Origin of the sequence: Lichenibacterium minor (assembly GCF_004137685.1) — a bacterium.
In the GTDB taxonomy this organism is placed as follows: domain Bacteria; phylum Pseudomonadota; class Alphaproteobacteria; order Rhizobiales; family Beijerinckiaceae; genus Lichenihabitans; species Lichenihabitans minor.
The window spans coordinates 1-56,686 of sequence record NZ_QYBB01000024.1 but is presented as its reverse complement, the minus strand read 5'-3'; the positions used below and the strand labels follow the sequence as shown (position 1 = coordinate 56,686).

The 56,686-nt window shown below is 71.1% G+C and carries 54 protein-coding genes and 2 pseudogenes (1 of these 56 cut by a window edge); 28 read left to right on the top strand and 28 right to left on the bottom strand.

Annotation, left to right across the window (positions count from 1 at the left end; genetic code table 11):
* The 15 genes from D3273_RS18485 to D3273_RS18415 form a co-directional block, all read left to right on the top strand.
* Positions 1-633: the 3' portion of an aminotransferase gene (locus D3273_RS18485; protein WP_129228375.1), read on the top strand. It extends 516 nt beyond the left edge of the window; only the last 633 of its 1,149 coding nucleotides appear in the window; its start codon lies beyond the left edge, outside the window; it ends in the stop codon at positions 631-633.
* A 141-nt stretch (positions 634-774) separates the two neighbouring features.
* Entirely contained in the window at positions 775-1,404 is a 630-nt protein-coding gene (locus D3273_RS18480) for a shikimate kinase (protein ID WP_129228374.1), read from the top strand.
* A complete protein-coding gene (gene aroB / locus D3273_RS18475) occupies positions 1,401-2,555 on the top strand; it encodes a 3-dehydroquinate synthase (protein WP_129228373.1) in 1,155 nt (384 codons plus the stop codon). Before D3273_RS18480 ends, aroB begins: the two co-directional genes overlap by 4 nt.
* Before the next feature lie 4 nt (positions 2,556-2,559).
* Positions 2,560-3,990 carry an HlyC/CorC family transporter gene (locus D3273_RS18470; RefSeq protein ID WP_129228372.1) on the top strand — a complete coding sequence of 477 codons (1,431 nt, stop codon included), beginning with the start codon at positions 2,560-2,562 and terminating at the stop codon, positions 3,988-3,990.
* Positions 3,991-4,106: 116 nt separating this feature from the next.
* Entirely contained in the window at positions 4,107-4,400 is a 294-nt protein-coding gene (locus D3273_RS18465; RefSeq protein ID WP_129228371.1) for a hypothetical protein, read from the top strand.
* A 95-nt stretch (positions 4,401-4,495) separates the two neighbouring features.
* Positions 4,496-4,708, top strand: coding sequence for a dodecin (locus D3273_RS18460; RefSeq protein WP_129228370.1), 213 nt, complete (start codon positions 4,496-4,498; stop codon positions 4,706-4,708).
* A 156-nt stretch (positions 4,709-4,864) separates the two neighbouring features.
* Positions 4,865-5,956 carry a tartrate dehydrogenase gene (locus D3273_RS18455; protein ID WP_129228369.1) on the top strand — a complete coding sequence of 364 codons (1,092 nt, stop codon included), beginning with the start codon at positions 4,865-4,867 and terminating at the stop codon, positions 5,954-5,956.
* A 127-nt stretch (positions 5,957-6,083) separates the two neighbouring features.
* Positions 6,084-6,578 carry a DoxX family membrane protein gene (locus tag D3273_RS18450; RefSeq protein WP_129228368.1) on the top strand — a complete coding sequence of 165 codons (495 nt, stop codon included), beginning with the start codon at positions 6,084-6,086 and terminating at the stop codon, positions 6,576-6,578.
* A gap of 140 nt (positions 6,579-6,718) precedes the next feature.
* Entirely contained in the window at positions 6,719-7,288 is a 570-nt protein-coding gene (locus tag D3273_RS18445; RefSeq protein ID WP_129228367.1) for a NifU family protein, read from the top strand.
* A gap of 99 nt (positions 7,289-7,387) precedes the next feature.
* A complete protein-coding gene (tsaB, locus tag D3273_RS18440) occupies positions 7,388-8,080 on the top strand; it encodes a tRNA (adenosine(37)-N6)-threonylcarbamoyltransferase complex dimerization subunit type 1 TsaB (RefSeq protein WP_129228366.1) in 693 nt (230 codons plus the stop codon).
* Between the two features lie 10 nt (positions 8,081-8,090).
* Positions 8,091-8,567 carry a GNAT family N-acetyltransferase gene (locus tag D3273_RS18435; RefSeq protein ID WP_165359561.1) on the top strand — a complete coding sequence of 159 codons (477 nt, stop codon included), beginning with the start codon at positions 8,091-8,093 and terminating at the stop codon, positions 8,565-8,567.
* 335 nt (positions 8,568-8,902) lie between these two features.
* Complete coding sequence (gene miaB / locus D3273_RS18430) at positions 8,903-10,339, top strand: tRNA (N6-isopentenyl adenosine(37)-C2)-methylthiotransferase MiaB (protein WP_129228364.1); 1,437 nt, start codon at positions 8,903-8,905, stop codon at positions 10,337-10,339.
* Positions 10,336-11,484, top strand: coding sequence for a PhoH family protein (locus D3273_RS18425; protein WP_129228363.1), 1,149 nt, complete (start codon positions 10,336-10,338; stop codon positions 11,482-11,484). Before miaB ends, D3273_RS18425 begins: the two co-directional genes overlap by 4 nt.
* Positions 11,481-11,969, top strand: a complete 489-nt coding sequence (gene ybeY, locus D3273_RS18420; protein WP_129228362.1) for an rRNA maturation RNase YbeY — start codon at positions 11,481-11,483, stop codon at positions 11,967-11,969. The genes D3273_RS18425 and ybeY overlap by 4 nt, the downstream gene beginning before the upstream one ends.
* Positions 11,966-12,967, top strand: coding sequence for a hemolysin family protein (locus tag D3273_RS18415; RefSeq protein ID WP_129228361.1), 1,002 nt, complete (start codon positions 11,966-11,968; stop codon positions 12,965-12,967). Before ybeY ends, D3273_RS18415 begins: the two co-directional genes overlap by 4 nt.
* Before the next feature lie 69 nt (positions 12,968-13,036).
* On the opposite strand, the gene D3273_RS18410 is transcribed toward D3273_RS18415, so the two are convergent.
* Positions 13,037-13,285, bottom strand: a complete 249-nt coding sequence (locus D3273_RS18410; protein WP_129228360.1) for a hypothetical protein — start codon at positions 13,283-13,285, stop codon at positions 13,037-13,039.
* 62 nt (positions 13,286-13,347) lie between these two features.
* Between D3273_RS18410 and D3273_RS28355 the strand changes: the two genes are divergently transcribed.
* Positions 13,348-13,518: a hypothetical protein gene (locus D3273_RS28355; protein ID WP_165359560.1), complete on the top strand. Its 171-nt coding sequence runs from the start codon at positions 13,348-13,350 to the stop codon at positions 13,516-13,518.
* A 27-nt stretch (positions 13,519-13,545) separates the two neighbouring features.
* Here the strand turns inward: D3273_RS28355 and D3273_RS18405 are convergent, their stop codons facing one another.
* The 3 genes from D3273_RS18405 to D3273_RS18395 all read right to left on the bottom strand — a co-directional run bounded on the left by D3273_RS18405 (position 13,546) and on the right by D3273_RS18395 (position 15,072).
* Entirely contained in the window at positions 13,546-13,797 is a 252-nt protein-coding gene (locus tag D3273_RS18405) for a hypothetical protein (RefSeq protein ID WP_129228359.1), read from the bottom strand.
* A 537-nt stretch (positions 13,798-14,334) separates the two neighbouring features.
* Positions 14,335-14,583, bottom strand: coding sequence for a hypothetical protein (locus D3273_RS18400; RefSeq protein ID WP_129228358.1), 249 nt, complete (start codon positions 14,581-14,583; stop codon positions 14,335-14,337).
* A 78-nt stretch (positions 14,584-14,661) separates the two neighbouring features.
* Positions 14,662-15,072, bottom strand: a complete 411-nt coding sequence (locus tag D3273_RS18395; RefSeq protein ID WP_129228357.1) for a response regulator — start codon at positions 15,070-15,072, stop codon at positions 14,662-14,664.
* A 203-nt stretch (positions 15,073-15,275) separates the two neighbouring features.
* Between D3273_RS18395 and D3273_RS28350 the strand changes: the two genes are divergently transcribed.
* Entirely contained in the window at positions 15,276-15,452 is a 177-nt protein-coding gene (locus tag D3273_RS28350; RefSeq protein WP_165359559.1) for a hypothetical protein, read from the top strand.
* 121 nt (positions 15,453-15,573) lie between these two features.
* Here D3273_RS28350 and D3273_RS18390 read toward each other — a convergent pair whose 3' ends face one another.
* Positions 15,574-17,196: an ABC-F family ATP-binding cassette domain-containing protein gene (locus D3273_RS18390; protein WP_129228356.1), complete on the bottom strand. Its 1,623-nt coding sequence runs from the start codon at positions 17,194-17,196 to the stop codon at positions 15,574-15,576.
* 151 nt (positions 17,197-17,347) lie between these two features.
* Between D3273_RS18390 and D3273_RS18385 the strand changes: the two genes are divergently transcribed.
* Positions 17,348-17,536 carry a hypothetical protein gene (locus D3273_RS18385; protein WP_129228355.1) on the top strand — a complete coding sequence of 63 codons (189 nt, stop codon included), beginning with the start codon at positions 17,348-17,350 and terminating at the stop codon, positions 17,534-17,536.
* A 57-nt stretch (positions 17,537-17,593) separates the two neighbouring features.
* Here D3273_RS18385 and D3273_RS18380 read toward each other — a convergent pair whose 3' ends face one another.
* Both D3273_RS18380 and D3273_RS18375 read right to left on the bottom strand, forming a co-directional pair.
* Positions 17,594-19,324 (bottom strand): class I adenylate-forming enzyme family protein, encoded by a 1,731-nt coding sequence (locus D3273_RS18380; RefSeq protein ID WP_129228354.1) that lies wholly within the window; start codon positions 19,322-19,324, stop codon positions 17,594-17,596.
* Positions 19,321-20,328, bottom strand: coding sequence for an NADPH:quinone oxidoreductase family protein (locus tag D3273_RS18375; RefSeq protein ID WP_129228353.1), 1,008 nt, complete (start codon positions 20,326-20,328; stop codon positions 19,321-19,323). Before D3273_RS18375 ends, D3273_RS18380 begins: the two co-directional genes overlap by 4 nt.
* Positions 20,329-20,550: 222 nt before the next feature.
* On the opposite strand from D3273_RS18375, the gene D3273_RS18370 reads away from it, so the two are divergent.
* Positions 20,551-21,768: an acetyl-CoA C-acyltransferase gene (locus D3273_RS18370; RefSeq protein ID WP_129228352.1), complete on the top strand. Its 1,218-nt coding sequence runs from the start codon at positions 20,551-20,553 to the stop codon at positions 21,766-21,768.
* Between the two features lie 70 nt (positions 21,769-21,838).
* Entirely contained in the window at positions 21,839-22,645 is an 807-nt protein-coding gene (gene iolB, locus D3273_RS18365) for a 5-deoxy-glucuronate isomerase (RefSeq protein WP_129228351.1), read from the top strand.
* Between the two features lie 38 nt (positions 22,646-22,683).
* On the opposite strand, the gene D3273_RS28345 is transcribed toward iolB, so the two are convergent.
* Both D3273_RS28345 and D3273_RS18355 read right to left on the bottom strand, forming a co-directional pair.
* Positions 22,684-23,172, bottom strand: coding sequence for a tellurite resistance TerB family protein (locus tag D3273_RS28345; RefSeq protein ID WP_165359558.1), 489 nt, complete (start codon positions 23,170-23,172; stop codon positions 22,684-22,686).
* Between the two features lie 536 nt (positions 23,173-23,708).
* Positions 23,709-25,667 (bottom strand): hybrid sensor histidine kinase/response regulator, encoded by a 1,959-nt coding sequence (locus tag D3273_RS18355; RefSeq protein WP_245501261.1) that lies wholly within the window; start codon positions 25,665-25,667, stop codon positions 23,709-23,711.
* A 170-nt stretch (positions 25,668-25,837) separates the two neighbouring features.
* On the opposite strand from D3273_RS18355, the gene D3273_RS18350 reads away from it, so the two are divergent.
* Entirely contained in the window at positions 25,838-26,455 is a 618-nt protein-coding gene (locus D3273_RS18350; protein ID WP_129228349.1) for a LysE family translocator, read from the top strand.
* Positions 26,456-26,596: 141 nt separating this feature from the next.
* Positions 26,597-28,006, top strand: a complete 1,410-nt coding sequence (gene lpdA, locus D3273_RS18345) for a dihydrolipoyl dehydrogenase (protein WP_129228348.1) — start codon at positions 26,597-26,599, stop codon at positions 28,004-28,006.
* A gap of 145 nt (positions 28,007-28,151) precedes the next feature.
* Here the strand turns inward: lpdA and fliQ are convergent, their stop codons facing one another.
* The 18 genes and pseudogenes from fliQ to D3273_RS18260 all read right to left on the bottom strand — a co-directional run bounded on the left by fliQ (position 28,152) and on the right by D3273_RS18260 (position 48,046).
* Positions 28,152-28,418, bottom strand: a complete 267-nt coding sequence (fliQ, locus tag D3273_RS18340; protein ID WP_129228347.1) for a flagellar biosynthesis protein FliQ — start codon at positions 28,416-28,418, stop codon at positions 28,152-28,154.
* A complete protein-coding gene (flgD, locus tag D3273_RS18335; protein WP_129228346.1) occupies positions 28,415-28,864 on the bottom strand; it encodes a flagellar hook assembly protein FlgD in 450 nt (149 codons plus the stop codon). Before flgD ends, fliQ begins: the two co-directional genes overlap by 4 nt.
* A 146-nt stretch (positions 28,865-29,010) precedes the next feature.
* Positions 29,011-29,448, bottom strand: a complete 438-nt coding sequence (gene flbT, locus D3273_RS18330; RefSeq protein ID WP_129228345.1) for a flagellar biosynthesis repressor FlbT — start codon at positions 29,446-29,448, stop codon at positions 29,011-29,013.
* A gap of 13 nt (positions 29,449-29,461) precedes the next feature.
* Positions 29,462-29,809, bottom strand: a complete 348-nt coding sequence (gene flaF / locus D3273_RS18325; protein WP_165359557.1) for a flagellar biosynthesis regulator FlaF — start codon at positions 29,807-29,809, stop codon at positions 29,462-29,464.
* A 115-nt stretch (positions 29,810-29,924) separates the two neighbouring features.
* The gene (locus D3273_RS18320; RefSeq protein ID WP_129228343.1) at positions 29,925-30,968 is read right to left on the bottom strand and encodes a flagellar hook-associated family protein; all 1,044 of its coding nucleotides are present in this window, start codon (positions 30,966-30,968) and stop codon (positions 29,925-29,927) included.
* A 13-nt stretch (positions 30,969-30,981) separates the two neighbouring features.
* Positions 30,982-32,472, bottom strand: coding sequence for a flagellar hook-associated protein FlgK (gene flgK, locus D3273_RS18315; RefSeq protein ID WP_129228342.1), 1,491 nt, complete (start codon positions 32,470-32,472; stop codon positions 30,982-30,984).
* Positions 32,473-32,509: 37 nt separating this feature from the next.
* Entirely contained in the window at positions 32,510-33,832 is a 1,323-nt protein-coding gene (locus D3273_RS18310; protein WP_129228341.1) for a flagellar hook protein FlgE, read from the bottom strand.
* Positions 33,833-34,125: 293 nt separating this feature from the next.
* Positions 34,126-34,737 (bottom strand): transglycosylase SLT domain-containing protein, encoded by a 612-nt coding sequence (locus tag D3273_RS18305; protein ID WP_129228340.1) that lies wholly within the window; start codon positions 34,735-34,737, stop codon positions 34,126-34,128.
* Positions 34,730-36,748 carry a flagellar hook-length control protein FliK gene (locus D3273_RS18300; protein ID WP_129228339.1) on the bottom strand — a complete coding sequence of 673 codons (2,019 nt, stop codon included), beginning with the start codon at positions 36,746-36,748 and terminating at the stop codon, positions 34,730-34,732. Before D3273_RS18300 ends, D3273_RS18305 begins: the two co-directional genes overlap by 8 nt.
* Complete coding sequence (locus tag D3273_RS18295; protein WP_129228338.1) at positions 36,745-38,064, bottom strand: chemotaxis protein; 1,320 nt, start codon at positions 38,062-38,064, stop codon at positions 36,745-36,747. Before D3273_RS18295 ends, D3273_RS18300 begins: the two co-directional genes overlap by 4 nt.
* Positions 38,061-39,317 carry a flagellar motor protein MotB gene (locus tag D3273_RS18290; protein WP_129228337.1) on the bottom strand — a complete coding sequence of 419 codons (1,257 nt, stop codon included), beginning with the start codon at positions 39,315-39,317 and terminating at the stop codon, positions 38,061-38,063. The genes D3273_RS18295 and D3273_RS18290 overlap by 4 nt, the downstream gene beginning before the upstream one ends.
* A complete protein-coding gene (locus D3273_RS18285) occupies positions 39,314-39,961 on the bottom strand; it encodes a hypothetical protein (protein ID WP_129228336.1) in 648 nt (215 codons plus the stop codon). The genes D3273_RS18290 and D3273_RS18285 overlap by 4 nt, the downstream gene beginning before the upstream one ends.
* Complete coding sequence (gene fliF / locus D3273_RS18280; RefSeq protein WP_129228335.1) at positions 39,961-41,670, bottom strand: flagellar basal-body MS-ring/collar protein FliF; 1,710 nt, start codon at positions 41,668-41,670, stop codon at positions 39,961-39,963. The genes D3273_RS18285 and fliF overlap by 1 nt, the downstream gene beginning before the upstream one ends.
* An 86-nt stretch (positions 41,671-41,756) precedes the next feature.
* Complete coding sequence (locus D3273_RS29680; protein ID WP_281011330.1) at positions 41,757-41,891, bottom strand: hypothetical protein; 135 nt, start codon at positions 41,889-41,891, stop codon at positions 41,757-41,759.
* A 200-nt stretch (positions 41,892-42,091) separates the two neighbouring features.
* The gene (locus tag D3273_RS18275) at positions 42,092-42,985 is read right to left on the bottom strand and encodes an FkbM family methyltransferase (protein WP_129228334.1); all 894 of its coding nucleotides are present in this window, start codon (positions 42,983-42,985) and stop codon (positions 42,092-42,094) included.
* A gap of 29 nt (positions 42,986-43,014) precedes the next feature.
* Positions 43,015-44,565, bottom strand: coding sequence for a glycosyltransferase family 9 protein (locus tag D3273_RS18270; RefSeq protein WP_129228333.1), 1,551 nt, complete (start codon positions 44,563-44,565; stop codon positions 43,015-43,017).
* Positions 44,562-47,120, bottom strand: a complete 2,559-nt coding sequence (locus D3273_RS18265; protein WP_129228332.1) for a tetratricopeptide repeat protein — start codon at positions 47,118-47,120, stop codon at positions 44,562-44,564. The genes D3273_RS18270 and D3273_RS18265 overlap by 4 nt, the downstream gene beginning before the upstream one ends.
* Before the next feature lie 160 nt (positions 47,121-47,280).
* A pseudogene (locus tag D3273_RS18260) lies at positions 47,281-48,046 on the bottom strand (flagellin N-terminal helical domain-containing protein).
* Between the two features lie 1,088 nt (positions 48,047-49,134).
* Here D3273_RS18260 and D3273_RS18255 point away from each other — a divergent pair.
* Both D3273_RS18255 and D3273_RS18250 read left to right on the top strand, forming a co-directional pair.
* Complete coding sequence (locus D3273_RS18255) at positions 49,135-50,085, top strand: hypothetical protein (RefSeq protein WP_129228331.1); 951 nt, start codon at positions 49,135-49,137, stop codon at positions 50,083-50,085.
* 138 nt (positions 50,086-50,223) lie between these two features.
* Positions 50,224-52,269 carry an O-linked N-acetylglucosamine transferase, SPINDLY family protein gene (locus tag D3273_RS18250; RefSeq protein WP_129228330.1) on the top strand — a complete coding sequence of 682 codons (2,046 nt, stop codon included), beginning with the start codon at positions 50,224-50,226 and terminating at the stop codon, positions 52,267-52,269.
* Positions 52,270-52,356: 87 nt separating this feature from the next.
* Here D3273_RS18250 and D3273_RS29275 read toward each other — a convergent pair.
* A pseudogene (locus tag D3273_RS29275) lies at positions 52,357-52,692 on the bottom strand (flagellar type III secretion system pore protein FliP); the annotation flags it as partial.
* A 374-nt stretch (positions 52,693-53,066) separates the two neighbouring features.
* On the opposite strand from D3273_RS29275, the gene D3273_RS18240 reads away from it, so the two are divergent.
* From D3273_RS18240 to D3273_RS18225, 4 genes are all read left to right on the top strand, one after another.
* The gene (locus D3273_RS18240) at positions 53,067-53,633 is read left to right on the top strand and encodes an MCP four helix bundle domain-containing protein (RefSeq protein WP_129228329.1); all 567 of its coding nucleotides are present in this window, start codon (positions 53,067-53,069) and stop codon (positions 53,631-53,633) included.
* 93 nt (positions 53,634-53,726) lie between these two features.
* On the top strand, positions 53,727-54,998 hold the full coding sequence (locus D3273_RS18235) for a methyl-accepting chemotaxis protein (RefSeq protein WP_165359565.1): 1,272 nt from the start codon (positions 53,727-53,729) through the stop codon (positions 54,996-54,998).
* A 490-nt stretch (positions 54,999-55,488) separates the two neighbouring features.
* Complete coding sequence (locus D3273_RS18230) at positions 55,489-55,785, top strand: hypothetical protein (RefSeq protein ID WP_129228327.1); 297 nt, start codon at positions 55,489-55,491, stop codon at positions 55,783-55,785.
* A 374-nt stretch (positions 55,786-56,159) separates the two neighbouring features.
* Positions 56,160-56,597, top strand: a complete 438-nt coding sequence (locus D3273_RS18225; protein WP_129228326.1) for a hypothetical protein — start codon at positions 56,160-56,162, stop codon at positions 56,595-56,597.
* The last annotated feature ends 89 nt before the right edge of the window (positions 56,598-56,686 follow it).

Here is a 56,686-nt window from a genome sequence, read left to right as displayed (position 1 = left end):
GGGCGGGCCGCGCTGGAGCGCCTGGCGCGGTTCTGCACGGCCCACGACGCCGTGGCGCTCTGCGATGAGGTGTGGGAGCACGTCACCTTCGACCGCGCCGGACACATCCCCATGATGAGCCTGCCCGGCATGCGGGAGCGGACCGTCAAGGTGGGGTCGGCGGGCAAGATCTTCGGGCTGACGGGCTGGAAGGTGGGCTTCACGGTGGCGGCGCCGGCGCTGATGCGCGTGCTGTCGAAGGCCCACCAGTTCCTGACCTTCACCACGCCCCCGAACCTGCAAAGCGCCGTCGCCTACGGCCTCGGCAAGCCGGCCGAACATTTCGACGCCATGCGGTCGGGCCTGCAGCGCTCGCGCGACCGTTTGGCGGCGGGCCTGGCCGAGCGCGGCTTCGCGGTGCTGCCGACCGCCGGCACCTACTTCCTCAACGTCGACCTCGCGCCGCTCGGCGTGACGGACGACGTGGGCTTCTGCGAGCGGCTCGTGGCGCAGGAGGGGGTCGCGGCCGTGCCGGTGTCGGCCTTCTACGCCGAGGACGCGGTGCGCAGCGTGGTGCGCTTCTGCTTCGCCAAGGCGGATGCCACGCTCGATGCCGCCCTGGAGCGGCTGGACGGGGCGGCTTCGCGCCGCTGACGTGCGGACGCCGGCCGGAAGGGGCCGGATGCCGGAAGCGCCCTGCCCCGCGCCGGCGGAAGCCCTCCGACGGCCGTTATCGGCCGGGACGGATCCCACGCGGGATTAGCAACGCCCGCGCCGCGTGCTAAGGATCGCCGCATGAGGGCGACGGCGCAGTTCGGGGACGAGGACGCGGACCACGGCAGGGGCGGACACCGCCCCGAGGCCTCGCCGCAGGCCGTCCGCTCCGCCGCCATCCTGCGCCACCTCGGCCCCCGCCCCATCGTGCTCACCGGCATGATGGGCGCCGGCAAGACCGTGATGGGCCGGCGCCTGGCCAGCCACCTCGGCCTCGACTTCGTCGACAGCGACGTCGAGATCGAGACCGCCGCCGGCATGGCCATCCCCGACATCTTCGCCCGCCACGGGGAGTCGTTCTTCCGCGACCGCGAGAACCGCGTCGTCGGCCGGCTGATCGGCGGCGGCCCGCGCGTGGTCGCCACCGGCGGGGGCGCCTTCATCCATCCCGCCACCCGCGCCGCCATCAAGTCGGGCAGCCTGTCGGTTTGGATCAAGGCCGATTTCGACGTATTGATGCGCCGCGTGCGCAAGCGGTCGAACCGGCCGCTGCTGCGCACGCCCGACCCCGAAGGGACCCTGAAGCGCCTCATGGCCGAACGCTACCCCGTCTATGCCGAGGCCGACGTCACCGTCGAGTCGCGCGATTGTTCGCACGACGTCATGGTGGACGCGCTGGCGGCCGCCATCGCGAGGCGCCTCGTACCGTGACCCTCCCCGCCCCCGAACCGACCCGCATCCCCGTCGGGCTCGGCGACCGCTCCTACGACATCCTGATCGGGCCCGGCCTCGTCGCCGGCGCCGGCGCCCGCATCGCCGCCCTCGCGCCCGGCGCCGCCTGCGCGGTCGTGACGGACCGCACGGTGGCGCGGCACCACCTGCCGGCGCTCCTCGCCTCGCTCGACGCCGCCGGCGTCCGCCACGCCGAGGTGGTGGTCGAGCCCGGCGAAGGCTCTAAAAGCTTCGCCACCTACGCGGACGTGTGCGGCGCCGTGCTCGACGGGCGGTTCGAACGCGGCGACCTCGTGGTGGCGCTCGGCGGCGGCGTCGTGGGCGACCTCGCGGGCTTCGTGGCCGCCACGCTGAAGCGCGGGCTTCGCTTCGTGCAGATCCCCACCACCCTGCTGGCCCAGGTGGATTCGTCGGTGGGCGGCAAGACGGGCATCAACGCCCCCCAGGGCAAGAACCTCGTCGGCGCCTTCCACCAGCCCGCGCTGGTGCTGGCCGACACCGGCTGCCTCGACACGCTGAGCCAGCGCGAGTTCCGCGCGGGCTACGCCGAGGTGGCGAAATACGGCCTCATCGACGACGCGCCCTTCTTCGACTGGCTCGACGAGAACCGGGACGCCGTCTTCGCCGGCGGGGCGAACGGCGCCGAAGCGCGCCGACACGCCATCGCGCTGTCCTGCCGCTCGAAGGCCGCCGTGGTGGCGCGGGACGAGCACGAGCGCGGGGACCGCGCGCTGCTGAACCTCGGCCACACCTTCGGCCACGCGCTGGAGCGCCTCACGGCCTACGACGGCGCGCGCCTCGTCCACGGCGAAGCCGTGGCGATCGGCATCGCGCTGGCGTTCCGCTTCTCGGCCGCGCAGGGGATCTGCCCCGGCGGGGACGCGGCGCGCGTCGCGTCCCATTTCCGCGCGGCGGGCCTGCCCACCCGGATCGGCGACGTGCCGGGCTGGACCGAGGGTTCCGGCCCGGGCGCCGAGGCCGTGCTCGACGCCATGATGCAGGACAAGAAGGTGACCCGCGGGCGCCTCAACCTCATCCTGGCCCGCGGCATCGGCCGGAGCTTCCTGGCGCCGGACGTGGCGGCGGCCGCGGTGAGGGACTTCCTCGACGGCGAGATGGCGAAGGGCTGAACCGATGCATGGCGCTCCGGCCGAGGTGGCCGCCCAGGGGGCGGACCTTTGGCTCGACATCGCGGTGGTGGTGATCTGCATCACGCTGTCGGCCTTCTTCGCCGCGGCCGAGACGGCGCTGACGGCGGCGTCGCGCGCCCGCATGCACGCCATCGAGAAGGGCGGCGACAAGCGCGCCGGCATCGTGACGCGCCTGCTCGAGGACCGCGAGCGCTTCATCGGCGCCATGCTGCTCGGCAACAACGTCGCCAACATCACCGCGTCCGCCCTCATCACCAGCGTGCTGCTGGCGCTGGTGGGCGAGCGCGGGGTGCTCTACGCCACCGTGCTGATGACGGTGATCATCCTGGTCTTCGCCGAAGTGCTGCCCAAGACCGTCGCGATCAATTTCCCCGACCGGGCGTCGCTGTTCCTGGCCCGCATGGTGGCCGCCATGGTGGCGGTGTTCGGCCCCGTGCTGGCGGCGGTCGAGATCCTGGTCCGGGGCATCCTGCGCGTGTTCGGGGTCGACCTCGACGAGAACCGCTCGATGCTCAGCGGCGTCGAGGAGCTGAAGAGCGCCGTCGACCTCCTCCACCAGGAAGGCGGCGTCGAGCGTTCCGACCGCGACATGGTGGGCGGCCTGCTCGACCTGCACGAGCTCGAAGTGCAGGACGTGATGGTCCACCGCACCAAGATGCAGAGCATCAACGCCGCCCTGCCCCCGGCCGAGGTGCTGCGCGAGGTGCTGGCCTCGCCCCACACCCGGCTGCCGCTGTGGCGCGGCGAGCCCGACGAGATCGTCGGCGTGCTCCACGCCAAGGAGGTCCTGCGCGCGCTGTCGGAGCACGGCGGCGACGGCTCGCGCCTCGATATCGGCGCCATCGCGTTCGAGCCCTGGTTCGTCCCCGCGACCACCAGCCTGCAGGACCAGCTCCAGGAGTTCCTCCGCCGCAAGCAGCACTTCGCGCTGGTCGTCGACGAATACGGCGAGGTCGAGGGCCTCGTCACGCTGGAAGACATCCTCGAGGAGATCGTCGGCGATATCCGCGACGAGCACGACCTCGCCGTCCAGGGACTGCGCGTGAATGCGGACGGCAGCGTCACGGTCGACGGTTCGGTGCCGATCCGCGACCTCAACCGCGTGATGAACTGGGAACTGCCCGACGAGGAGGCCAACACGATCGCGGGCCTGGTCATCCACGAGGCCCAGACCATCCCGGACGTGGGTCAGGTGTTCACGTTCCACGGCTTCCGCTTCGAGGTGCTGCGAAAGGTCCGCAACCTCCTCACCCTGATGCGCGTCGCGCCGGACGGCGGCGACGGCGGCCCACCGGCGGCCAAGCCCGCGGTGCCGCGTCCGCCCACCGCCACGCAGCGGCGGCGAACGGCGGCGGCGACGTCCGAGCGGAGCCGCGCGGTGCCCTTCCAGCCGAGGCCGAGCGCCGCGAAATAAAATGCGCCGTGCGGGAACTCTTTCGTCGTCCGACGAAGCCGATCTGCAACATAGGTAAATGCCGGCATTTTCGCGGCAGCCCAGTCTGTTCCCGTTCGCACGGACAGGGCCGCCCGATGGACCACCAGACTGAATTCCGCACCTGGAACGTGTTCCGACGCCGTCGCGACGACGGGCTGTGCTGCGCCGTATCGGCCGACGTCCCGGTGCCGCCGTTCCTGCTGTCGGGGGACTGGAACTTCGGCTTCGCCATCGCGGACGGCGACGCGCCGGTGACGGGCTTCTCGCTCGCGGCCGCCGAGGTCGGCGCGGGCTTCAACGGCTTCTACCTCTTCCTCACCTTCGCGCCGGCGGGCGAGGCGGACCGGGCCTCGCGCGGCGGATCGGCCCCGGGCGGCGAACGCCACTGATCATCGCTCGCCGCGCCGGGGAGCCGAAAGCGGGGTTCGCGCATTCTCAACCCGTGCGAGGCGCCGCGGGGGCGCCGCAGGCGACAGGAAGACAGATGTCCGAGCATACCTACCGGCTGATCGAGGTCGTGGGCTCCTCCCCGACGGGGATCGACGACGCCATCAAGGAGGCCATCGCCGACGCCTCCAAGACCATCCGCAACATCCGCTGGTTCCAGGTGGTCGAGACGCGCGGGCACGTCGAGGACGGAAAGGTCGCGCATTTCCAGGTCACGCTGAAGATCGGCTTCACGCTCGACGACCGCTGACCGCCGGGCGGTCCCGGGCGGCCGTCCGGCCCCCGCGCACCGCCGCCCGGAGCGGGACGTGGCGGACGACATCGGCCCGACGCCGTGACCTCGCGGCGCCGGCCATCCAGGGTTCGAGCGCCCCTGCGAGGGGCCCTCAAGGGGGGAGAAGCCGACATGGCGGACGCAACGTCCACGGCGACCAACCGGCGCCGCATCGCCGTGATACCCGGCGACGGCATCGGCAAGGAAACGGTGCCGGAAGGCCTGAAAGTGCTGGACGCGGTGGCGCGCCGGCACGGGCTCGGGCTGTCCTTCGACCAGTTCGACTTCTCCTCCTACGATTATTACGAGCGGCACGGCCGCATGCTGCCGGAAGACTGGCAGGCGCAGATCGGCGGCCACGACGCTATCTTCTTCGGGGCGGTCGGCCTTCCCGAGAAGATCCCCGACCACGTGTCGCTGTGGGGCTCGCTGCTGCAGTTCCGCCGCGTCTTCGACCAGTACGTCAACCTGCGCCCGGTGCGGCTGGTGCCGGGCGTGAAGGCGCCCCTCGCCGGGCGCGAGCCGGGCGACATCGATTTCTGGGTCGTGCGCGAGAACACCGAGGGCGAATATTCCTCCATCGGCGGCCGCATCTTCGAAGGCACGGACCGCGAAACGGTGATGCAGGAGACCGTGATGACGCGCCACGGCGTCGACCGCGTGCTGCGCTACGCCTTCGACCTCGCCGGCCGCCGCCCGAAGCGCCACCTCACCTCGGCCACCAAGTCGAACGGCATCTCGATCACCATGCCCTATTGGGACGAGCGGGTCGAAGCCATGGCGAAATCCTACCCGGAGGTGCGGTGGGACAAGTACCACATCGACATCCTCACGGCCCACTTCGTGCTGAACCCGGACCGGTTCGACGTCGTGGTGGCGTCCAACCTGTTCGGCGACATCCTGTCGGACCTCGGACCCGCCTGCACGGGCACGATCGGCATCGCGCCGTCGGGCAACATCAACCCCGAGGGCGATTTCCCGTCCCTGTTCGAGCCGGTCCACGGCTCGGCGCCCGACATCGCGGGCCAGGGCATCGCCAACCCGATCGGCCAGATCTGGTCGGCGGCCATGATGCTGGACCACCTCGGGGAAGCCGATGCCGCCGCCGACATCCTGCGCGCGATCGAGCGCAGCCTGTCCGATCCGCGCACCCGCACCCGCGACCTCGGAGGCTCCGCCGACACGCGCGCCTGCGGCGACGCCGTAGTGGCGGCGCTCGGCTGAACCCGCGCTCCGGGGAGGCCGGCGGACGCGCCGCCCCGGGCGACCGAACGCGGCACCGGATCCGAATCGGCGCGCGACAAGTTCCGAAGCCGCCGGGGCCCGCCCCCGCCTGCAGGAGCGTTCCCTCATGATCCGCAACCAGTTCCTCCGGACCCTGACCCGCGTCAGCATGGTCTGCCTGTTCCCGCCGAGCGCGGCCGACAAGGTCTACAACCGCAAGCAGGCCCTGCAGCAGGCCGGGTCCGGCCCCCTGCCCGACCCGGGCCTGCTGCTCGACCTCGGCATCGCCGTGGAAACCATCGCCCCGATCCTGATCGTGGCGGAAAAGCGCGACCGCGAGGCCGCGCTGGTGCTGGCGGGCTTCTGCGCCGTGACGGCGGCGCTGTACCACCAGTTCTGGACCTACGACGACCTGCTGAAGCAGGACGTGAAGAGCGAGGGCCGCGAGCACCTGTGGGAGTTCCTGAAGAACTTCGCGCTCGCCGGCGGGCTGATGACCATCACCCTGGAGCACCGCCCGCCGGCGCCGAAGCCGGTCCCGCCGGTGCTGCGCCGGCCGGCCCGCAACCCGGCCCGCGCCGCGCAGGTGCCGCCGAGGACGCGCTACACCGCCTTCCGCTGAACCACCCCTCCCGGGCCGCCGACGGGGGCGATTTCACCGTCGGCGGGTGACGCATGCCGCGTCCCCGCCCTATAAGCGGGCCGGGGGCCACCCCACATCACTCGTCTGAGGCCGGCTTTGAACCGGCCGGAGGATCATCCATGTTCATCGAGACCGAGCAGACCCCGAACCCCGCCACCCTGAAGTTCATCCCCGGCCGCCCGGTGATGACGGAAGGCACGCTGGACATCCGCGACGCCGCCGGAGCCGAGCGCTCCCCGCTCGCCCAGGCCCTGTTCTCCATCGAGGGCGTGTCGGGCGTGTTCTTCGGCGCCGACTTCGTGTCCGTCACCAAGGACGGCAGCGACTGGGCCTGGCTGAAGCCCGCCATCCTGGGCGCCATCATGGAGCACTTCACCTCCGGGGCGCCGCTGCTCGAGGCGGGCCATGCCGCGCCGGCCGCCTATGGCGCCGACGGCGACGAGTTCTTCGACGACGCCGACGTCGACACGGTCGACACCATCAAGGACCTGATCGAGACGCGCGTGCGCCCCGCCGTGGCCGGCGACGGCGGCGACATCACCTTCAAGGGCTTCAAGGACGGCATCGTCTACCTGAAGATGAAGGGCGCCTGCGCAGGCTGCCCGTCCTCGACGGCCACGCTGAAGAGCGGCATCCAGAATCTGTTGAAGCACTTCGTGCCGGAAGTTCACGCCGTCGAGCAGATCTGATACGGCGGGGGTGACGGCGGCCCTGCGTCCGCCGTCGCCCGGCCGCATCGCCGTCACATCCCGTGGCCGCCCGCGCGCCCGGCGGAAGGTGGGACGGCGGTGATCCTGGCGATCGACACGGCATTGGCGGCGACATCGGCCTGCCTGCTCGCCCCGGGCGACACGAAGCCCTTCGCCGCCGATACGCTCTTCATGGAGGCGGGCCACGCCGAAGCCCTGCTGCCGCTCGTCGACCGCGTCGTGGCGCGGTTGCCCGGCGGCTTTTCCGCCATCACCCGCGTGGCGGTGACGATCGGGCCGGGCTCCTTCACGGGGATCCGCATCGGCGTGTCGGCGGCACGCGCCTTCGGCCTCGCCTGCGGGGTGCCGGTCGTGGGCGTGTCGACCCTGGCGGCCCTGGCGGCGCCCGCCATCGCGGTGGGGGCGCGGCCCCCCATCGTGGCCGCCATCGACGCGCGTCACGGGAACGTCTTCGTGCAAAGCTTCGGCGCCCGCGGCGAAACCCTGCTGGCGCCCGCGCTGATGTCGGCCGCCGCGGCGGCGCGGGCGCTGGGCCAGGGGCCCCTGCGGCTCATCGGCTCGGGCGGGCCGGCGGTCGCCCGCGCCGCCTTCGCGCTCGGCGTAACGGCCGACACGGAAGGGTTCCACGCGCTGCCCGACATCGATTTCGTGGCCCGGCTCGGCCTGCTCGCCGACCCCGACACCGCCCTGCCGCGCCCGCTCTACCTCAAGGCGCCCGACGCCACGCCGCCGCGCCCGAGCGGGCTGCTGGCGCCCGCGTCCGCGACCTGAGGACGGCACCGTGTTCGGACGGACCCGCCCCGGCCACGCGATCGTCCTCGACGGCGACCGCGCCGAGGATTGCGCCCGGCTCCACGCGACGGGCTTCCCCCATCCCTGGGACGCGCTCGACTTCGAGCGGCTGATCGGCGCCGAAAGCTGCTTCGGCCACGCCCTGGTGGAGACGCGCGACCCACGGCGGATGCAGGGCTTCATCCTGTCGCGCCGCGCCGCCGACGAGGCCGAGGTGCTGACGATCGTGGTCGACCCGTCGAACCGGCGCCAGGGCGTCGCGGGCCGGCTGATGCGCGCCAACATGGAGGCGCTCCTGCGCCACGGCGTGAAATCCTGGTTCTTGGAGGTGGGCGACACCAACGCGGCGGCCCGCAGGCTCTACGCGGGCCTGGGCTTCACCGAGGTCGGGCGACGGCAGGGCTATTACCGCGTCGCCGGCGGCACGCCCGCCACGGCGCTGATCCTGCGGCGGACCATCGGCTAGGGTCGGCCGGCCCCTCCAGGACCGCGGATCCGATCCCGGCTGGTCTGCGTCCCGGACCTGGCACGGCCCGGTGTTCGACATCGTCGATGTTGATCGCGGCGAAGTCCGGATCGAGGTGGGAACCCGGCGCGCGCACGGGCGGACAGTGTCGCCCGAAGTCCCCATCGCGTCCGCCGGGCGATCCCCCTTTCGGAACTCCATCTCCGTGCACATCTCCGGGCCTGCGGCGCCGTGCGCGGCGAATTTCCGGCCCCCGGCCGGGATTTCGATCGTATCGGCGCCGGAAATCCCTAAGATGAGGGACGGCACGCCCGCCCCGGCGCAATCGCGAGACCATGACGGACCCGACCCTTCAGCCGCCCCGCCCCCCCGTCGACGCCCCCGCTCCCGCGGGCGAGACCCGGCCGCTGAAGCTCTTCATCAAGTCCTTCGGCTGCCAGATGAACAGCTACGACGCGTCGCGCATGGCCGACGCGCTCGCCCCCGAAGGCTACAGCGAGACGGGCACCATCGAGGAAGCCGACCTCGTGGTGCTGAACACCTGCCACATCCGCGAGCGCGCCGCCGAGAAGATCTATTCCGAGCTCGGCAAGATCCGCGAAATGAAGGAAGCTTCCGGGCACAAGGTGACCCTCGCGGTCGCGGGCTGCGTGGCCCAGGCCGAGGGCGCCGAGATCATCCGCCGCCAGCGCGCCGTCGACCTCGTGGTCGGCCCGCAAAGCTATCACCGCCTGCCCGACCTCGTGCGCCGCGCCCGCGAAACCTCCGGCGTCGTCGACACGGACTTCCCGGTCGAAAGCAAGTTCGACCACCTGGCCGCACCCTCGGCGGCGAAGACCCGCGCGCGCGGTGTGTCGGCCTTCGTCACCGTGCAGGAGGGCTGCGACAAGTTCTGCTCCTTCTGCGTCGTGCCCTACACGCGGGGCGCCGAGATGTCCCGCCCGCCCGAGGCGATCGTGGCCGAGGTGCGGGCGCTGCTCGACGCCGGCGTGCGCGAGGTGACCCTGCTCGGCCAGAACGTCAACGCCTACCACGGGGTCGACGCCGCCGACCGCGGCTGGACGCTGGCCGGGCTCGCCCGGACCCTGGCCGGCCTGCCGGGCCTCGCCCGCATCCGCTACACCACGAGCCACCCGCGCGACATGGATGCGGAGCTCGTGGCCGCCCACCGCGACCTGCCGGCGCTGATGCCTTTCCTGCACCTCCCCGTGCAGTCCGGCTCGGACCGGATCCTCCACGCCATGAACCGCCGGCACGACGCCGCCTCCTACGTGGCGCTGGTGGCCGAGATCCGCGCCGCCCGCCCCGACATCGCGCTGTCGTCGGATTTCATCGTCGGCTTCCCCGGCGAAACCGAGGCCGACTTCGCCGATACGCTGGCGCTGGTGCGCCAGGTCGGCTTCGCGTCCAGCTTCGCCTTCAAATATTCGCCCCGCCCCGGCACGCCGGGCGCCGACCTTCCGGGCCACGTCCCTGACGAGGTGATGCTGGACCGCCTGCACCGCCTCCAGGCCCTCCTCGAGGAGCAGCGGCAGGCGTTCAACCGCGCCGCCGTGGGCCGCCGCCTCGACGTGCTGATCGAGAAGCCGGGCCGCCACCCCGGGCAGCTCGGCGGGCGCTCGCCCTATCTCCAGGCCGTCCACGTCGACGGGCCGCCCGACCTCATCGGCACCGTCCAGCCGGTCGACATCCTGTCGGCCGGACCCAACTCGCTCGCCGGCCGGCTGGCCGTCGCGGTCCCCACCCCCGTCGCGGAGCGGCTGGCATCATGAAGTCGCCCGATCGCACACCCGTCCGCCGCTCCGTCCGGGACGGCGGCGTCCCCCCGCTCGACGGCGGGAACCGCTATCCGGGTCCCACCCTCGGCGCGGACGGGCTGCCGGCAGACGGGCTCGGCGGCGCCACCGAGCGCGCCGAGATCACGCTCACCTTCGGCGACAACCGCCTGATCGCCATGGTGCTGGGCCAATACGACCAGAACGTCGCCAAGCTGGAGCGCCGCCTCAACGTCGTCGCCAACGCCAACGGCAACCGCATCGTCGTGAAGGGCGCGCCGGAAGCCTGCGAGCACGCCCGCCGGGTGCTCGAAGCCCTTTACGAACGCGTCCAGCGGGGCGAAGCGATCGCGCCCGGAGACGTCGACGGCGCCATCGAGGAGGGCGCATCGCAGGCGTCGCTGTTCCCCAAGGAGGCCGTCAACGAACGCCCCGTCTTCGACGAGATCCGCACCCGCAAGCGCGGCGGCGTCAAGGCCCGCACCGTGGCGCAGGACCTGTACCTGCGGGCGCTGAAGAAATACGAGCTCGTCTTCGCCGAAGGGCCCGCCGGCACCGGCAAGACGTGGCTGGCGGTCGGCCATGCGGTGTCGCTGCTCGAGCGCGGCGTGGTCGAACGGCTGATCCTGTCGCGCCCCGCCGTCGAGGCGGGCGAACGGCTGGGCTTCCTGCCCGGCGACATGCGCGAAAAGATCGATCCCTACCTGCGCCCCATCTACGACGCCTTGAACGAGTTCATGGACGCCCGCACGGTCGAGCGCGGCATGCAGACCGGGATCATCGAGGTGGCGCCGCTCGCCTTCATGCGCGGCCGCACGCTGTCCAACGCCGTAGTGCTCCTCGACGAGGCGCAGAACACCACCTCCATGCAGATGAAGATGATGCTGACGCGCCTGGGCGAAGGCTCGCGCATGATCATCAACGGCGACCCGTCCCAGACCGACCTGCCGCCGGGTCAGAAGTCCGGCCTCGCCGAAGCGGTGAACCTGCTCGCCGGCGTCGAGGGCATCGGCCACGTCAAGTTCCGGGACGGCGACGTCGTTCGCCACGACCTCGTGCGCCGCATCGTGCAGGCCTACGACCGGGCCGCGCAGGACGCGCGGTCGGAGACCCGCGGGGAGGCCCGGGCGCCGAGCCGATGAGCCTCACGGTCGAACTCGCGGTCGAAGACCCGTCCTGGGCGGCGATACCCGACCTGCAGGCCCTGGTGGAGGGAGCCGCCGCGGCGGCGCTCGCCGAGGCCGGCGTGGCGCCCGACGAGCCGATGGAACTGTCCTGCCTGTTCTGCGGCGACGACGCCATCCGGGCGCTGAACGCGCAATGGCGCGGCAAGGACAAGCCCACCAACGTCCTGTCCTTCCCCACCGAGGGGCCCGGCGCCGAGGTGCTGCTCGGCGACATCGCGGTGGCCTGGGGCACGGTGGCGCGCGAAGCGGAGGCCGAAGGCCGGCGCGTCGAGGACCACGTCGCCCACCTCGTCATCCACGGCACGCTTCACCTCCTGGGCGAGGACCACGAGGTCGAGGCGGAGGCCGAGGCCATGGAGGCGCTGGAAACGCGCGCCATGGCGCGGCTCGGCCTGCCCGACCCCTACGCCGGCTCGGAGCCGATGAGGATCGTGCCGTGAACGACCGCGCCCGCGAGGCCGCCGCCAGGCGCGCCAAGGCTACCCCTCCCTCGGGCCAGGGGCTGTTCGACCGGGTGCGCGCCGTCTTCGGGCTCGGCGCTCCCTCGATCCGCGACGACATCGAGGACGCGCTGGAGGACACCGGATCGGAATCCGTGTTCTCCACGCAGGAGCGCGCCATGATGCGCAACGTGCTCGGCCTCCACGAACTGCGCGTCGTGGACATCATGGTGCCGCGCGCCGACGTGATCGCGGTGGGGCTGCACATGTCGCTGGGCGAGGTGCTCGACGTGTTCCGCGAAGCCGGGCATTCGCGCCTGCCGGTGCACGGCGACACGCTCGACGACCCGCGCGGCATGGTCCACATCCGCGATTTCGTCGAGATCCTGGTCGGCCACCACCCCAAGGGCGAAGCCCGGCCGTCGGCTGCCGTGACGCTGGCGACCCCGCTGGAAACCGGCGAGGTGATCCGCCCCGTGCTCTTCGTGCCGCCCTCCATGCAGGCGCTGGACCTGCTCCGGAAGATGCAGGCGTCGCGCACCCATATGGCGCTGGTCATCGACGAATACGGCGGCACCGACGGGCTCGTCACCATCGAGGACATCGTCGAGATGATCGTCGGCGACATCGAGGATGAGCACGACGAGGAGGAAGCGCCGCTCATCGAGGCGGAAGCGGGCGGCACCTACCTGGCCGACGGCCGGGCGGCGCTCGACGACGTTTCGGCGGCGGTGGGGGTCGACCTCACGGTCGGCGACGCCGAGGAGATCGACACGATCGGCGGCCTCGTCACGGCGCTGTGCGGGCACCTGCCGCTGCGCGGAGAGGTGGTGACGGGCCACGCCGACTTCGATTTCGAAGTGCTGGACGCCGATCCCCGCCGCGTGAAGCGGCTGCGCATCCGCGCCCGCGACGCCGCGCCGCCGGACGACGCCCCCGACGACACGACGTCGGCCGGAAGCGCCGAAGCTGAAGCGGCCCGCACGCAGACGGCCTGAGGGCCGGGCGAGATCGGGTCAGGCCCGCGTCGCCCGACGTCGGCGGCGTCGGGGGGTCGCCGATCGGGGTCACTGCCCCGGCTTGGTGATGCCGGGCGGCGTGGTGGCGTTCCGCAACGGGACCGTTCCGCCGTTTTTTCCGGCCGGGGTGGCCGAGCCACCGCCGGCCGGCGGAAGCGCGGCGCCGGGATCGGCCGGCGCCGACGAAGCCCCGCCCATGGGTGCGGCGGAGGGGGCCGTGGGAGGTGGCGTGGTCGACGACTGCGCTCGCGCGTCCCCCATCGCCGCCCAGGCGAGCGCCATGGACAGGAGCAGCACGCGGCTTCGCCGAGCGGCGGGCGACCTTTCAACCGTCATCGGCCTCATCGCATCGATCCTCCGTGCTGGCCTGTCCGATCGGAACCGGACGCCCCGCCCTCGAACGCCCGGCATCGACGATCGGTGCCGAAGCGTCCGGTTCCGGCCGGCCGCGGGCCAGGGCGGATCGCGATCAGGTCGAACCACCCGACCGCGCGAAGATGCTCGCCGCGACGGCGATCAAGCAGCGGTGACGCCGGCCGGGGCGAGCGGCGACGGCTCTAGTGGCCCATGCCGGCGTCGAAATCCTTCGCGCATTTGGGGCTGAGCTGGGCGTGGTGGGCCTTCATGCAGGACTTCACCTTTTCCTCGTCGGAGGTCACGTCCGAGCAGAGCTTCTGGACGTCGTCGTAGCAGTCGTGCTCGGCTTGGGCGCGGACCTTCTCCTTGTCGGTCATGGGTCCTGCGGCGAAGGCCGGCGCCGCGGCGGACAGCAGGAGGGCGGCGCAGAGGGCGGCTCGGGTCAGCATCATGGAGGCTCTCGTTCGGTGGTGGTGGGCGCGTGCGGCCGGCGGCAGACAGGCTCGGATCGGCCCACGGACGTCCGCCCTTCCCCGCGGGGAAGGCGGGCGGGACGGCGTGGGCGGACCCGCGCGATCCTGCTCGGCACCCTCCTCGCACGATTCCGGTGAGGGAGCCATGAACGGCCGCGCCGGGCCCGGTGGCGGCGGAGCGGGCGATCGCGGCGGGGCCTCGTTCACCATGCGGACGAACTGTCGCCGGGGGAGCGTCGGATTCATTCGAATCCAACCAAACCGTGGTCGAGTGTTCGGCGGTGGGGGCCCCTCCACCGGTCACGGCCCCGTCGGAGCATCCGCCAAGAGTACCGGCGGGGTCGTGGTTCGATCGCCACCGCTCCCCCGCGCTGACGGACCCTCGATGCACCGCGGCCCCGGCCGAGATCAACATCCGAGCGCCCGGCCGCGGACGATCCTGCTCCGGCGTGGCCGATGCGCCACCGTGGCGGGGCTTCGAGCCGTCGCCGAGGCTGCCGCCCGGCGCGGCCGGCTTCAGATCCCCGCGTCGAAGATGGCGCCGCAGGCGGCGCTGAGCCGAGGCCGTTTGGCCGCGAAGCAGGACGCCACCTTGGCCTCGTCCGGGATGGCGTCGGGACACAGCGCCTTGGCGTCGAGGTAACAGGCGCGCTCGGCCTGCGCCCGCGCCTGCTCCTTCGCGCTCACCATCTTGGCCGCGCACGGGAGCGAGGTCGACAGCAGCACGGCGGCGCACAGCGCCAGGGGGGCGATTCTCATGGTCATCCGGTCTCCGCCGGCCGGTTCAGTGCCGGCCCGGGGCGACCCTGCGCGCCGGAAATGAGGTGCGGATGAGCCTGCCCGTCAGCGATGCAGCGCTTCGGGCTTGCGGTTCTCCGGGATCATCTGGCGGAGGTGGCCGTGGACCGCGTCGGCGCTGAACGGCTTGCCGATGAAGCGCGCGCCGTCGGGCAGGTCGCCGTCGGCGGGCACGAGACGGCCCGAAGCGATGACGATCGAGATCGCCGGCCATTTCACCGCGACCTCGCGCGCCAGCGCGAAGCCGTCCCGCGAGCCCGGCATCTCGACGTCGGAGAACAGCAGCGCGACGTCGAGGTGATGCTGTTCCAGCACCGCTATGGCGGCGTCGCCGTCCTCCGCCTCGAGCGTGCGGAAGCCCGCCGCGGCGAGGATCTCGGCGACGTCCAGGCGCAGGATCGGGTCGTCGTCGACGACGAGGGCCGTGGGTCGTCGATCGTCGTGGACTGTGCTCATGGGGAGCGAATGCGCGCCGGTCGGGGAAGTTGCGACGGCGCGCCGGGGCGGATCCGGCCCCGCCGGGCGGCCGCGCCGCGATGCGGGCTGTTCACGGCGACGGAACTGTGGCCTTGATGGCGGCCAGCCGGGGCAGGCCAGCACGCGGGCGGCCGCCTCCGTGCCCGCGCGGCCGACGCCCGCGGCCGACGAGGACGACGGCCATGAGCCTGGGCAGCGGACCGATGTCGCCGAAGAGGTGGCGACCGTGGGAGCAATGCGGCTGGGCCATCGGCGTGGCCGCCGGCGCCATCGCGCCGCTCTGCCTGTGGGCCTTCTCCATCACCTGGCAGATCACCGCGGCGGTGTTCCCCGAGAGCCGGAAGCGGCGGGGACCCTGACGGCCGGTGCGGCCCGAACGGGGGGCGGCACGCCGGCCGTGACGACCCGGAGATCCCGCGCCGCACGGGCCGGCGGTGCGGGACCGCGCCGGCCAGCGGTCGAAGCCTCCGGCCGGCCGCCTCAGCTCCTCAGGCCCGGCGCCTCCTGGCCGGTGCGGGCCACGTATTCGGTGTAGCCGCCGCCGTAGGTGTGCACCCCGTCCGGCGTCAGTTCCAGCACGCGGTTCGACAGCGCCGCCAGGAAATGCCGGTCGTGGGACACGAACAGCATCGTGCCCTCGTATTGCGCCAGCGCGCCGATCAGCATCTCCTTCGTGCCCATGTCGAGGTGGTTGGTGGGCTCGTCGAGCACGAGGAAGTTCGGCGGGTCGTAGAGCATGCGCGCCATCACGAGCCGCGCCTTCTCGCCGCCAGACAGGACGCGGCAGCGTTTCTCGACGTCGTCGCCCGAGAAGCCGAAGCAGCCCGCGAGCGCGCGCAGCGAGCCCTGCCCGGCCTGCGGGAAGGCCCGCTCCAGCGAGCCGAACACCGTGTCCTCGCCGTCGATCAGGTCCATGGCGTGCTGGGCGAAATAGCCGAGCTTGACGCTGCCGCCGAGCTTCACCTCGCCGTCGTCGGGCTCGGTGGTGCCGGTGACGAGCTTCAGCAGCGTCGACTTGCCGGCCCCGTTGACGCCCATCACGCACCAGCGCTCGCGGCGGCTGACCGAGAAGTCGAGCCCCTCGTAGATGGTGCGGCCGCCGTAGCGCTTATCCACCCCCTTCAGCGCCACGACGTCGTCGCCCGAGCGCGGCGCCGGGGGGAAGTCGAACTGCACCGATTGGCGCCGCTTCGGCGGCTCCACGCGCTCGATCTTGTCGAGCTTCTTCACCCGGCTCTGCACCTGGGCGGCGTGGGACGCGCGCGCCTTGAAGCGCTCGATGAACTTGATCTCTTTGGCCAGCATGGCCTGCTGGCGCTCGAACTGCGCCTGCTGCTGCTTCTCGTTCAGCGCGCGCTGGCCCTCGTAGAATTCGAAGTCGCCCCCGTAGGAGGTGAGGGCGCCGCCGTCGATCTCGATCACCCGGCCGACGATGCGGTTCATGAACTCGCGGTCGTGCGAGGTCAGCATCAGGGCGCCCTCGTAGCCCTTCAGGAAGCTTTCGAGCCAGATCAGGCTTTCGAGGTCGAGGTGGTTGGAAGGCTCGTCGAGCAGCATGGCGTCGGGGCGCATCAGCAGGATGCGGGCCAGCGCCACGCGCATCTTCCAGCCGCCCGACAGCGCGCCGACGTCGCCGTCCATCATCTCGGGGGTGAAGCTCAGGCCGCCCAGCACTTCGCGGGCCTGGCCCTCCAGCGCGTAGCCGCCGAGTTCGTCGAAACGCGCCTGCACGTCGCCGTAGCGCGCCACGATCTCGTCCATCTCGTCGAGGCGGTCGGGGTCCGCCATCGCGGCTTCGAGGTCCTTCAGCTCGGCCGCGACCGCGCTCACCGGGCCCGAGCCGTCCATCACCTCGGCGACGGCGCTGCGGCCCGCCATCTCGCCGACGTCCTGGCTGAAGTAGCCGATGGTGACGCCGCGGTCCGACGAGACCGTGCCCTCGTCGGGCTGCTCCTGGCCGGTGATCAGCCGGAACAGGGTCGTCTTGCCGGCGCCGTTCGGCCCCACGAGGCCGACCTTCTCGCCGCGCTGCAGCGCGGCCGAGGCCTCGATGAAGACGATCTGGTTGCCGTTCTGCTTGCCGATCTTGTCGAGGCGGATCATGGGGTCCCGGGCCTTGAAACAGTTACCCGCCCTTAAGCCATGCGGCACCGCAACGGAAGGCGCCGCGGAACGGCCTCGCGCCGACACGTCCCCGAAACAGCTCCGTCAAAGCTTTCCCCCCGCCCATCGCTAGGACAGGCGGGCCGGGGCGGTGCCGCCCACCGCACCGGTGCCACAACCCCGCCGTCCCGCCCCCACGGGGCGGCGGGGCCGCGGCGGCGATGCCGCGTCACCTCGGGCGGAGCGGACGGAGAACGCGATGGCGGCGCTGCTGGGCCTGGGCCTCTCGATCCTCATCACGGCCGCCCTGCTGGGCTGGCTCGACGCCGCGGCGGAATGATGCGGGACCCGGCCGAAGGCTGACCGCGGCCGGAAGCCCCGCGCCGCCGACGAAACCTCACCGCGCCAGCGCCCCCTTCAGCTCGCGCCGCAGGATCTTGCCCGCCGGGTTGCGCGGCAGCATGCCGTCCCAGAACACGATCCTCACCGGCACCTTGTAGGCGGCGATGCGCTGGCCCACGAAGCGGCGCAGCTCCGCCTCGTCGGCCGCGGCGCCCTCGGCCAGGGTCACGACGGCGCCGGGCTCCTCCCCCAGCGTGGGGTGCGGCACGGCCAGCACGGCGGCGTCGATCACCGCAGGATGGGCGAAGAGCGCGTTCTCGACCTCGACGCAGTAGATGTTCTCGCCGCCGCGGATCAGCATGTCGGTGATGCGGTCGACGATGACGATGAAGCCTTCGGCGTCGATGCGGGCGAGGTCGCCGGTGCGCAGCCAGCCGTCGGCGAAGCGCTCCGCCGTCGCGGCGGGCTTGTTCCAGTAGCCGCGCACGAGGTTCGGTCCCCGCACCTGCAGCTCGCCGACGATCCCCGGCGCCAGCGCCGATCCGTCGACGTCGACCACACGCGCGTCGCAGACCGGCAGCGGCGGGCCGCAGGACTCCGGCCGGTGCTCGTAGTCCTCGCCGATGTGGTGGGTGAAGGTGGCGGAGGTTTCCGTCATGCCCCACCCGGTCGCCGGCTGGGCGGCCGGGAAGCTCGCCTTCAGCGCCCGGACGAGGTCCGCCGCCGCGGGCGCTCCGCCGTAGAAGACGCCTTCCAGCGTCGGCAGGACGCGGCCGGTCGCGGCCGCGCGCGACGCCAGCTCCCACGCGATGGAAGGCACGCCGCCGGCGCCGGTACAGCCCTCGGCCGCGATGAGGTCGAGTCCCGCATCGACGTCCCAACGGTGCATCATCACGAGCTTCTGCCCCCGCCACATCGCGGTGCCGAGCGTCGAATGGCAGCCCGTGACGTGGAACAGCGGGATCGCCAGCAGCGACGCCCGCTGCGGCGCGGACGGGTCCGGCACGGGCACGGGCTCGCCCCGGCGCAGGCAGGAGCGCGCCACCGAATAGCCGTGGGCCATCACGGTCGCCGCGGAAGCGCGATGCGTGCCGACCGCGCCCTTCGGCCGCCCCGTCGTGCCCGACGTGTAGAAGATCGTGGCGTCGTCCTCGGGGTCGATCGCCACGTCCGGCAGCGGGCGCTCGGGCAGCGACGACCAGGATGCCGTCGGGCCGACCAGGTCGGCGAGGGGCGCCACGCGCGGGTCGGCGACGGCGCCGGCCGGGCGGGTGACCAGCACGCGCCGCAGCTCCGGGAGCTCGGCGAGGTGAGGCGCCAGCCGGTCGAGGCGCTCGCCGTCGGCGACGAGCGCCACGGCGCCGGAGTCCTGCAGGGCGTAGACCAGTTCGGGCCCGGTCCACCAGGCGTTCAGCGGGGTCGCCACGGCGCCGGCCAGCAGGGCCGCGTGATAGCACACGGGCCATTCGGGCAGGTTGCGCGTGGCGATCGCGACGCGGTCGCCCTTGCGCACCCCGGCGTCGACCAGCGCGTGGGCGAGAACCAGCGCGGCGCGGGCGAAGCCGTCGAAGCTCGCGCGCTCGTCGCGGTAGACCAGGAACGGCAGGTCGCCGAAACTCCGCGCCTGCAGGAACAGGTCGCGCAGGGTCGGGGGCGCGTGGGTCCAGACCCGGGTCGGCCGGCCGCGGACCACGGCGTCGGCGACCGCGAAGGACGAGCCCGGGCGGGTCAGGGCTGCGGTGGCCTCCGCGAAGGAGACCGCTGGCCAGGCGGGCGGCACCGTCACGGCGCGTCCCCCATCGTCACCACCACCTTGCCCAGGGCCCGGCGGTCGGCCAGGCTCGCGATGGCGTCGCCGGCCCGCTCCAAGGGGTATCGCGCCGAGATGCGCGGCTTGAGCGCGCCCGCGGCGTAGAGGTCGAACAGCGCGCGCTCGTTGCGGGCGGAGCCCTCGGGGTCGCGGCGCACGAAGCCGCCCCAGAACACCCCGACGATCGCGCAGGACTTCAGCAGCGGCAGGTTCAGCGGGATCGACGGGATGCCGGCCGGGAAGCCCACCACGAGGTAGCGCCCGTCCCAGGCGACGGCGCGCAGCGCCGGCTCCGCATAGGCGCCCCCCACGGCGTCGTAGACCACGTCGGCGCCGTCGGCGCCGCAGGCGCCCTTGAACGCCGCCGCCAGCGCCTTGGCGCCGTCGCGGTCGAGCGGGCCGGCGGGGTAGACGATCCCGTCGTGGGCGCCGCAGCGCGTCGCGAAGGCGAGCTTCTCGTCGGAGGAGGCGGCCGCCACCACCCGGGCGCCCAGCGCCCGTCCGATCTCGACCGCCGCGACCCCGACGCCGCCCGCGGCGCCGAGCACCAGCAGGGTCTGCCCCGCCGCCAGGCCGCCGCGGTCGACGAGCGCGTGGTAGGAAGTGCCGTAGGTGAACAGGAAACAGGCCGCCTCGTCGAACGGCATGGCGTCGGGCATCGCCCGGCAGCCCGCCGCGGGCAGGACGATCCGTTCGGCGAGCCCGCCCCAGCCCGGCGTCCCGACGACGCGGTCCCCGACCCGCGGCTCCGTCACGCCCTCGCCCACGGCCGCCACCGTGCCGGCCACCTCGCCGCCGGGCGCGAAGGGGCGCGGGGGCCGGGCCTGGTAGCGGTCCGCGATGATGAGCGAATCGGGGAAGTTGATGCCGCAGGCCCGAACCGCCACGGCGACCTCGCCCGGGCCCGGCACGGGCTCCGGCAGATCGGTCAGCTTCAAGCTGTCCGGCCCGCCGGACGCGAAGCTCAGCATCGCCCTCATGGCGCCCTCCCAGGGCCGTCCTTGATGGACGGCCTCCGGCCCCGACGATACGGCGGGCGCCGCGAAACGCAAGGCGACCCTTCGAAAGGCGCCGTGCGGGGCCGGGGCTGACAAGGGGCGGACGGCGCGCCATGATCGTACCCGAACCACGAAGCGGGCGCGGCCCGCCGAGCGGGCACGGCCCGCCCAGCGGGCACGACCCGAACAGGGAGAGGAGCACCCATGCGCGACGCCGTCATCGTTTCGACCGCCCGCACGCCGATCGGCAAGGCTTACCGCGGCGCGTTCAACGACACGCAGGCGCAGGCGCTCGGCGCCCACGCCATCCGGGAAGCCCTGCGCCGCGCCGCGGTCTCGCCGGAAGACGCCGGCGCGCTGATCGGCGACGTGGTGATGGGTGCGGCCCTCCAGCAGGGCTCGACGGGCACCAACGTGGCGCGGCAGGCGGCGCTGGGCGCGGGGCTGCCCGCGGCCGTCGCGGGCATGAGCGTCGACCGGCAATGCGCGTCGGGGCTGATGGGCATCGCGGTGGCGGCGCGCGAAATCCTGTTCGACGGGATGGACGCCGCGGTGGGCGGCGGCCTCGAGTCGATCTCGCTGGTGCAGAACGAGCACGCCAATACGTGGCGCGCCCGGGATCCCGCGCTCGCGGCCGTCCAGCCGCACATCTACATGTCCATGCTGGAAACCGCCGAGATCGTGGCGGAGCGCTACGGGGTGTCCCGCGACGCCCAGGACGACTACGCGATGGAATCGCAGCGCCGGACCGCCGCCGCGCAGGACGCCGGGCGCTTCGACGACGAGATCGTTCCCCTGCCCTCCCGCATGGCCGTCGCCGACAAGGCGACCGGCGAGGTGAGCCACCGCGACACGACCCTGTCGCGCGACGAGGGCAACCGCCCCGCGACGAAGCGCGAGGACCTCGCCGCCCTGAAGCCGGTGTTCAAGGGCGGGCGCGTGGTGGCCGAAGGGCGGTGCGTCACGGCCGGCAACGCGTCGCAGCTCAGCGACGGCGCTTCGGCCTGTGTCCTGATGGAGGCCGGCGAGGCGGCACGGCGCGGGCTCGCCCCGCTCGGCGCCTTCCGCGGGGTGGCGGTGGCGGGCTGCGACCCGGACGAGATGGGCATCGGGCCGGTCTTCGCCATCCCCAAGCTGCTGGCCCATCACGGGCTCCGCATCGACGACATCGACCTGTGGGAGCTCAACGAGGCCTTCGCCGTTCAGGCGCTGTATTGCCGCGACCGGCTCGGCATCGACCCCGCCAAGTACAACGTCGACGGCGGGGCGATCTCGATCGGCCACCCCTACGGCATGTCGGGCGCCCGCATGGCGGGACACCTGTTGATCGAGGGGCGCCGGCGCGGCGCCCGCTACGGGGTCGTCAGCATGTGCGTCGGTGGCGGCATGGGCGCGGCGGCGCTGTTCGAGATCTATCGCTGACCGCCGGCACCGCCTCGCGAGCGCGTTTCAACCCCCATAGGCCGTCGCGGCCTCAGACCAGGACGATCGCATGCCTTCTCCCCTCCTCGTCAGGCCGTCCGCCCCCGACGCGCGCGGCCGCGTCCACAGCGTCACGCCCGAATCGGCCGGCTGGACCTACGTGGGTTTCGAGGTCCACGACCTCGCCCCGGGCGCGTCGGTCGCGCGCGACACCGGCGACCGCGAAGTGTGCATCGTGATGGTGTCCGGCCGCGCCCGCGTCACCGCCGGCGGGGCGGACTTCGGCATCATCGGCGAGCGTGCGTCCGTGTTCGACGGGCGGCCCTGGTCGGTCTACGTGCCGGCGCGGTCCCACTTCGCGGTGGAAGCCGAGGGCGCCTGCGAGGTGGCGCTGTGCTCGGCCCCGGGCACGGGAGCCAGGCCCGCGCTGCTCATCCCCCCGGCGGACGTCCCGGAAGAAACGCGGGGCCAGGGCTCCAACACCCGCCGCGTCCGCAACATCCTGGCCGACACCGACGACCGGGCCGAAAGCCTGCTCGTGGTCGAGGTCGTGACGCCGGCCGGCAACTGGTCGAGCTATCCGCCCCACAAGCACGACCGCGACGCCTTCCCCGACGAAACCCTGCTGGAAGAAAGCTACTACCACCGCTTCGCGCCCCGGCAGGGCTACGGCGTCCAGCGCGTCTACACGGACGACCGCTCGCTCGACGAGACGATCGCGATCCACGACCGCGACGTCGTGCTGGTGCCGCGCGGCTACCACCCCGTCGGGGCGGCGCACGGCTACACGCTGTACTACCTGAACGTGATGGCGGGGCCGCGCCGCACTTGGCGCTTCCACAACGACCCCGACCACGCCTGGCTGGTGAAGCCCTGAGGCGCCCGCCCCGGCCTTTCCCGGCCGGGGCGGGCGCCTCACTCGGCGGCGACGCTCGGCGCCGAAACGGTGGCCGACGCCCCGTAGGCGCCGAACACGACCGGGCGTGCCGTGACGCCGAGGGCGGAGCGGATCTCCGCCAGCGCCCGGTGCTCGGCCGGGTGGATGACGCCGTCGGCCGGGATCATGGCGCGGCAGATCCTCACCAGCGCCGCGCAGAGCCGCGTCCGCCCCGCGACGCGGACCAGCTTCTCGCGCGCCATGATGGCGCCCACCTCGACGTCGAAGCGGTAGTTGGCTTCGTGCACGGCGAGGTCGTCGAGGACGGACTTGCGGTCGAAGGTCCGCAGCGCCGGGTCTTCCTCCAGCAGGGACAGGAAGCGGCTGCGTTCGGCGGGGGACGGCACGCCGTCGGCGTGGGCGACCATCGCCACGCCGGCGATCAGCGCGTCCCGGAACGCCGGCTCGCGGAACTCGGCCGCGTCGGCGGCGAGATCGGACGGCGGGCGGGGCGAACGATAGACCATGATGGACCTCCAAACGATGGGAAGGACCGCGCGGACCGCGTCCCGTCGGGATGGAGGAGGACGAACCTCGGACCCCGTCGGAGCGGCGCACCGGGCATCCGGGGCTCGCGCAGACTGATCCGACATCGCGCCCCCGACCGTGTCGGAGGGCGCCAGAGGGGCCCGGCTCAGTGACCCGAACATGTCGCGGCCGGCGGCGCGGAGCAAGGGGGCGCCGCATGACATCGCGTCCATGGAACGGGACCGCGCCGTTTCCGGGCGACAGGTCCGCGACCCGGCCACGGGCCCCTTTCGCGGTCGGTGGATGTCGCGATTTCGCGCCCGAAGGCCCGCCGGAAGCGCCGGGACCGTCGTCATGGTTTCCGGACGACAGGGCCTGATACCGGGCGACGGAAGGGCTGAGGCATCTCCGTCGCATGGCTCCGCACGAGCGGCGGCGCGCGTTCGCGCTCCCCCGGCGGTCGAGAGTTCCGGCCGCCGGCACGGCGTCCCAGGCTCCCGGGCGACGGGCGGTCGTCGAGGACCGGCCCGAGGGCTCATCCCGCCTGTGGAGGCGCCAAGGCTTTCAGCTCGCCCGCCACAGCCTTCAGGTCGTCGGTCTTGCTCATCAGAACGTCGGCGCCGCCCAGCCGGGCGCGGTCCTCGCGCGACAGGTCGCGGGCGCTGAACACGATCACGGGGATGTCGGCGCAGCCGGGCGTGGCGCGGAGCGCGTCGAGGAACGAGAACCCGTCCATCTCCGGCATGGTGAGGTCGAGCAGAACCGCGCGGGGCGGCCCGTGGCGCACCTTGTCGAGGGCAACACGGCCGTTCTCGGCTTCGGTCACGGTCCATCCCTGGCGCTCGAAGGTGGCGCGCAGGCGCTCGCGCACGCCCGCGTCGTCGTCGACCACCAGCACTTCGCCGTCGGCGCCGCGCAGGTGGTCCATCACGTCCTTCAGGCGGTCCCAGGCGACGGGCTTGTCGACGTGGTCGACGGCGCCGAGCGCCGCTTCCAGGCCCGCATCGTTGACGAAGGAGATCATCACCACCGGGATGGCGGCGACAGCGGGGTCGGCCTTGAGGGCGCTCAGCACCGACCAGCCGTCCATCTGCGGCATCATCACGTCGAGCGTTATGGCGCGGGGCCTGATCTCGCGCGCCAGGGCGAGCCCGGCCGCGCCGTCGGCGGCTGTGCGCACCGAGAAGCCCTGGCGCTGGAGGAAGCGGCTCATCAGTTCGCGCTGGGCGGCATCGTCGTCGATCACCAGCACGGTGTGCCGGTCCGCCCCGGGCGACGCCGGCGCGGTCGCCGCTTCCGCGGCCGGCTGCACGTCGACGGCGGCACCCGGCATGACGGCGGGCAGCCGCAGCGTGAAGGTCGTGCCGACGCCGGGCGTGCTTTCCACCGCCACGTCGCCGCCGAGCAGGCGCGCGAAGGCCTGGGTCAGCGCGAGGCCGAGCCCCGTGCCGCCGAACTTGCGCGTGGTCGTCTCGTCCGCCTGGACGAAGCGCCCGAACAGGCGGCCCAGCTGTTCCTCCGTCATGCCGATCCCCGTGTCGGACACGCGGAACGCGAGGGCGTCGCCCGACCGCCGCACGCCCAGGGTGATGCGCCCGCCTTCCGTGAACTTGGCGGCGTTGCCGATGAGGTTGAACAGGCACTGCCGCAGCTTGACGACGTCCGTGTGCATGGCGCCGAGCGCGTCGCACCCGCCCTGCCCGAGGTCGAGCGCGAAGCTGTTGTCCTTGCGGGCCACGAGGCTGCCCACGGTGTTGCCCACCTCCGTCGCCAGGGCGGCGACGTCGACCTCCTCGGCATGGGTATCCATGCGGCCGGCCTCGATCTTCGACAGGTCGAGAACGTCGTTGATGAGGCTGAGCAGGTGGCGGGCGTTGGACTTGATCTTGCCGATGTCGGCCAGGGCGCCGCCTTGGCCGAGCTCCTCCAGCTCCTCCTCCATCATCTCGCTGTAGCCGATCACGGCAGACAGCGGCGTGCGCAGCTCGTGGCTCATGTTGGCCAGGAAGGAGCTCTTGGCGCGGTTGGCGCTTTCGGCGGCTTCCATGGCGGCCTCGGCCTCCGCCTTGGCGGCTTCCAGCGTGGCCTGGCTGTCGATCAGCGACGCGTTGGCGGCGTTCAGCGTCGCCACCAGCCCCTCGTTCTCGGTGAGGACGCGGCGCAGCGCGTCGCAGGCGAGGATCATGCCGGCGGAGATCAGCACGTATTGGACCAACGCCACGACCTGCGCCGTGCTGAGGTGGGCCTCGTCGCTGGCGCGCACGAAGAGCACGGCGGCGAACACCGTGGACGCGGCGGCGCCCGCCACCCCGGGCGCGCGCCCGAAGGCGATGGAGATGAGGAAGACGGCCGGCAGGTAGAGCAGGAAGGGGGCGGTGTCGAGCGGCACGAGGAAGCGCGTTCCCGTGGCGACGCCGATGAGCGCCACGACCGCCGCGTAGCCCACCCAGGACGGAAGCCGGCGCCGCGACAGCAGTCTCAGGAAATCGTGCACGCTCCACCTCGGCGGCCCGCCGCCGGTCCCGCGCCGGAGCGGCCAGGGTGGACGGGATGCCGCACCATAGAGGCGCAAGCCCCGGCGAAAGTCGAGGGACGCGGAGGTTCGGCTTCCCGTTCCCGGCCGCGAAACCTAAGCTGCCGCCGGGACGGGCGGAGCGGACGGCGATGGGTGGCACGGAACTGACGGTCTTCGCGCTGGCGCTCGCGGTCGGCGCCGGGTCGCCCGGCCCGAGCGTCGCCGCCCTGGTGTCGCGCGTGCTGACGCGGGGAGTGCGCGACGTGCTGCCCTTCCTCGCCGCCCTGTGGCTCGGCGAGGCCGTGTGGCTGACGCTGGTCGTGGCCGGCCTGTCCGCCGCGGCGCAGACCTTCGGGTCCGCCTTCGCGGCGATCAGATATGCCGGCGTCGCCTACCTGCTGGTCCTGGCCTGGCGGATGTGGCACGCGCCGACGGCGCCGGCGGCGGACGCCGCGTCCGGACGCGCCGAGCGGCAAGCGTGGCGGCTGTTCGGCGCCGGGCTCCTGGTGTCTCTCGGCAACCCGAAGAACATGGTGTTCTACGTGGCGCTGCTGCCCTCGCTCGTCGACATCGGGCATGTCGGGGTCTCGGGCTGGGCCGAGCTCGTCGCCACCATGGTGGCCGTGCTGGCCGCCGTGGACCTCGGATGGGCCTGTGCCGCCGCGGGCGCGCGCCGCTGGCTGGTCGACGGCCGCACGATGCGGATCGCCAACCGGATCGGCGCGTCCATGATGGCGGGGGCCGCCGCGGCCGTGGCGGTGCGGTGAGCCGACCCGCCCGCGGCCCTTCGGCATCACAGCCATGCCGGCCACCCGCCCGCATTGATTTATCGGGCCGAACGTCGGATCTACGCCCCGTCGCGTCGCGCGGGCGATGCCCTGTTGTTTCCAAGGCCGGTGGTGTCCTCCATGCGTTATGACCTCGTCGTGATCGGTACGGGCCCCGGCGGCTACGTCTGCGCCATCCGGGCGGCGCAACTCGGGCTGAAGACGGCCGTGGTGGAGAAGCGCGCCACCCAGGGCGGCACCTGCCTCAACGTCGGCTGCATCCCGTCGAAGGCGCTGCTGCACGCGTCCGAGATGTTCGCCGCCGCGTCGCACGACCTGCCGGCGCTGGGGGTGAAGGTGGGGACGCCCGAGCTCGACTGGGCCGCGATGGGCAAGCACCGCGACGACACGGTGGCGGCCAACGTCCAGGGCGTGTCCTACCTGTTCAAGAAGAACAAGGTCGACGCGTTCCACGGCCTCGGCACGATCGAGGGCGGAAAGGACGGCACGCACCGCGTCCGCGTCACCGGCGAGGACGGCGCGACCCAGACGATCGAAACGGCGAACATCGTCATCGCGACGGGGTCGGAGGTCGCCACCCTGCCCGGCATGGAGGTCGACGAGCGCTCGATCGTGTCGTCGACGGGCGCGCTGGTGCTGCCGGAGGTGCCGAAGCGCATGATCGTGATCGGCGCGGGCGTGATCGGCCTGGAGCTGGGCTCCGTCTACCGGCGCCTCGGCGCCGAGGTGGAGGTCGTTGAATACCTCGACCGCATCCTGCCTGGCCTCGACGGCGAGGTCGCCAAGACGTTCCACCGCATGTTGGAGAAGCAGGGCTTCGCCTTCCACCTCGGTCAGAAGGTCAGCAAGGTCGAGCCCACCAACGCCGGCGCTTGCGTGACCTTCGCGCCGGTGGACGGCGGCGAGGAACGGCGGCTCGACGCCGACGTGGTGCTGGTGGCGACGGGCCGCCGCCCCAACACCGAGGGGCTCGGGCTCGACGCCGCGGGCGTCGCGGTGGAACGCGGCCGCGTCGTCATCGACGACCATTTCCAAACGAACGTGCCCGGCATCTATGCCATCGGCGACGTGGTGCGCGGCCTGATGCTGGCCCACAAGGCCGAGGACGAGGGCGTGGCGGTGGCCGAGATCCTGGCCGGCCAGGCGGGCCACGTGAACTACGGCGTCATCCCCGCCGTGGTCTACACCATGCCGGAGATCGCCTCCGTGGGCGCCACCGAGGAGGAGCTGAAGACCGCCGGCGTCCCCTACCGGTCCGGCAAATTCCCCTACACGGCCAACGGCCGGGCCCGGGCGACGCGCCACACGGACGGCTTCGTGAAGGTGCTGGCGCATGCGGAGACGGACCGCGTGCTCGGCGTCCACATCATCTCGTCGGTGGCGGGCGAGCTGATCCAGGAATGCTCGGTGCTGATGGAGTTCGGCGGCTCGGCCGAGGACCTCGCCCGCACCTGCCACGCCCACCCGACCATGTCGGAGGCCGTGAAGGAGGCCGCCATGGCGGTCGACAAGCGCGCCATCCACGTCTGACCGAAACGCCGCCCGGGCGCGTGGACGGCGCGCCAGGGCCCGGCGAGCGTCAGGGCTCGTCGAAACCTGTCGGATCCGAGCCTGAACGCCCTCCGGGAACGCCCGGAGCTCCACGGCCGCCCGCGATCGGCCGGGCGTTCACCCCTCAGCGCCCCTTCTCGATCCTGGCGTAGACCTGTTCGGTGAACAGGAACATCTGCGAACCGATGAAGGACGCCGTCAGCGTCAGCACCACCAGGACGGCGACGATCTTCGGCACGAAGGTGAGCGTCGATTCCTGGATCTGGGTGAGGGCCTGGAACAACGCCACGGCGATGCCCACCACCATGGCGGCGGCGATGGCCGGCCCCGAAGCCAGCACGATCGCCCAGATCGTGCTCTGCAGGAGCCCGAGCGCGTCGGCCTCGTTCACGAGCTCGTGCTCTTGGTACCGATCGTCACCGTGTTGTCGAGGGTCAGCGTCTTCCCGGTGCTGAGCGTCGCCGTCACGGTGCCGTCGGTCGCCAGCGCCGCGGAGGTGACGGTGCCCGTGATCGTGCCGTCGGACGAGGTCGCGACCTTGCCGATGGCGCTCTCGGCCTGGGTCAGGGACGATTGCGTCAGCATCGAATCGAGCTTGGTGTTGGTCAGGATCCCCTGCTGGACGGACGACATCTGGGAGATCTGAGCCAGGTACTGGCTGGGATCGGTCGGGTTCGTCGGGTCCTGGTTCTTCATTTCTGCGATCATCAGCTGAAGGAACGAGTTGAAGTTGATCGTCGCGGCCGCGGCCGTGGAAGCCGTGGTGGTGACGCTGGTCGAGGTCGAGGTCGACGTGGCCGAGGCGGTCGACGGGGTGGTGGAGGAAACGGTTGTCATGGCGGGGCCTTCCGGTTCGCGCGAGGACCGGCGGCTCGCGATCCCCGGCAGGACTAGCGGGCCCATCCTGCCCCGGGCTTGCGCCGCCCCCCTCGGGGGACGGCCCTTCGACAGAGTGGGCGTTTCGACGCGGAGGCCTTTCCGCGTCAGCAGGCCTCGGCGAGCGCCACCACGGCGGGCTTGATCCGCACCGTCGCGTCGCGGGGCCGGCCCGTCAGGGCGGCCTCGACGGGGAGCAGCGCGCGGATCGCCTTCAGGGCCTCGAAGTGGCGCGAGCGCCCGACGAGTTGCACCACCTTGGCGATGCCATCGAGGATCGCGGCGTCCCGGTAGACGTCCGCCATGGCGGCGGACTGGCGCCCGAACATGGCCCGGTTGTCCGGCCGCTCCCGGCCTTCCATCAGCATCAGCTGCACGATGAAATAGAGCTGGCGCAGGGGCGTCGTGGCGTCCCCTTCCAGCATCACGTGGGCCTCGAGCAGGAACACGGCGTCGTTCATCAGCTCGATCGAGGTCTTGCGGTCGACCTTGAGGACCGCGCCGTTGATGAAGATCTTCTCGTTGGCTCTGAGCGTGATGTGCATGGTTCGGCCCGCCTCACTTCAGCCCGTCGCGGATGATGCCGCAGATCTCGGCGACGCCGGCGAGGTCGCGCGACGTGCCGAGCGCGATGCGGCTGCATTCCGCCATCACGCCGAGGCCGATCGACATTAGGCTGGCGCGGAGTTCGTCCGGCATGGCGTTGGCGGGATGAGCGAGATCCTTGATGAAGACGGCCCACAGCTCGGACGTGAAATCCACGGCCTTGGATTCCTCGGCCGAGCCCGGCGCGCCGTCGGCCGCGTGGAGGAGCAACGCCACCGCCTGGTCGAGCACCTGCCGCTCGCGGGCGCGGGCGTCGTCCGCATCGTCCGCGAGGATGTCGGCATAGGAGTATTGATACATACGATGATCCTTCGGCGGCGCGAATGACATGTCTCCAGGACGCGCCGACGCTCGGGCGCGCTCCTTCCCTCAAGTTCGGGACGACCGGGACAGCCCCGGCGCCCTCGGAGACGGATCACTTGAGGTAATCCACCAGGCTCAGCTGCTGGAGCTGAGACGTGACCTCGTAGGAGGCCTGGATCTGCGTCTGCAGACCTGAAATTTGGGTCGACAGCGTCGACACGTCGACGTCCACCATGGCGCTCGACTGGGTGGACAGGTAGTTGACCTGCGTGGTCATGCGGTCGTTGGCGGCCGATACCGCCGACTGCGACAGCCCGATGCCGGCCTGGGCCGAGGTCAGGCCGGTGACGGCGGAAGACACGAGCTGGCTGGCCGCGGAGATCACGGCCTGGCCGGCCGCCGATCCGAAGTTGGTGCCGCCGAACGCCGTCACCATCGTATAGGCTTCGGCGAGCTGGCGCAGGGGTTCGGAATTGGCGCTGACCGACGTGTCCACCGTTTCGGTGGTGGAGATCTGCGCCGTCGGGACGGTGTCGGAGGCCGAAGACCAGGTGCCCTGGTATTTCGACGCGCTGAACAGGTCCGCGAAGGCACCCTGCAGGTAGGCCTGCATGTCGGTGCCGCTGATCGTCGACGCCGAGGACGAATCCGGCGTCGTGCCGAAGGCGGTCGAGAAGCTGGCGTCCACGGCGGCCTTGGGGGCCGACCCGGTCGTGTAGGCCGTCATGGGCTGCACGGCGCTGTTGATGCCGGCGAAGATGGCCTGTCCCGACACGGTGGTGTTGAGCGTCGACGTCAGCGTGTCGAGGTTCGATGCCGCCGTGGTCACGAGCGTCCCCGCCGCGGTGCCGGACGACGAAGCCTGCGTCAGCGAGGTGAGGAAGCTCGACGCGGTCGTGCGCAGGGCGTCGAGCGCCGTCGTGCTCGCCGTCAGCGTCGCGGCCGTCGTGGCGTTGGAGGACTGGATGGCCTGCAGCCGGCTCTGCTGGGCATTGAGCGCCACGTAGCTGCCGGTGGTGGAGCCGAGGCCGAGGCCGATGTCGGCCAGCTTGCCGCCGCTCGAAAGCTCCACCTGGGCCTTGGACAGCGCCGCCTGGGCCTGGGCGATGATGAGCCGGGGCGAGGCGGCGAGGGCGTAGGACGAGATGCTGGTCACGGCGGGGGTCCCGTCAGTTCACCGCGGCCAGCAGGGCGTCGAGCATCGATTTCACCGTGGTGATCAGCTCGGCCGAGGCCTGGTAGGAGTGTTCGAGGTCGAGCATCTTCGAAAGCTGGTCGTCGAGGTTCACGCCCGTGGCGCTCGACAGGCTGGTGGTGGTCTGCGTCACCACGGCGGCCTTGTTGGTGGAATCCGTCGTGGCCGACTGCCGTGAGGATTCCAACCAGCTCACCGACGACGCCGCGTAGGCGGCGAGCGTCCCGGAGGAGGCCCCGCCCGACGTAGAGTCGAAGCTCCGCGTCGTGTCGAGCGCCGTCGTCAGCGCGACGAGATGCGCCGCATAGGAGGCCGCGCCCGTCGTGTTGGCCGTGTAGGCGGTGCTGGTGCCGGCGTTGATGCCGCCGTCGCGCAGCTTGGTGATGGAGCCGCCCCGGCTGGGATCGACGGCGGCCGACACCGTAAGGCTCGCGGCCAGGCCGGTCGCCGACGTGGGGATCGCGGCCGAGCCGCCGTCCGTGAACAGGCCCGCGATGGTGGGGCTCGTCCCGCCAGTCTGGTCCGATTCCGAGAAGGACGTGACCAGGCCCTGGGCGATCTGGTCGAGCTGGTCCCCGTAGTCGACCGCGACCGTGTCGCGGAGCTGCGCCAGGCCGGCGATCGTGCCCGCCTTCGACGCCATCGTGGCGCCGGCGCCCGTCACCGCCACGCCGTCCACCGTCACGGCGCCGCCCACCGTTCCGGAAGCGAAGGCCGCCGTGGGCGTGAAGGCCACGGTGCGGGCTGTGCCCTGGAACAGGGTCGCGCCGCCGTCCGTGTAGAGCGCGAGCCCGCCGTTGGCGGCATCCGCCGTGGTGATGCCGAGCTGGGTCGAGAGCGACTGCAGGATGGCGTTGCGGGAGTCGACGGCGTCGGTGCCGTCGGTGCCGGCGATGTTCGCGTTGACCACGGCGGCGTTGGCGGTGGCGAACTGCCCGAGGAGCGAGTTCACCGTCGCCACTGCGCTGGTGATGCCCTTGTCGGCCCCCTCGCGCACGGACTGGACCGTGGCGGCCGCCGTGTTGAGGTTGGTCGCCAGGGCCCTGGCCGCCGTCACGGCGGCGGTGCCGAGTGAAACGTCGGACGGCGACGCCGCATATTGGCCGACCGCGTCCGTCAAGGCGCCGATCAGCGTCGCCGGCGAGGTGTCGGTCGACGTCCCGTCGGTCGAGGTCGTGGTGGACAGGCCCAGGGTCTGTTCGAGCTGGCTCAGTCCGCTCGACAGGGCGGAGGACGAGGCCGCGCCGGACTTGGCCGACAGCAGGTTGGCGAAGAGCGCGTCGTCGGTGGCGCTGGTGACGGCCGCGATCCGGACGCCGCCGTCCTGCGTGGTCTCGACCCGGCCGGTCCTTGTGGCGTAATTGGTATCGTTCACGCCCGCGATGTTGCGGGACACGATCGTCGACAGCGCCGCGTTGGTGGTCAGCGCCTGTTGAGCGATGTTGAGTGTTGTCGTCAGGCCCATGGCTCTGTCCTAAACGCGACGCGGACGGGTGAACCGATCAGCCGCTGAGCTGGTCGACGACCTTGAGCAGGTCGGAGCTGGCCTGGATGACCTTGGAATTGGCCTCGTAGGACCGCTGCGTCGAGATCATGCTCGTTAGCTCGGCGGCGAGATCGACGTCCGACGACTCGAGGCTGCTGGAGTCGATCGCGCCGAGCGCGCCCGTCGTGGCGGTGCCGATCGTCAGGCTGCCCGAGGCCAGGCTGACCTGATACGCGTTGCCGCTGAGCGAGGTGAGGCTGTCGGGGCTCGGCACGTCGGCGAGCGGGATGCGGTAGGTCGCCTGGCTGACGCCGTTGGCGTAGACCGAAGTGACGGTACCGTCCGTGCCGATCGTCACATGGTCGAGCTTGGACGGCGCGCTGCCGTCGACGCTGGCGGTGTTGACGTTGAACGCGGAAGCGAGCTGCGTCGACTTGCTGACGTCGATGGCCAGCGTCTTGCCGTTGGGGATCGTAACCGACAGAGACAATGGAGAGGTGACGGCGGTGGTGCCGGTAGTGATTGAGGTCAGCTTGCCCGTCGTGCCGTCGTAGGACATCGTCTGCGTGCTCAGCGCAGCCTTCGTATATCCCGTGCCGTCTGTCGATTCGTCGGCGTGGTTGTAGATGGCCGCCTCCCACACCGCCGGGGTAGGCGGCGTCTTGGTCAGATCGGAATCCTTGGTCTTGGTCAGGTAGACGTCGAGCGTCACGGCGTTGCCGAGGCTGTCATAGGCGACGAGCGAGGTCTTGGAGCTGCCGTCGGCGTTGGCGTTGGTGATGGCGGCGGCGGCGGCGGAGCCGGGCGACGTCCCCGTCGTCGCTGCGGTGCCCGAGTTCACGTTGAACTGCAGGCTGCCGGTCTGCGACGGCGCGGCGTTGAGCTGCTGGTTGGACAGGTTGATCACCTGCAGGCCGCCGGTGCCGTTCGCCGTCGCGGTGCTGCCGTCGGTGAGGTTGTAGCCCAGCAGCTTATATCCGGCGGTGTTGGTGAGGTCGCCGGACGAGTCCGTCACGAAGGATCCGGCCCGGGTCAGCGCGGTGGACCCGTCGGCGCCCTGGACCACGAAGAAGCCGCTGCCCTTGACCGCGAGGTCGGTGGTCGACGTGGTCGACGACAGCGTGCCCTGGTCGCCGATATTGTAGTTGATCTTGGTCTGGACGCCGCCCGACGTGTATTGCGACACCGTTTGGTTGCCCAGCATGGTCTCGAAGGCCACGTTGGCGCTCTTATAGCCCGTGGTCGACGAGTTGGCGATGTTGTCGCCGATCGTGCTCAGCATGCTGGCCTGGGCCGCCATGCCCGACACGCCGGTGTTGAGGGTTCCGAACAGGCTCATGCGGGGGCGACCTTCTCGATGGCTTCGAGTTCTGGTTCGGGTTTGGGCGGCGCGTTGCAGGCCGGGCGACCGAGAACCTTCCGTGATGCTGGAAGAGTGCCGCGGAAAGGATGACTTAAAGTTAACGGCGAAGATTTTCCCGTTCCGCCGCGGTGCCGTCCTCGGGTCGTCGCGTCGATGCGCGAGCGTCTGGGTCGGCCCGCAGGCCGCCCGTCCCGGCGTCGCCCACGATGGGGTTGGTGACGCGTCGTCCCGCCTCCCAGCTCAAGGGGACCGGGAGCGGTCGCTTCGGGTCAGGCGGCCGGTTCGCCGCAGAAGCTGCGGGCGTTGTCGGTCCAGGAACCGAAGCCGCTGTTCACCATCTTGCGGATCACGCCGCACACGTATTGCTTCTGCGCAGCATTGTTGTTCGGCCCGGCATTGTAGCGGGCGATCGCCAGGGTCCAGGTCTTCTCGCGCGTCTTCAGGTCCCGCAGGAAGCGTGCGGCATAGTCGACGTTATGGGCGGGATCGAACATCTCCGTCACCGACGCGAAGTTCTTGCCGTGCCAGCGGTAGTTGATCTGCATGCAGCCGATGTCGATCAGCGACGCGCCGCGCCGGTGGGCGGCGTCGAACGTGGCGAGGGCGTCGGCCAGCGTGGCATTGGGAGCGGAGCGCCCCTCGATGTTCATCGTGTACGGCTGCAGGCCGTCGCGCCCGCCCGTCTCGAGCAGGCCCACGGCATAGAAAACGGCGAGCGGGATGTCGTAACGCTTCGCAGCCGCGGCCACCTGGGCCTCGCAGCTGTGGGACGACGCCGCGGCGGGTGGCGGGGAGGCCGTCCCGGCCACGGCCGGCGGGGCGCAGACCGCAGCCGCCACGCCGGCGATCGCGGCCAGGACGGCGGTGACGCGCTCAAACATAGAGGCCTCCGGCGCGGGGCCGCGCGGCCGACGAGCCGACGTCGTCGAGCGCAGCGTCGCGCGACGACGCCGGGGCTCGGCCGTCGCGCCGCCGTTCGCCGGACCGGTCGCCCGACGATGCGGCTTCGCGGTCCGAGGCTTGGCGGTCGGAGGCTTGGCGGTCGGAGCTCCGTTCACCCGAGGCTTCGCGGTTGCCCGCCCCGCCACCGTCCGGGGACGGCCGGGCCGCGGCGGACGCCGGGGTGGCATCCGACCCGCCGTGGGACAGCGCCAGGCCGCCCCCGCCGAGACCCGCCGCCGAAACGGCAGCCGTGAGGACGTGGCGATCCCGGTCGAGCACGTCGAGCGTGTGGGCATCCGACACCATGATGGAAACGTCCACGCGTCCCCCCGTCATCTTGAGGCGGATCGACACCGACCCCAGGTGCTCCGGGTCGAGCCTGATCACGGCCTCCCGTCCGCCGTCCGACGTGGTGCGGATCTCGCCGGGGACCGCGGGATCGGAGGCGGCCGCCCGCGGGGCGGCAGCGGACGACCCGGTCGCACCCGCATCGGCGAGCGAAGACAGGGCCGCGGCGACCTGTTGGCTCGGCGAGGTCAGCGCCCCGGCGGCCACGAGGTCGATCGACACGGCCGACGGGGAAACCGGCGGGGCGACCTGCGACTCCGGAACGGCGTCGTCCTCGGAGGTGGCGGGATCGTCGGCGTCGGAGGGCCGAGGATCGGCTGTCCCCAGGCCCGGCACGGCGGAGGCTGCCGCTTCCGTGGGACGCGCCGGACCCGCGGGCGCGGGTGCCGGGGCCGATGAAGCGGATCGGGGCGCAGCGGGCCGGCTCCCGGGCGATGTCGGCTTGGGTGAGGACGGCACGGGAGAGGTACCGCCCTGGACGGCCGGCGTCACGGCGGTGTCGGATGCCGGCGCCGGGGCGACCGGCGCATACGCGGGCGCCCCCGGGGAGTTCACCGCGGCGGTCCGAGACGGGTCGGACGGGCCCGTCGGGCCTTCGGGCGGCCCACCGTCCTCGCCTGGGCCGCCCGGCGCCGGGGTCGCGGCCGGGACAGCGCTCCCGCCGGAAGCGGCAGGAACCGCCGTCGCGGTCGAGATGGGGACCACCGGCAGTGACGGCGCCAGCGGAGCGTCGTCGCCCGTCCGGCCTAGACCCGAAGGCGCAGCGGGAGCCGCACTGACATCGGCGGCAGCGGCCGGCACTGCGGCGGCCGACGACGGAAGCGTGGCGGTGTCCATCGGCGTCTGGCCGGGGGCGACCTCGTCACCCGATCCGCCCGAGCCGCCCGAGACGGACGGCGCCACGGGGGCACGGCTCGTGTCGAGCGTCGTCGGCACCGTCGCGACCGGCGGCTGCCGTTGGGCGACGGGCGTGGAGGCTGCGCCCTGCGCCGAGGCAGGGGCGGGCGGAGCTTTGGTGTCGAGCACGGCCGTCTTCGCCGCCATCGGCGCGGCGGAGGAGGGAGCCCCGCCCGTGGTGGGGGAATCGGCGGCCGGTACGGCGCCGCCCGAAGATCCCGTTTCGACCGTCGAGGCGGGCGACGGCGCGGGCGTCGATGGCGAGGACGTCGACGGGGGGGGTGCCGGCGGCACCACGGACGGGGGCGACGTCGCCAGAACGGCGAGCGCGAGGCTCGCCACCGTCGTTGCGCTCTGGTCCGATTGGTTTTGTGGCGCGGCGTCCTCGGGGGCGTCGTCCTCGTCATCGTCCCCGACGCCGGGAGTGTCGTCGGGCCCGGCGCCGGATCGTGCCGCGACGGCGAAGCGCGCCAGATTGCCGGCCCGCGGCGGATCGGCCGTGACGGTGGGAGGCGACACTTGCACCGTGGCCTGCGCCGACCCGCCGGAGGAAGGCACGGCGGCGCTCTTCGCCACGGCGTCGAGCAGCCCGCCGAAGCTCGACGCGGCGGGCGCGGCGGCCGATGGCGAGGCGACCGCCCCCGCCTGTGCCGCAAATCTTCCGCCGCCGAAACCGGCCGGCATCCAATTGACGTCTGCCGTCATGGCGTGGCTCCGGCGCGCGTCGGGGTGGCGTCGGCTCCGGAACGGCCGAGATCGGATGCCAGCAGCGCGTCGCTGGCGGCCAAGGCGCGATGGGCTCGGTCGAGCAGCGCCGCCGTCGGGCTGTCGGGGGCGGCGCCGGCCAGGTCCTGTCCGCGGTCGCCGAGGTCGGCGTCCACCGAAGCCGCCACCGCGGTCGCGGCGTCGCGCAGCTCGGCGTCGCGGGGGGGCAACCTGGCCGCGTCGATGGCGTCCAGCGCCGACCGGGCCGCCGGCGCCCCGGCGGACGCGGCCGTCGCCGCGGCGGCGTAGAGCTTGGCCCGCTCCGCTTCGCCGGGATCGGGAGACAGCGCCGCGGCACGGGCGGACGCGTAGCGCGCGGCCTCGGCCCGACCGCCCACCAGCGCATCGCGCGCGAGCGTGAGGTAGATGGACCGACGCTCCGTCGGCGGGAACTCCGCCAACACCGGATCGAGCTTCGCCAGCTGCGCGACGTCGCCGCCCAGGGCGAGCTTCACCGCGAAGGAGGTGAACCGGCCCTTGAAGTTCGCCGCGAAGACGGAGGACCGATAGCGCCGGATATACTGGCGCGACAGGCCCAAGAACTTGTCCAGGGTCGCCGCATCGGCGAGCAGGAAGATCTGGCGGCGTAGCGCAGCCTCCTCCACCAGCGTGCCGGGGACGAGCAGCCGCGCGGCGTCCAGCATGGCGTCGGCGCGGGCGGGCTCCTTGTCGGTCAACAGCGTCGCCATGATCAGCGCCAAGTGCCCGCCGAGGCTGGCCGGCAGGGCTTTCGGGTCCAAGGTGCCGAGGAGCTTGCGGGCGACGTCGTCCTGCCCTTCCGCGTAGGCGAGCGCACCCTTCACGAGCCGATCGCCCTCGGGCGTGAAGGCGGGATGCCGCTCCAGCACGGCGCGCAGGACGGAAGGCCGGCCGGCGCTGAACAGGTAGAGCGCCGCCGCCTGGGCATTGCGCGGCTCCTTCCAGTCAGCGGGGTCCGCCGCTGCGAAGACATCCGCGACGTGGACGAGCATCTTGGCCTGCGCGGCCTGGGCGGCGACGCTGCCGTGCGCCACGCGATCCTGCAGCAGTTGCAGGGCCCGCACGGCCACGAAGGGCGCCAGCGGCCGCCCGGTCACCTTGGCGCCATCGCCGGTGGACTGGGCCCCTTCGGCTTCGACCTCCGGCGCCTTGACGGAGGCCTCCGGCGGCTTGACGGCGGCCTCCGGCGGTTTGGCTTCGCTGGCGCGGGCCGGCGAAGCCGCGGCGGCGAACAGCGCGGCCGCGAGGACGAGGCATCGGCGGTGGCGCGGCGTCACGGCGCTTCCCTCAGCAGGATCTCGATGCGGCGGTTTTCCGGGGCGTCCGGCTCGCGGGCATTGCGCGGCTGGCGGTCTGCGTAGCCCTCGATCCGCTCGAAACGGGCGTCGTCGACGCCGCCTCGCACGAGCATGTAATGGGCCACGTCGGCCCGCGCCGACGACAGGCGCCAGTTGTCGTAGGAGCCGGAGCGGTATTTCCGGGAGTCGGTGTAGCCGCGCAGCACGATGCGGCCCTTCTGTGCCTTCAACAGCCGCCCGATCTTCTCCATCAGGGTGACGGTGCGGGGCGAAGGCTCGGCCGAAGCGCTGGAGAACATGGAGAACCGCGCGTCGTCCGTGAGGCCGATCAGCACGCCTTCGGCGGTCTGCTTCACCTCGACCTTCGGCTCGGGGCCGGCCGACGACGCCGCGACGGACTTCATCAGCGCGTCGATCCGGCTCTTCAGCTCGGCGGCCTTCGCGTTCGGCGAGGCGGGAAGCGGCATACCGGCAGCGTCGACCGTGGCCGGCGAGGGCATGGGGGCGGCCGTCGGCACCGCCGACGACGCGCCCGGGTCCGTCCGGCCGGAGTCGGCGGCACCGTCGACGGCGCCGACGGGGTGCATAGCCTGCGGGTCGAAGGGGTCGCGATAGGCATCTCCACCGCGCCCCTCCGAAGGGGCGGCCGTGCCGGCCCCTCCCTTGGCGCCGTCGTTCGGCGCCGCGACGCCGGTCTGCGACGGCTTGGAGTCCTTCGCGCCGATCTCGCTCAGCACCGCGTAAGGGTCCTTGAACAGCGCGACATCGTCCTTCTTGGCCTCCTCCTTCTTCGCTTCCTCTTTCTTGGCCTCCTCTTTCTTGGCCTCGTCCTTCGCGGGCTTCTCGTCGGACGGCTTGGCGGGCGCGGCGCCCTCCTTTGCGCTTTCCTTCTCGGCCGCGGGCTTGGCTTCCTTCTCGGAGGGCGGCTTGGCTTCCTTCTCGGGCGCGGGCTTGGTGCTCTTCTTGGGGTCCTGCACCTTCTCGGTCTGGTCGCCGAGGCCGGGCGGCTGCGGGGTCGAGTCGACGAGCTGGATCGGGTTGAAGTACTTCACGATGGCAGCCTTGGTCTTCTCGTTCGCCGACAGGAGCCACATGACCAGGAAGAAGGCCATCATGGCGGTGACGAAATCCGCGTAGGCGATCTTCCACGCGCCGCCGTGATGGCCGTCGTCGTGGCCGCCGCCGTGGCGCTTGATGATGATGATCTCGTGGGGGTGGGATTCGTCGCTCATTCCGTGTCCCCCATGCGGCGGCGCAGCGCGGAGGCCCAGGCCTCGAGGCGCGTCTCGATCGTGCTGTTGTCGGCCTTGACGGTGACCTCGGCGGCCTTGGACGGCGCGAACCGGATCCCGTCCTCGGCGATCCCGACGCGGGACAGCGAGGCCCGCAGGCTGTCCAGCAGGTCTTGAGGCCCCGCCACCGCGATGGTGCCGCCGGTGCCCGCCAGCACGAGATCGCCGATGGCGTCGCGCAGCTGGGCCACGGCGGCGATGCGCAGGGCTTCGTCGAGCAGCGGTTCCAGCGCGGCGGCGACCCCGTCCGCCAACGCGGCTTCCAGCGCGGCGCAGCCGGCGCGGAGGCCGTCGGCCAGGGCTTCGCCCTCGGCCGCCGCCCAGGCGGCGCGGGCCTCGTCGCGCTCGGCCGCGTGGCGCTCGGCGAGGGCGGCCAGCGCCGCCGCGTGGGCCGCATCGGCTTCCGCCAGGGCGGCCGCGACGGCCTCGGCCACGAGGTCGACGGCGGGTTCAGGGTCGTCGGGGACGGTTTCGGGTTCGATCTCGACGGGCAGCACCTCGCGGCCGAGCAGCGGCCAGGCGCCGCGGGGCAGCGTGGGCCGATCGAGGTCGAACTCGACCAGGAAGCGATGGAGCGCGCTCATCAGGCGGCCTCCTTCCTATGGATCCACTGCTTCAGCACCGCCGCGGCCTGCTGCTCGTCGAACTCGATCATCTGCTCCAGGCGCTTCTGCGGGGACCGCCGGGGCTGGCTGGTGATGTCGTCGATGAGGCTGACCTCCTCGTTCCAGGCCGCGACCTGGGGCGGCGAGGGGCGGTCGCCGCCGAGCGCGTCGAGACCCATCGCCATCTCGTCGGAACCGCCGACCTCGCTCGAATCCGGCAGCATGATGGGAGCGTCGCCCATGCCGTCCAGCATCGGCAGGCCGTCGTCCGCGGCGAGGGCGGACGAGGGCGCCCCCAGCACGCGGGTCAGCGGCCGCACCACGAAGATCACCACCACGCCGGTGAAGATCAGGACCAGGCCGGCGTTGATCAGCGTGCCCGACTGGCGCATCACGGCTTCCATCAGGCCGGGCGCCGGCACGGGCTCGAGGTCGCGGGCGTTGTCGACGAAATCGACCGCCATCACCTTGACGCTGTCGCCGCGCGCCTTGTCGACGCCCGCCGCCGAGCCGACGAGCTGCTCCACCTCGGCGAGCTTCTTGTCGACCTCGCCCGGCGCGGGCTTGTCGCCGAGCGCCGCCGCGAAGGCGGCGCGGTTGATCACCACCGCGATCGACAGGCGGTCGATGCTATAGCCGGTGCTCGACGTGGTGACGGTCTTGGACGAGATTTCGAAGTTGTTCAGCTCCTCGCGCTTGTCGTTCTGCTCGGAGGAGTTCTTGCCGTCGCCGGCGGGCGGCTTGGCGCCGGGCAGGTTCTGGGCGGCACCGGTGGGGGCGGAGTTCGTCGAGTTCTGCTGGTTCTGTGTTTCCTTGACGGTGCGGGTAGAGCGCTCGACGCGGCCGTCCGGGTTGTAGATGGTTTCCGCCGTCTGCTTGGTGTCGGTGTTGAGCCGGGCCGTCACCGACACCTGCAGGTTCTTGGCGCCCAGCGAGGGGGTGAGGGTGCGGCGGATGTTCTCGCCGACGTTGCGGTCGATGACCTTCTCGAGGTCGAGCATCTTGGTGGGGGCGCCGTTGGCGGCGTCGTCGCCCGACGCCAGCACGGTGCCGTCGGTGGACAGCACCGTCACCTCGTCGATCGTCATGCCGGGCACGGCCGCGGCCACGAGGTGGCGGATGGCGCCGGCGACGTGGCTGTCGTCGAGGCTCGACGCGCGGATCACCACCGAGGCCGAGGGCGGCTGGCGGGCGCGGCGGAACGAGCCCTCGTCGGGCAGGACCACGTGGACGCGGGCGGCGCGGATGCCCGAGATGGACTGGATGGTGCGGGCGAGCTCGCCTTCGAGCGCGCGGACGCGGGTGACGTCCTGCATGAAGGAGGTGAGGCCGAGCGAGCCCATCTTGTCGTAGAGCTCGTATCCGGCGTTGCCCGAATGCGGCAGGCCGCGCTCGGCCAGCAGCATGCGGGCCTGGGCGGTCTGGCCGTAGTGGACCGCAACGGCGGTGCCGTCGGGGCTGACGTCGAAGGGGATGTCGGCGTCGTGCAGCGCCGCGCCGATGGAGGCCACGTCGCCCCGGTCGAGGCCGGAATACAGGGTCTCGGTGGCGGGCCGGCTGAGGTAGTAGCCGCCGACGCCGACCAGCGCGAAGATCGCTACCCCGATCGCCGCGAGGGCGCCGAGCTTGCGTCCCCCGAGCTGGAGCAGGTTCGCCCCCAGCCGCTGCACCTGTTCCATCGCGTTCATCGAAACCCCTGACGGCACTCGGCGTCAGGGTCAGTGTCGCGGGCGGAGCTTGTGCGGGGGTGGGCGGTGGGACGGGCCGGCGCCCCTCAGCCGCCTAAAAGGTTCATGATGAAGCGGTGATGGTGGTTGGTGATCGGCAGGGGCTGGCCGGCGAGCGCGGCCTGGGCGGCGCGGGCCTGATCGAGGAGCGCGGCCAGGCCGGGGGCCGGGGTGTCGGCCACGGGCCCCGCGGGCGGCACCCCGGCGACGGAGGCGGGCGCCGGGGGAGCCGGCCCATCCGAGCCCGCGCGCGAGGCCGGTGCCGCTGCGGCGACGGCGGATCGCAGGGAGGATCCCTCGACGGAGTTCATCTGGTCTCTGCTTTCATGCCTCGCCCGCCATCTCTCCCGGCGAGGATGGCACATGGGGGATTGCCGATGGATTAAGCGGCGGTTGCCGGGGCGGAACCCGACGTGACCGCCGCATGACGGTGCAATCCGTCCATGTAATCGACCTCCAGGCGCGTACCGGAGCGCCGGTCGATCTCGTTCAGGACGCGCACCACGACGTCGAAGGCTCCGTAGACCTCGTGCATGATCCTCGCCATCGCCATGAGGCGACGGTCCGTCAGCCGGTCCAGGGCCAGCACGTCCTTGATGAACACCGCGTCCGCCCAGACGAGCTGGCTCAGCCCCGCATACGGGTCGTCGGCGACGGCCAACGGCTTGATGACCCGGCTCGTCGGCTGGACAAAGCGATGAAACATGAAGCCCTGCCGGCGGAGGAACTGATCCACGTCCGCGAACAGCGGCTGATCGACGTACAGCGGCAGAAACTCCACCTCGGTCTGCACCACCACCGCCCCGGCCAACCGATCGACGGCGTTCCGGAACACCAGGAGTTCGGCGCCCTGGATGTCTATTTTCAGGAGATCCAGGTCCGCGGTCGCGGGGACGTCGTCGAGCCGCACCGTATCGACGTCGAGCGTCTCGACGACCTTTCCCCATTCGGGAAAGCCGGCGAAGAGCGCGAGCACGGCCGGATCGGGTTCGAGCAGCGACGTCATCCCCGGCGCCTGGCAGATGCGCAGCCGGTGCCGCTCGCCGTCACCGACGACCAGGGGCATGTAGAGCTCGTGGGGCGACCGGGCGGCGTTGAGGCGGTCGAGGGCCTCGGGGTTGGGCTCGAACCCCACGACGCTGGTCGCGCCGTTGCTCATCAAGGTCGCATAGGGCGCCGGCCCGTCGATCGGGTTGGCCCCGACGTCGACGACCTTGACGTCGACGGTCGATCCCGTGAGCCCCGCGAAGGAGGGCGCCCTGCGTGAAACCGTCATGCTGATCTCCTCTCCTCTCGTGCGCGGCGTCACGCCAGCGGCGCCAGCGCGGCCTTCACCCGCCCCAGGGTCTCGGGCTCCCGCACGCAGGCATAGCGCTCCGGGTTGACGCACCAGCGCGCAAACAACGCGGGGACGTCGGTGGGGGACACGCCGTCTTCGGCGCAGAAGCGCGCGACGGCCTCGGGATCGTTCATTCGGGGGTAACAGGGATGAAACCGGCAGGATGGAGCCACCGCCACCGCCCGGCGAGCGTGGTCGCCCGGGCGGTGAGGGAGGCGGTTCGATCCCGCGACCACCGAATAGAGGCCGACTATGGCGATGTCGGAGGCGCCCGCGAGCTGGATCGGCCCGGAATCGCCGCTGATCAGGATGTCGCAGCGGCGCAGGAGCGCCAGCGTCTCGTCGAGCGTCAGCCGGTCCGTCAGGTCGAGGACCGAGGGACGATCGAGCGACGCGACGCTCCGACCGTCCTGGCTCCGCGTCTCACCGACGACGATCACGGCGTCGCCCGCCGCCACGAGGTCCTCGGCGAGCGCCTGCCAGAACTGCGGGGGCCACGTGCGGTTCGGGTCGGTGACGCCGGGATGGAGCACGACCTTCCTCCGGCCGGCGGGGATACCGGCGAGGTGTCGGTCGACGTCGACGGCCGCCGCCAGCTCGATCCGCACGCCCTTGCAGGCCTCGGGAAGCGTGAGGCCCAGCGACATCAGGAACGCGTCGACCTGATGCAGGCGGGATATGCCGAAATGGGCCGGAGACCAGTCGAGGTACCTGACGTCGGCCATGCCCGAGGCGCGGAAGTGGGCCACCATGGCGTCGGCGTCGGTGAACACGCGCTCGATGGCCGGGCAGGCCGAGGCGATCCCCTCGTAGTCCGGGGACGTCTCGATGTAGACGCACAGCCCAGTCGCAGCCCTGACGGCGGAGAGGGCCGAGAGCGCCATGAGCACATCGCCCATGCCCGCCACCCGTTTGACCACGAGGGCGTCGACCTTCTTCAGGGACTGGCCGGGGCTGAACGGCTTTCGGGCCTCGAGGACGATCTCGGACCATTGCACCACGTTGTTGCTCGAGCGGACGGCCTGAGTCAGGGCATCGTCGGTGACGGATTTGGACTGCCACGCGTTCAGCCACTGCGGGTCGAGATGCCGCGTGACGGAGACGACGGGGAGGTCGATCTTGAGATATTTGGCGAGAGGCGTGCCGGGCAGCTTCCTCGACTGCCATTCCTCGTTCAGCGCGAGATCGAGGGGCTGGAACGTCCCGGGCAGGATCGGACGCTGGTGGGTCGGGTCGGAAAAGTAATCGTCATGGCGTGGATCGGGCACGCGGATCACGATCCGGGCCGAAGGCCGGCAGATCCGATAAAGCTCCCTCATGACGTCGAGGAACACGTTCGAATGGCCCCCGAGGTGTTCCAGCACATGGCTGAGAAGCACCTCCTCGGCGCTGTCATCGGCAATCGGCCAGGGAAACGATTCGAGATCCATGACGAGATCGGGTTCGGAATCGGGATACTTGTCGCAATTGATCCAACCGAACCTGTAATCGCTGCCGCACCCCAGGTTATATTTCATCGGACTCTCTTCGGATCATGCTGGGGTCGATCGGCTGATTCCGGCGCGGGCCCGGGCGGTCGGCGGGCGCGATCCGCAGGTTCAGGACCCCACCCGGCGCCGCCGTCGGCGACCGCGAAGGGCTCCGGCGCCAGTCCCGCCGCGCCGCGTTCCACCATCCGTTCCAGCGCAGCCTCGTAGTTGCGCACGTAGCGCGGCGTGTCGAACAGCGGCGCGACGAGCCGGTTCGCGCCCAGGCGCTCCCGCAGCGCCCGGAGCCGCGCGGGATCGCCCGCCAGCGCCAGCGCCTCGCGCTCGTAGTCGGCGAGGCTCGCTGTGATCAGCTCCGGCAAGCCGACCGCTGTGAGCAGGCTCGCGGCGACGCGGCTTGTGAAATGCGTACCGGTGCAGGTCAGCACGGGAACCCCGCACCAGAGCGCCTCGCTGGCCGTCGTGTGGGCGTTGACGGGCAGCGTGTCGAGGAACAGGTTGGCCAGGCCGAGCCGGGCGAGGTGGTCGTCGTAGATGGCGCGGGGCGCGAAGACGAGCCGGGTTCCCGCGATACCCCGCTCCTCCGCGGCCTCCCGCAGGTTCAGGTCCGCAAGGTCGTTGCCCTGCAGCAGCCACAGCACGGCGCTTGGCACGGCGTGGAGCAGCCGCATCCAGATGGAGAAGACATTGGGGGTGAGCTTGTAGTTGGCGTTGAAGCAGCAGAAGACGAATCCCTCGGCCGGCAGGCCGTGGGCCTCGCGCGTCGCGCGCGGGTCGGCCGTGGGGCGGCGGCGGTCGTTCGGCTGGTAGCTGTGCGGCAGGTGGACGATGGCCTCGTCGAAGAACGGCTGCATCTCCATCGGGGCGACGATGCGGTCCGCGACGATGTAGTCGATGGATGTCGTCCCCATCGACCCCGGGTATCCGAGATAGTTCACCTGGATGGGCGCCGGCCGGTAGGCGAGGATGCCCGGGCGGCTGTCGGTGGTGAAGCCCTTCAGGTCGACGAGGATGTCGACGCCGTCGGCCGCGATGCGCTCGGCGGCCTCCCGGTCGTCGAGGGCGGCGAGTTCGACCATGCGGTCGAGCCCCGAGACCATGTCGCGGCCGAGGGGCGAGTCGTCGATCCGCCCGATGTTGTAGCCGCAGAGCTCGAACCGGCCGCGGTTCTGGAGGCGGAAGACCTCCGCGACCAGCGCCGCCGTGGCGTGGCCGCGGAAGTCGGCTGACAGGTAGCCGAGGCGGATCGGGCCGCGGCGGCCCGGCGCGGCGCCGACCGCGCGGGGAGGCAGCGGGACGGCCGGCGCCGGCATGCGGACCTCCGCCCAGGAGCGGGTCCACAGGTGCGTTTCGAGGTCGGGCAACCCCAGGGCCATGATGAGGAACGGGGAGATCGTATGGCCGGCCGCGATGGCGCGCGCGAGCAGGTCCGCGACGAGGGTCTCGTAATCGCGCCACAGGCAGGCGTGCATCCGGGCCCAGCAGCCCATCCACAGCAGTTCGAGCCGCTCGGGGGCGAGCGCGTAGGCATGGTCGAAGACCGCGATCGCGGCCGCGTTCTGCCCGAGGTTGCGATGCGCCTCGGCGAGCGGGCCGTAGATGTCGACCAGCGCGGGGTCGAGCGCCGCGGCATGGCGGAGGAACCGGACGGACTCCGCGTAGCGCTCGAGTTCGAGGAGGAGGACGCCCATGTTGAGGTATCCCCTCGCATCGTCCGGGCAGAGTTCGATGGTGGTCCTCAAGTCCCCCAGGGCTTCCTGCCGCCGGCCCCGGCGCTGGAGGAGGAGGCCGCGGAGGGTGGTGAGCTTGGCCGAATCGGGCTCCCGTCCCAGGGCGCGGTCCAGTTCCCCGATGGCGGCGTCGGGATCGTCCCGATCGAGCAGCGATCGGCTGAGGCCGACGAGGGCCACGGCCTGGGCGGAATCCCGCGCCAGCACGGCGCGGAAGCCGGCTTCGGCCTCGGACCTTCGCCCGGCCTGGGCCAGGGTCAGGGCGCGCTCGACGAGGCCCGAGGCCTCTCCCGGCTTCAGGCGGATCAGGGCATCGCAGCTCGCGAGGCTTTCCGCCGTGTTCCCCATCTGGCGCAGGATCCGGGCCCGGCGGAGGTGGGCCGGTTCATAGCCGGGATCGATGGCCAGGGCGCGGCCGCAGGCGGCGGCGGCGCCTGCGAGATCGGCGGTGAGGCTGAGGACGTGGCCCAGCACGGTGTGGGCGTTGGGATCGCGCGGCCGCAGCGCGATGGCGCGCCGCGCCGCCACGACCGCTTCGTCCCGCCGCCCCCCGTCGGCGAGGGACAGGGCCATGTTGAGCCACGCATCGGCGTGGTCGGGGCGGCGGGCCAGGACCCGTTCGAACTGCCCGACCGCCTCGGCCTGGCGCCCGCAGCGTGCTGCCACGACGGCGAGGTCGTGCAGCGACGACAGGTCGGTCGGGTCCTCCGCGACGCATCGCGCGAAGAGGGTTTCGGCCGTCGCGGTGTCCCCGGACCGCAAGGCCGAGACCGCACGGGCGCGGACCGAGGTCGAGTTGGACGGCCGGCCCGTCGCCGGGTCGCGGCCGGCCCTTCTGCGTTCCGCTCGGTTCACCGCTCAACCCCGCCCTCGATCCACTGCAGGCGGAGGATCGACGACGTCACTTGCCTCGGGCTGGCCCTTCAAACGGCGGAAGGGCCCGCACGGGCGTGCGGACCCTTCGATCTCTCGCGTCGCGCCGGGGCGGGCGTCCGCCGCCCCCGGAGGACCGGGTTTACTGGAACAGCTTGAGGATGAGCTGGCTGTTCTGGTTGGCGATGGACAGGGCCTGGATGCCGAGCTGCTGCTGCGTCTGCAGGGCCTGGAGCCGGGTCGAGGCTACGTTCATGTCGGCGTCCACCAGCGAGGTCGCTGGCATACTGGCCTACGACCGTCGTGCCGTCGTTGCCGGTGCCCGTGGAGCCCGCCGTTCCCTGGGCGCTGGTGACGCCGAGCCCGGAGCCGAGAAGTCCGCCGGTCGCGCCACTGCCGCCGAGCGCGATGCCGCTCGTGGTCACCGTCAACACGCCGGTGTTCGTGGTGCCGGCCCCGTTGCGGGAGAAGGAGTCGACGATGTTGGTCGTGACCGTGCTGCCGTCGAGCAGGTTGACACCGTTGAACGAGGCCGAGCGCATGACGCTGATCAGGCTCTGCTGCTGGGCGTTGATGTCGCTCTGCACCTGGGTGGGGTTGGTGCCCGACGTCTGGGCGGTGACCAGATCGGCTTTCATCTGCTTCAGGATGGTCTCGACGCTGCTCATCGCCGAGGTGGCGGTGTTGAGCACCGAGGCGCCGAGGTTCAGGGCGTTCGTCACGGCGCCGAGCGCGCTCGTGTCCGACTTCATGCTCGTGGCGATCGACCAATAGGCGGCGTTGTCCGACGCGTTGGCGACCGAGAGGCCGGACGAGATCTGCGCCTGCGTCTTGCTCAGATCCTTCTGCGTGTTGGACAGGTTCTGCAGCGCCGTCATGGCGGAGGTGTTGGTGAGAAGGCTGCTCATCGCGAGGATTATCCCGAAGCTCGTTCCAAGGTGACGGAGGACATCCCGGATCGCTGCCGGTCCGCAGGGTCGGCCTGATGCCTTTGATCGGTGGCCCGGATGCCCCGGTCCGATCAATCCTGCGTGTCCGGACACTAGGGGGTAGCCCCTTACTCAAGGGTTAAGCTTAGCGAATGATGGGCGAATCCCCCGGCGGCGGCCCCGCCGTTCACCATGGCGCCATCCAGCCGCGCGAGTGCCAGGAACGACCGGGTGCGAGGGTTCGGTTTCAAGGAATCTTAGCATCTCCCCCGCATCGTCCCAGGTGCGAAGCCGACACCATTCCCGGCCGAGCGATCGCCGCTGCGGGAACACATGAGGTGTCCCCGACTGGGCCCACGATCCCGCCGGGGCGGCGCCCCGCGGGATCCTGAAGCGCAGGACAGCGCGACGGTGTCTGGATCTGCCGATCCACGCGCGGTCCGGTGGATCGAGGGTAGCCTCGGGCATCGACCGACGGAGATCGGCACCTTGCCCAACCATCGTTGCGACGTCGTGGGGCGGCGAGCACCGCCACCTCCCCGACGTCAACCTCGCTGACCTCCCACCGGCCTGATCGTCAGGCGGAGCGCCTTTGATGACTTCGATCATTTCCCATCTGTCAGTGTCGCAGGTGGCCGCCCTGACGACAACGGCGATGTCCGGTCTGACGACCACCGACATTGGCGCCCTGTCGACCGCCCAGGCCGCCGTCCTGTCGGCTACGCAGGTGAACGCCCTGAATACGGCCGACCTGCAGTCGCTCGTCACGACCCAGATCACGGCGCTGTCGGCCCGGACGGTGAGCGGGCTCACGCTGAGCAAGATCGCGCTGCTCACCACGACGCAATTTGGCGGCTTCGTCCCCACGCAGGTCTCGGCCCTGACGACGCCGGAGCTAAACGCCCTCACGCCGGGCGAGGTGCAGGGCCAGATCGCCAGCCTGACGGCGAACCAGATCGCGGGCCTCGACTCCACCCACCTCAACGGCCTCGACACCACGACCATCGGGGCGCTCGCCACCACGCAGGTGAAGGCTCTCACCGCCGCCCAGATCAACAGCCTGTCAGGTGTCGGCCTTCAACGCCACCCAGGTCGGCGCCCTGTCGGCCAAGCAGCTCAATGCCCTCACGGCTTCCGAAGTGCAGGGCCAGATCGCCAACGTGACCGCCGGCCAGATCGCGGGCCTCGACTCCACGCACCTCAACGGCCTCGACACCACCACCGTGGCGGCGCTCACCACCACGCAGGTCACCGCGCTCACCGCCGCCCAGATCAACAGCCTGTCGTCGACGAACCTCGACGCCCTCGACGTCACCAAGCTGTCCGCCGGCCAGGTCGCCACCCTGTCGACCACCGCCGCGTCCGGCCTGACCACCACCCAGGTGTCCACTCTCAACACCGCCCAGGTCGCGGCCCTCACGACGGCTCATCTCAACGCCCTCACGCCGGGCGAGGTGCAGGGGCAGATCGCCAAGCTGACGGCGAACGAGGTCGCCAGCCTCAACTCCACCCACATCAACGGCCTCGACACCACCACCATCGGGGCGCTCGCCGCGACGCAGGTCAAGGCGCTGACGAGCTCCCAGCTCAACGCCATGAGCGTGACCGACCTCATGGCTCTCGTGGTGGCCAACCTCGCCAGTTCCCAGGTGGCGGCCCTGTCCACGACGGCAGCGTCCAACCTGTCCGCCACCCAGGTGTCGGGCCTGTCCACCACCCAGGTCGCGGCCCTCACGGCGGCCGACGTCAACGCCCTCGGCACGTCCAAGCTCGCGACCCTCACGGCTCCCCAGGCCGGCGCGCTGACGGCGCAGCAGATCGCCGGGCTGACGACGACCAACTTCGCGGCCCTGAGCATCACCACAGGGATCCCGGCGTTGAGCAACACCGCCATCGCGGGGATCTCGACCGCCGACATCGCCGCACTGACGACGACACAGGGCAACGCCTTCACCGACGCGCAGATCAACGTGATGTCGAACGCGCAGGCGGACGCGCTGGCGAGGCTCCTCGCTTGATCCCGGCGCCGCGGATCGAACCGGGCCCACCCCGGATGGACGGCTCGTCCGTCCGGGGTGGGTTACGGCGGGGTCGCGGTCTTGGAAACCCCGCCGTCCGGTGCCATAGGGGGCGGCGACCGCACGATGGATTGACCCATGCCGGACCAGCAGGCCCCGTCGACGACCGCCGACGGGCTCTTCGACGCCTCCATCGCCCGAGCCTCCGCCCAGGCGATGCCGGTGACCGACCTGTTCTCGGCCGCCTCCGCGCTGACCGTCGCCGGGCAGGCAGGCCGTGCCGCGCAGCTCTACAAGGTCTGGATCGCCTTCAACCCCGCGGACCCGCTCCTCTACGCGGTCTACTTCAATTACGGCACCTGCCTGCGCGACCTCGGGGACCTCCCGGGTGCCATCGCGGTGCTGCGGGACGGCATCAGGCTCCGTCCGGACTTCTATCCGCCCTACATCAATGTCGGGCGCGCGCTGGAGGACAGCGGACAGGTCGCCGCCGCCGTCACGCAGTGGATCGAGCTCACCCACCGCACGGCGGCCATCACGGGAGAGGCCCTGCACCTCAAGATCACGGCCCTCCAGCAGGTCGCCCGCGTGCTCGAAGACCAGCAGCAGGACGCCGGAGCCGAAGACGCGCTCCGGGACTGCCTCTCGCTCGACCCCGCCCAGCGGGAAGCGGTCCAGCACTGGATCGCGTTGCGCCAGCGCCAGTGCAAATGGCCGGTGCTCCAGCCCTGGGACCGGGTGAGCAGGCAGAACCTGCTGCGGGGCATCTCGCCCCTGTCGCTCGCCAACCTCGCTGACGACCCGCTCTTCCAGCTCGCCTCCGCTGACGACTATTGCCGTCATACGATCGGCCGTCCCCAGCGGCCGGACCTGCCTGCCCAGGAAGAAAGCCGTGACCCATCCCGCAAGCTGCGCATAGGCTACGTGTCGTCCGATTTGCGGGAGCACGCCGTGGGCTTCGCCATGACGGACGTGTTCGAAACGCACGATCGCAGCTCTTTCGAAATCTATGCCTACTACTGCGGGATCGGTCGCGACGACTCGACAAAGCGACGGATTCAGGCCGCGTCGGACCGCTGGATAGACATCAATAGCCTCGACGATGCGGCCGCAGCGCGCCGGATCGTCGATGACGGGATCGATATCTTGGTGGATTTAAATGGCTACACCAAGTCTGCCCGCACCAAAATTTTCGCGATGCGTCCCGCTCCCATCGCGGTGAACTGGTTTGGCTTCCCGGGCACGTTGGGCAGTCCGTACCATAACTACATCATCGCCGATTCTTACGTGGTGCCGGAGGATCACGAGCGCTTCTACTCGGAACGGGTTCTCAGGTTGCCCTGCTATCAACCCAACGACCGACATCGGGCCGTATCGTCCCAGCGCCCGACACGGCAGGACGAGAATCTGCCGGAGAAGGCCGTAGTTTTTTGCTGTCTCAACGGCATGCAGAAGCTGACGCAAGCCGTTTTTGCTCGTTGGATGACGATCCTCGTCCGGGTGCCGGACAGCGTGCTCTGGCTCCTGAGTGGTACGGCCGAGACCAACGAGCGCCTGCGCACGCGCGCCACGCTGAGCGGGGTATCTCCGGATCGGCTGATCTTCGCCGACAAAAAACCCAACCCTGACCACCTCGCCCGTTATCCGCTAGCCGACCTCTTCCTCGACACCCTGCCATACGGCGCGCATACGACTGCCGCAGATGCTCTATGGATGGGAGTCCCCATCCTCACTCAGCCCGGGCGAAGCTTCGCGTCTCGCGTCTGCGGCAGCGTGCTGACGGCCGCCGGCCTCCGTGACACGATCACGGCGACGCCAGAGGCCTACGTGGAATGCGCCGTAGAGCTCGGCCTCGATCGGGCCGCTCTGGCGGAGCTGAAGGCCCGGCTGACGGCGGGACGCGATACTTGCCTACTCTTCGACACTCCTCATCTGGTACGTCACCTGGAGGATCTCTACCGTGTCATGTGGACGGAGGCGGGCCAGGGCCGGCTCCCCACGCCGCAGCTCGGCAGCCTCGATATTTATCACACGATCGGGTTGGAGGAACTCGATCTCGAGGCGAGCGAGGATCTTAAAGACGAAGCATACTTGGCGCGCTACCGCGATGCACTCATCGCGTGGAACGACACCTACCCGATCGCGCCGGACAACCGGCTTTGGACTGGGCGAGACAGGGGCTGACCACCCTGACCGCCGAAAACGCCACGTCAACACGACCTGCCAATGTGCCCGTTCATCTCCGATTGAACACGACGAGGTACGCCTCCACGAATACGACCGGGACAAGCTCCTTACCAAGAGATTCCAGCCGTCGATCAGCACGAAGAAGAGCACCTTCAGCGGCAAGGAGACGACGCAGGGCGACAGCATCATCATGCCAGTCGACATGGTGATGGTGGACACCACCATGTCGATCATCGGCAACGGCAACGTGATCAGGAAACCGATCTCGAAGCCGCAGCGGATCTCGGACATCCTGAAGGCGGGGACGAGCACGCGCAGGTCCACCGCGCTCCGCTCGGCCGGGGTCGCCCCGGGCGCCGTGGCGCTCGCGGCCGGCTTGATGCTGGCGGGGGCGAGGTCATCGATGAGCTTGAGGCCCTTCGAGGCCATGCTGGGACTGCGCAAGGCCTCGGCTTCGCCGGATCCTGGATCGTCGTCGAGCGGAACCGCATGCTCGGACTTCGCTTGAAGCTCCCAAGAGATCATCGGTCTTGTTCAGGTGCAGTCCGCATCGTCTTCAGACTTTTTCTGGATGCTCGCGCCGCCTGGGACGGATCATTCTGTCTGCGGACATCCGCTTTTTGGCAATGCGTCGTCGATGAGCCCACGCAACCTTTCCAGTCCGCTTTTACAGCCCTCGGCCACAGGCTGGAGGACGAAAAATGCCGATGTGGGAGAAGGGTTAGCGACGACTTTCCGCAACGTTAAGAATTTTATGCCTTCATCGGGGTGTCAAAACGTCATCAGGTACCATCATGAAGCTCCTGTCGTCACCACGCATCGCGTTTCGCCTCCTCATGATGGCGGCGGCCGCTATGGTGCTGATCGTCGCCATGAGAGCCTTGAACTTCCAGCAGCTCAAGGTCGTCTATTCCGCGGCCTCGGATACGCAATCCGTCTGGATGCCGCGAACCGTGAAGCTCGACCAGATCCTCTTCACGATGCTCCGGTACCACACGACGACGATCCGCAAGGCGATCGCGGTCGACCCCACCGAGATCAAGAGCCTGGATGGCGAATTCGTCGAGATGGATGCCGCCATCCCGGCCTCGCTCGACGGCTACAAGGCGACCATCACGTCGGACGCCGAGCGTGCGCTCTGGACCGCCTACCAGAGCAAATGGAACGCCTATCTGGAAGCCCGGGCGCCCATCGTCCAGGAGGCCGCAAAGGGGAACCGCGCCGCTGCCGTGGCGGCGATCGCTCCGGCGAGGCCGTCGCTCGTCGACGCCTTCGAGGCGATCTCGGCGGTCATCAACGTCAACAATGCCGGGGCCAGCGCCTCCGCGCTCCAGGCCGGCCAGGCCTACGACACGGCGTAGCGGATCACTGTCGGGCTGTCGGCGATCGGCACGCTGATCATGGTGGGATTCGCGGTCTGGATTGTGCGCAGCATCGCCAGGCCGGTGACCTCCATGGTCAAGGCCATGCACGCCGTGGTGGCGGGCGATCTCGAAGCCCCCATCCCCTACGCCGATCGGTCGGACGAGATCGGCCAGATGGCCGGCGCCGCCGAAGCCTTCCGGCAGGCCTCCTTCGAGAACAGGCGCCTCGAGCAGGAGGCGAGCCAGGCGCGGGGCCGGGGCGAGGCGGAACGGCGGGACATCCAGGCTTCGGCCGAAGCCGCCGCGCAGCGGCGGCTGCTGGACACCACCGCCGTCCTGGCGGCGGGGCTCAATGGCCTCGCCAGCGGCGACCGGACGACCCGGCTCGATGTCCCGCTCCCACCGGAATACGAGCAGCTTCGGCTCGACCTCAACCAGGCGATCCTTCAGCTCGGCACCACCATCTCCGGCGTGGCGCAGGTGGCCGATCAGATCGACGCCGGCTCGCGGCACATCAACCGCAGCTCGGACGACCTGTCGAGCCGGACGGAGCGCCAGGCCGCCAGCCTGGAGCAAACCGCGGCCGCCCTCGACGAGATCACCGCCGCCGCCCGGAAGGCTTCCGACACCGCGCTCAGCGCCCGCGATCTGGTGGCGGCCACCCGCCAGGATGCCGAATCGTCGAGCGTCGTGGTCCGGCAGGCGGTGGAGGCCATGAACGACATCGAGCGCTCGGCGCGCGAGATCGGCCAGATCATCAGCGTCATCGACGAGATCGCCTTCCAGACCAACCTGCTCGCCCTCAACGCCGGGGTGGAAGCCGCGCGGGCCGGCGACGCGGGCCGGGGTTTCGCGGTCGTGGCGTCGGAGGTGCGGGCGCTGGCGCAGCGCTCTGCCGATGCCGCCAAGGAGATCAAGGGCCTGATCCTGGCGTCGAGCGACCAGGTGTCCCGGGGCGTCGACCTCGTCGGGCGGGTCGAGGCGGTGCTGAGCACCATCGTGGCCCAGGTGGGCCGGATCGACGGCGGCATCGCCGAGATGGCCTCCTCCGGACACGAGCAGTCGAGCGCGCTGGAGCAGGTCAATATCGCGATCAACCAGCTGGATCAGACGACGCAGCAGAACGCCGCCATGGTGGAGGAGGCCACGGCCGCCACCCACGCCCTGCATGGCGAGGCCGAAACGCTCTCGGAGCTGATCCGTCGGTTCAAGATCACCCAGGCTGGGCGGAGCGATGCCTTCGAGCCTCGTCTCGCGCCAGTTCCCGCGCGCGGCACGACGCCCCGGCTCCAGATGCGGACCATCGGCCAGTCCGCCATACCGGCAGAGCTCGCCTCTTCGGGGTCTTGGGAGGAGTTCTAGTGGTCCGACCCAAACGGATGGCTCATCCCTTTGGTCAAGTCGGCCCACTAGCTTGGACGCGGTGCACCGACTCGCACCAAACAGATGGTGCCCATCTGTTTGGTGCGGTGCGCTAGAGCTGTTTCCGATCAGGTTTGATCATAGCCCGCGACCGCGAGACACTTGCGGAACCCGTCGAGCGTGAAGCGGGTGATGGCTTGCCGGAGGGCGACGTGCAAGTCCGGATCGGTCCGGGCCGCTGCCGTCCGAAGCAGGGCGTTCAGCTCGCCGAAGGCGTGCTCGACCGGATCGACGTCGAGGCTGTAGCCCCGAAAGGCGGATCAGGCGAACGCCAGCTGCCTCGACAGCGTCTCGCACGGCCTTCACCTTGTAGGCTCTGGGGTTGTTCCACGACCGTGTCGCCGGGCGCGAGGGCCAGGGACGAGGACGTCGCTCACGACCGCCCGCTCCCCCGCGGGAAGTCCGTGCCCGTGGTGGTGGTGTCGTGCCCATGCGGCACGGCGATGTGGCAACGCTCGCCGCGCCTGGCCCGGCCATTGCGGCAGGGTATGTCGGTGGCCGCAGCAGCCTCGTCCAGGAACACGACCCGCTCGGGATCCAGGTCGAATTGACCCTCGAATCAGTCCTCGCGCGCCTTCATCACGTCGGGACGACCTCGCTCAGCGGCGTGAGGATCCCCTTGTCTACGGCTGATGCCCTGGCGCAAGAAGAAGCGGTGCAGTCCGCTGGTGCTGATCGTCGAACCCTTCTCGCCCAAGCTGGCGCGCAGGTCGACATGCAACCGTGATTTTCACACCCGCACGACACTTCGGCGCGAGCCCCGATGCTGCGGCAGCGTTGATCCCCTCCATCGGCTCGGCGGCGACGTCCTTCATCTGAAAACGGGCCTTCCATCGGATGGCCGCCGTCACACCGACGCCGAAAAGCACCCCAAAAGCCTATTGATCGACGGTGTGAGCCCCCGCCGTTTCGTACCGGACGGAAACAGCTCTATTCGAGCCGATGAGCCGAGACGCGACCCTGATGGATGTCGAAACCGGCATATCTCAGCCGCGGTCCGCTCCTGCCGCCAGGCGGCCCTCACCACAGATCAATATATTAACCATCAATCACCCATGATAGCGCATCTGAACTGAATTCGAGAATGCGATGCGACTCTCCATGCTGATCGGTGCCGGCCTGATGATCATGGGAACGGTGTGCGGTGTCACAACGATCCGGAATCTCAGTACAGATTACAAGTTGTACAGTAACGGTGTCTTGGGAGAGCGCGCCGGCAATCTGGCCGGCCGCGTCATGGCGGCGTCGACTGCCGTCTCGTTGGAGCGAGGGCCGACCAACGGGATGTTGGGCGCGAACACGCCCAGCGACACACAGAAGAATGCGCTGATCGCCGCCCGGACCACGACCGACCAGGCGTTCGAGGCCGCGGAGCGGTCAGCCTCCGCGTTGAGCCCTGATCAGTCACGACCGATCGTGGACGCGATCAGACAAGCGAAGGATCAGGTCGGTGGTAAGCATCCGGCCAGCACCGCAGGTCAGGGCTGCCGCGTGATGTCGGCCTCTGGAAGGTTGTGGGTGCCCCGTCAGGCCGCCTGAGCCAGGGCTGCGCCGGGTCGGCTGGCCTTCCAGTTCCAGGGCAGCAGCTCGTCGAGGCGCTTCGCGGGGTGGTCCGGCAGGCGGGCGAG

Coding starts and splice junctions, on each gene's coding strand:
- ybeY (WP_129228362.1), top strand. CDS start 11,481: ATGAGCCTCACGGTCGAACTCGCGGTCGAAGACCCGTCCTGGGCGGCG.
- D3273_RS18350 (WP_129228349.1), top strand. CDS start 25,838: ATGGGTGGCACGGAACTGACGGTCTTCGCGCTGGCGCTCGCGGTCGGC.
- D3273_RS18270 (WP_129228333.1), bottom strand. CDS start 44,565: ATGAAATATAACCTGGGGTGCGGCAGCGATTACAGGTTCGGTTGGATC.
- D3273_RS18300 (WP_129228339.1), bottom strand. CDS start 36,748: ATGACGGCAGACGTCAATTGGATGCCGGCCGGTTTCGGCGGCGGAAGA.
- D3273_RS18250 (WP_129228330.1), top strand. CDS start 50,224: ATGCCGGACCAGCAGGCCCCGTCGACGACCGCCGACGGGCTCTTCGAC.
- D3273_RS18225 (WP_129228326.1), top strand. CDS start 56,160: ATGCTGATCGGTGCCGGCCTGATGATCATGGGAACGGTGTGCGGTGTC.
- fliF (WP_129228335.1), bottom strand. CDS start 41,670: ATGAACGCGATGGAACAGGTGCAGCGGCTGGGGGCGAACCTGCTCCAG.
- flbT (WP_129228345.1), bottom strand. CDS start 29,448: ATGCACATCACGCTCAGAGCCAACGAGAAGATCTTCATCAACGGCGCG.
- D3273_RS18480 (WP_129228374.1), top strand. CDS start 775: ATGAGGGCGACGGCGCAGTTCGGGGACGAGGACGCGGACCACGGCAGG.
- D3273_RS18445 (WP_129228367.1), top strand. CDS start 6,719: ATGTTCATCGAGACCGAGCAGACCCCGAACCCCGCCACCCTGAAGTTC.
- D3273_RS18240 (WP_129228329.1), top strand. CDS start 53,067: ATGAAGCTCCTGTCGTCACCACGCATCGCGTTTCGCCTCCTCATGATG.
- flaF (WP_165359557.1), bottom strand. CDS start 29,809: ATGTATCAATACTCCTATGCCGACATCCTCGCGGACGATGCGGACGAC.
- D3273_RS18465 (WP_129228371.1), top strand. CDS start 4,107: ATGGACCACCAGACTGAATTCCGCACCTGGAACGTGTTCCGACGCCGT.
- D3273_RS18450 (WP_129228368.1), top strand. CDS start 6,084: ATGATCCGCAACCAGTTCCTCCGGACCCTGACCCGCGTCAGCATGGTC.
- D3273_RS18275 (WP_129228334.1), bottom strand. CDS start 42,985: ATGACGGTTTCACGCAGGGCGCCCTCCTTCGCGGGGCTCACGGGATCG.
- D3273_RS18310 (WP_129228341.1), bottom strand. CDS start 33,832: ATGAGCCTGTTCGGAACCCTCAACACCGGCGTGTCGGGCATGGCGGCC.
- D3273_RS18230 (WP_129228327.1), top strand. CDS start 55,489: ATGCGGCACGGCGATGTGGCAACGCTCGCCGCGCCTGGCCCGGCCATT.
- D3273_RS18235 (WP_165359565.1), top strand. CDS start 53,727: ATGGTCAAGGCCATGCACGCCGTGGTGGCGGGCGATCTCGAAGCCCCC.
- D3273_RS18390 (WP_129228356.1), bottom strand. CDS start 17,196: ATGATCCGCCTCGACAAGATCGGCAAGCAGAACGGCAACCAGATCGTC.
- iolB (WP_129228351.1), top strand. CDS start 21,839: ATGCCTTCTCCCCTCCTCGTCAGGCCGTCCGCCCCCGACGCGCGCGGC.
- D3273_RS18290 (WP_129228337.1), bottom strand. CDS start 39,317: ATGAGCGACGAATCCCACCCCCACGAGATCATCATCATCAAGCGCCAC.
- D3273_RS28350 (WP_165359559.1), top strand. CDS start 15,276: ATGAGCCTGGGCAGCGGACCGATGTCGCCGAAGAGGTGGCGACCGTGG.
- D3273_RS18400 (WP_129228358.1), bottom strand. CDS start 14,583: ATGACCATGAGAATCGCCCCCCTGGCGCTGTGCGCCGCCGTGCTGCTG.
- D3273_RS18375 (WP_129228353.1), bottom strand. CDS start 20,328: ATGAGGGCGATGCTGAGCTTCGCGTCCGGCGGGCCGGACAGCTTGAAG.
- D3273_RS18470 (WP_129228372.1), top strand. CDS start 2,560: ATGCATGGCGCTCCGGCCGAGGTGGCCGCCCAGGGGGCGGACCTTTGG.
- D3273_RS18425 (WP_129228363.1), top strand. CDS start 10,336: ATGAAGTCGCCCGATCGCACACCCGTCCGCCGCTCCGTCCGGGACGGC.
- D3273_RS18395 (WP_129228357.1), bottom strand. CDS start 15,072: ATGAGCACAGTCCACGACGATCGACGACCCACGGCCCTCGTCGTCGAC.
- D3273_RS18460 (WP_129228370.1), top strand. CDS start 4,496: ATGTCCGAGCATACCTACCGGCTGATCGAGGTCGTGGGCTCCTCCCCG.
- lpdA (WP_129228348.1), top strand. CDS start 26,597: ATGCGTTATGACCTCGTCGTGATCGGTACGGGCCCCGGCGGCTACGTC.
- flgK (WP_129228342.1), bottom strand. CDS start 32,472: ATGGGCCTGACGACAACACTCAACATCGCTCAACAGGCGCTGACCACC.
- D3273_RS18370 (WP_129228352.1), top strand. CDS start 20,551: ATGCGCGACGCCGTCATCGTTTCGACCGCCCGCACGCCGATCGGCAAG.
- D3273_RS18455 (WP_129228369.1), top strand. CDS start 4,865: ATGGCGGACGCAACGTCCACGGCGACCAACCGGCGCCGCATCGCCGTG.
- D3273_RS18305 (WP_129228340.1), bottom strand. CDS start 34,737: ATGTTTGAGCGCGTCACCGCCGTCCTGGCCGCGATCGCCGGCGTGGCG.
- D3273_RS18285 (WP_129228336.1), bottom strand. CDS start 39,961: ATGAGCGCGCTCCATCGCTTCCTGGTCGAGTTCGACCTCGATCGGCCC.
- miaB (WP_129228364.1), top strand. CDS start 8,903: ATGACGGACCCGACCCTTCAGCCGCCCCGCCCCCCCGTCGACGCCCCC.
- D3273_RS18405 (WP_129228359.1), bottom strand. CDS start 13,797: ATGATGCTGACCCGAGCCGCCCTCTGCGCCGCCCTCCTGCTGTCCGCC.
- D3273_RS28345 (WP_165359558.1), bottom strand. CDS start 23,172: ATGGTCTATCGTTCGCCCCGCCCGCCGTCCGATCTCGCCGCCGACGCG.
- flgD (WP_129228346.1), bottom strand. CDS start 28,864: ATGACAACCGTTTCCTCCACCACCCCGTCGACCGCCTCGGCCACGTCG.